Here is a 51,987-nt window from a genome sequence, read left to right on the forward strand (position 1 = left end):
CTGATAATCAGGTGGTACGAAGCGGCAGGGCGCAAGTCCCGCCGCTTTTTTTTCCTCACGGATGGCGTTGTTCGTTGGCGTCGGCCAGCGCCATTTAGTAGCCTGATTAGCGAAATCTCCGACGGAATATCGACGACTAGCGGCTCTCGGTGCGGCGTGCGCGCCGGGCCCGCTTAGAGGCTGGCTTCGAGAATGCGGCGGCTGACGTCCAACGTCACGCCCTGCCGCTCGCCAAGGGCGGTCATGCCATGCGCCTCAAGCTGCGCGATCACGGCATCGATGTGCTCCGCGCCGACGCCATAGTCGCGCAGGTGTGTCGGAACGCCCAGGCTTTCGAAGAAGCCGCGTGTTGCCGCAATGGCTGCGTCGATGCGTTCCGCCTCGCTTCCCTCGGTAATATTCCAGACGCGCTCCGCGTATTGCAGCAGCCTGGCGCGCTTCGCGTCGCGCCGCACCAGCATGGCCGCAGGCAGCACAGTGGCGAGCGTGCGGGCATGTTCGATACCGTGCAGCGCGGTCAGTTCATGGCCGATCATGTGTGTGGACCAGTCTTCCGGCACGCCGGCGGCGATGAGGCCATTCAGTGCCAGGGTGGCTGACCACATCAGGTTGGCGCGCGCCTCATAGTTTTCATCCGGTGTCAGCACTTGCGGGGCGATCTCCACCAGGGTTTGCAGCAGGCCTTCCGAGATGCGGTCCTGCACCCTGGCGTCGACCGGATAGGTCAGGTACTGCTCCATGACGTGCGTAAACGCGTCCACCAAGCCGTTGGCGAGCTGCCGCGACGGCAAGGTATAGGTCATGGTGGGATCGAGGATGGAGAAGCGCGGATAAACGTGGGGGCTCGAGAAAACCAGTTTTGCCTGCGTCGACTTTCTTGTAATCACAGCGCCGCGATTCATTTCCGAACCGGTCGCGGGCAGCGTCAGCACCGCGCCGAAGGGGACTGCCTGCGTGACGGCCGCGCCATGGGTTTCCATGATTCGCCAGGGATCCCCGTCGTAGGCCGCGGCGGCGGCCACGAACTTGGCGCCGTCGATTACCGAGCCCCCACCCACAGCCAGCAGGAAGTCGAGCTTCTTGTCGCGCACCATTTCGACGGCGCCCATCAGGGTCTCGAAGCTGGGATTGGGCTCGATGCCGCCAAATTCAAAGACAACGCGGGAGCCGAGCGCCTCGTGCACTTGTCCAAGGACGCCATTGCGGCGCGCGCTTTCGCCGCCATACAGGACCAGCGCGCGGGCGCCGGATGGGACCAGTTCATTAATCCGCCCGATAGTCTCGCGTCCAAAAACAATGCGGGTAGGGTTGTGTAATTCGAAATTCAGCATATCTTTCTCAAAGGTGATGAATGTCCCGAAGCCTCATGCTCCGGGTTCCGACAGCGTAATGACGCATCGTGGCGAGCAGAAGTTAAGAAAGGTAAATCTCCTCGCCCGCACCTTTGCTTAAATTAACCGCGCTTTAACCAATGGCTTCTTTCAGCTGGGATAGCCTGTTATCTGCGCCATCACGACGGTGGCATGAACCTGACTATATTGAGGAAACGACCATGGAAATTGAGCAGGAAAAAACTGACGCTCCGCACGACGCACGCCGCCGTGAATTGATCCGCGCCGCAGGACTTGCGGCGGTGGCAAGCGTCGCAGGAGTTTCGACATTTGCGCCGCCGGCGGCAAAGGCGGCGCCAGTGGGAAGCCGTGGCGTGCTGGGTGCAAGGCTGCAGGGCGCGCAGCATTTCGGCATCACCGTGCAAAATATGGACCGTGCCTACGAGTTCTACACCCAGGTACTGGGCGGCACCGAAATCATGCGCGATGGCGACTTCCAGGGCGATGTCATTCACAACACGCTGTTGCTGGTGGAAGAGCTGGAGGCGGCGGAGCGCCACGTCAATCCGCGCACGCTCGGCATTCCCGACCTGCGCGGCGGCGCGCAGCGGCTGGATGTGCGCTTCATCCAGTTCGACAATGTCGTCATCGAGCTGCTGCAGTATCGCGACAGCAGCCAGCCGCAGGGCAGCGGCGCAAGCTTCGCGCCGCCGCATGAGAACACCAGCCCGGCGTTCCCGAAATCGATGCACGTCTGCTTCTATATTCGCGACGATGTCGACTTCAACCAGTTCGTGCGCGATCTGGAGGCGGAGGCGGCGAAACGCGGCATGATCAATGTGAAGGCGAACCGCATCGTCTCGTCGCCCAGCGAGCAGGAACGCCAGCGCGCGCCTTTGAATACCTTGACCAACCGTATCACCAGCGGCAAGTCGGACGGATGGACGCTGATCTATGCGAAAGGCCCCGAAGGCGAGCAGCTTGAGTTCGTGCAGGTGCGCGGACAGGCTAAAAAGGTGTTTGGCGAAGCCTATGAAGCGCGCCGCCGGCAGGCAGGCTGACGCGGGCGGCTGCGACGTTCTTCACGCGGATGCGCGGTCCAGCAGGCCGCGCGCCGTGCGCAAGTCGGCAGTTTCGAAGCCTTCGCTGAAGCGCTTGAATACGGCGCGCAGCAGTTCTATCGAGTCTGCCCTGTCGCATTGCCGCGCCTTCAGGTGCGCAAGGTTGTTCGCCGCGCGAAGTTCCCACGATGGCGCTCCTTGCTGCCTTGCCAGGTCCAGCGCCTGGCGATAAAGCTGTTCGGCGAGAGGAGGGGCCTGTTCCTCCAGAAGATGTCCTTTTATTCGCAGCAGCTCGGCATGGTTCCATCTCGCTGCACCCGCCTCACAGAGCGCCAGCGCCTCCTCGATCAGGGCAAGGCCGGCATCGCGTTGCCCCTGATCGCCCAGGATGGAGGCCAGCAGGCCCAGGTGGCTGGTCAACTGCATGCGATATCCCCCCGCCTGCAACTGCTTGACGGAGGCGTGCAGGAGTGCGAGTCCGGCGGGCTCGCCGCGCAGGGCGCGCAATGTCGCATCGAGGCAGTTTCTCAAAGTCTCCCACAAGGTTTGTGCATGCCTGGCCAGGTAGCCGGATAATTCTTCCAGTAGCGCTTCGGCTGCCGCGTAATCGCCCAGCTGCTGGGCGAGCGGGAATGCGGCGCCCGAAATGGCGTTCATCAGGGATTCCGGGTGGCCGGCATCATCACGCGCCTCCTGCAGCGCCGCCTGCATTGCCTGTGTCGCCTGGTCCGGGAAGCCTTGCAGCCAGAGCACCTCGGCCAGTGTCGCCAGCGCCGCGCTGCGCTGGTTCAGCTGAAATCGCCCCATCAGCGAGCTGCCGAGCGGTACGGAATACTGCTGCAACATCGCTTCCAGATGCTTGCGCGCGGCATGCTGGTCGCCGGCGTAATGCAGTGCGGTGCCGACCAGGCGCTCCATGCCGACCAAAGCTGCATGGTCGCCGTTACTTGCCGCTATCGCGCTGAAGCGCTTTGCCAGGGCGGACACCGTGCCGGCTTCGCCGCAATAGCTGCGATAGACGGCCATGCCCCATAACGCCAGCTGCTGGTACTTGGGATCCCCATGTGTGTCCGCCAGCTCAAGGACGCGTGTCCACGCTTCATATATGGCCGGCACGGGGCCGGACGCATAGAGGGTGGCCGTCGCCATGGCCGCCCGCAGCTTCATTTCGTCGCGTTCGCTCAGCGGAGCGCCGGAGAGCGCCAGCTCCACGGAACGGCAGCACTCTTCCGGCAACAACAGCTGCATCCACAGCGGCACCGCGGCGATCGTCAGGGCGGCACCAACAGAGGCGTCGCCTTCAGGTGAAAAGGCCCACGAGAGTGCCTTGCGCACGTCATCGAGGCAGCGGCCATCGCTCTCCGCACCGGTGTGCTCAAGCGAGGCGCGAAGGAATTCCACGTGGCGCTTTTGCATGGCCGCCATCTCGCCACGCAGTTCAAGCTTGTTCCTTGCGTGAGCGCGCGTGGTGTCGAGCAGCCGGTAACAGACGCGCGGCCCGCCAATGTCCACCGACAGCAGGGATTTATGCACCAGGTTCGCCACGCCGTCGATGACGGTGTTGGCGTCGTCCATCAGGTCCGCACAGAACTTCGTTGCGGCATCGAGCGTGAAACTGTCCGAAAACAGGGAGAGGGCGCACAGCAGGATTCGCTCATTTTCCGGCAGCAGCTCATAGCTCCAGTCCAGGGCAGCGTCCAGTGAACGATGGCGTTCGACGGAAGAGCGCTGGCCGCGCTTGAGCAGCAGGAAGCGGTCGTCCAGGCGCGCCGCGAGTTCGTGCACACCGAATGCATCCATGCGTGTAGCGGCCAGCTCGATCGCAAGCGCGATGCCTTCCAGCCGGCGGCAGATCTCGGCCACGGCAGGCACGTCGGCGTCGGTCAGCAGATATTCTTCCAGCGATTGGGACGCGCGCAAGGCGAAGAGTGCGATGGCCGGATACTCCAGGGCCTGAGCAGCTGTCAGCATTTCCTCGCGCGACGGAAATTCGAGCGCAGGCAGGCGGTAGACATGCTCGCCGGGAACCCTTAGCGGCTCGCGGCTCGTGGTAAGCACCTGGATTCCTGGCGCGCTGGCGGTGATGCTGGAGACGAGTATCGCAGCAGCGTCGATCACGTGTTCGCAGCTGTCGAGCACCAGCAGGAGCTGCCGTTCGTGCAGGCTGGCCAGCAAGACCGGCATGCCGTCGCCGGAATGGATGGAGAGACCGAGGGCAGTGGCAACGGCACCCGTCAGGAACTGTGGGCCGGACAAAGGCGCGAGGTCCACAAAACAGACATCGATACCGGCTTGCGCGATGTAGCTCTCGGCCAATTGCAGCACCAGCGTGGACTTGCCGATGCCGCCCGGCCCCACGATGCTCACCAGCCGCGATTGCTCCATCATGCGCAGCAGCGCGGCGACATTTTCCTCCCGGCCAACCATGCGAGTCGAGGGTAGCGGCAGCTTGTTGCTCTGCTCCCAGCAGGCCGGCAGCGGCAATGTGGACGCTGGCTTGTTCTGCTGGATCACCGGAGCTACGAAGCGGTAGCCCCTGCCGCTGACTGTTGCGATGTACTGGCTTTCGCGCCCGCCGTCCGACAGCGCCCGGCGCAGCGCCGCGATATGGACTTTAAGATTGCTTTCCTCGACCACGGTCCTGGGCCACACACGCGCGAACAGATCCCGTTTGCTGACAATCTCGCCCGGCTGTCCGACCAGGACTTCCAGGATCGCCAGCGCCCGGCCTCCGACACGCAGCGGCGTCTCTTCGCACAGCAGGAGCTGCTGGCCGGGGATGAAGTGGAAGGGACCGAAAAAATATTCCTTTTCCACCGAGGGCGTCGGATTATCGGGTGTCATGAGCGTACGCCAGAGGGCATCTGGCGTAATCATCTCACAACCCGGAGCCAGGGTTACCGGCTTCCCAGTTCGTGCATGGGCACGCGGCAGGTTTCGCGCGCGCTCCACACGGACAGGGCGGAAATCGCGGAAGTGCAGGTGACGAAGGCCGCCACCGGCACCCAGCCCATGGCATCCGGACGCAGGATGGCGGCGCTGATGGTCGGCGCGAAGCCGCCCAGTGCGAAGCCGATCTGGGTGCCGATCGCCATGCCGGAAAGCCGTACTCGGGTGCTGAACATTTCGCCGTACAGCGCCGGCCAGACGCCATTGGCGGCGCTGTACACGATGCCGGACAGCAGCAGACCAAACACATAGATCAGCGGGATATTCACGATGCTGATCGCCCACATATAGGGCCAGATCAGGGCCGCCGAGCCGAGCGCGCCGAAGATGAACACCGGGCGGCGGCCGATGCGGTCGGACAGCGCTGCAAAGGCTGGAATCGCGCCGAGCGCCAGCACGTTCGCCAGCACCAGCACCGTCAGCATGGTGGAGCGGGGGATGTGCATGGTGTTGACGGCGTAGGACAGCGTGAACACGCTGAAGATCGTGCTCACCACCGACACCAGCGCGGCGAAGATCACGCGCAGCAGGTTGGCCTTGTGTTGCTGGAACAGCACGGCCAGCGGCAGCTTGTCCGACTTGTGCGAAGTATCCTCCTCGAAGGCCGGCGTTTCCGGCAGCGTGCGGCGGACCCAGAAGCCGACAATCACGACCACCGCGCTGAGGAAGAAGGGAATGCGCCAGCCCCAGGCCAGCAATTGCTCTTCCGGCAGCGCCGACACGGGCAGGAAGACCAGCGTGGCCAGGATCAGACCCGCCTGCGTGCCGCTCAGCGTGAAGCTGGTGAAGAAGGCGCGGCGATTGGACGGCGCGTGCTCCAGCGTCATCGAGTTGGCGCCGGCCTGCTCGCCGGCGGCGGACACGCCCTGCAGCATGCGCAGCACCACCAGCATGATGGGCGAAGCGATCCCCGCCTGGTCATAGGTGGGCAGCATGCCAACCAGGAAAGTTGAGACGCCCATCAGCAGCAGGGTGAAGGTCAGTACTTTCTTGCGGCCGTACTTGTCGCCGATATGCCCAGCATGACGGCGCCAATCGGACGCGTGATGTAGGCCACGCCAAAGGTGGCGAAGGCGGCAACGGCAGCTGCGGCCGGGTCGAAGGCCGGGAAGAAGATCTTGCCGAACACCAGGGCGGCGGCGGTCCCGTAGATAAAGAAGTCGTAGTACTCCACGGCGCTGCCTATCCAGCTGGCCAGCGCGGCCTTGCGCGGTGAGCGGTTGGTTTGGTGCGTGGCGGCTGCCTGCGGCGTGGCCTGCCCGGATGCGGTTGCGGTCGACATTGCGTCCCTCCAAGAACTGAATTATAGATAAGTGAAAGTGCGGGCTAGAACCGGTGCAGAATGCCGGCCTGGAGACCGGTCAGTTTTTGTCCATTCACGTCTGCACCGGACAGGTTGGCCGAGGGGCCGGCAGATCCGCTGAAGCGGAATCCGGCCTTGCTGTCGTTGGACAGCCGGCTGGCAAAGCCGTAAAGCGTGGTGCGCTTCGACAAGTCGTAATAAGCGCCGGCATTGAAGCCCCTTGCACTGGCGCCGCCGCCGGAAGTGTCGTGCAGGACGCCGTACAGCGCCCCCACGCGCAACTGAGGGCTGATGCGGTAGTCGGCCGATACCTGCGCCATGTTGTAGTAGCGCGCGGCATTGACGTCCGTGCCGGCGAAGTAGTTATTGGGTACGCTGATATTGCTCAGGATAGCGGCCGCGTTGTAGCCCTTGTCGCTGGCGGTGCTGTTATTGCTGCGCCCCAGCGCCAGGTAGACCTTACCCTTGCTGTACTGGTAGTTCAGGTAAAGGTTCTGATAAACGACGTGGTTGCGCACCGTGGCCGTGGCGCCGTTCGGACGCGCGCTCAGGCCCACGTAGCCGATGCGCCAGGGGCCGGCCTGCCAGTCAAGCGCGGCCTGCAGCACGGGGCCGTCATCCGCCTTGCCCGCATTTTCCGGCAGCGCGTAATGCAGCGTGAGCTGGGCTCCCTGCAGGCGCGGCGACTTGTAATAGAGGTCGTTGTCGTAGCGCGACGGGATGCCGAAGGTGTTGAACAGCGAACCGAAGGTGGTGCGGTCGGTATAGTCGATGGCGCCGCCGATCAGGAAGATTTCCGTGTTCTGGCGCCCAATGCGGAATTCGCCGAATGAGCCCGCGACGCCGATCCAGGCCTGGCGGTCGAACAGGCGGGCGCTGTCGGCCATGGCGCCGGTGTCGGCGGCGAAGCCCTGTTCCAGCGTGAACTTGAACTGAAGGCCGCCGCCCAGGTCTTCGCCACCGCGCACGCCGAGCCGGCTGCGCAGGATGGCGCCGTCGTTCAGGCCCGTGATGCTGGCGCCGCTGCTGCTGTGGATATAGCCCACATGTTCATCGAAATTCCCGTAGATAGTGGTCTGGGAAAGCGATTGCGCCGACGCGGCGCCGCCCACCAGCCCTGCCAACAGGCATAGCTGCTTCTTCATACTGTCTCCGTTGCTGTGGTTTTTGTTTTATCAGTTCGTGGCGCCGGCGGGCCTGTATGCCCTCGGTATGGCGCCAAAGGCCGTTACTCCGAGCAGGGCGCTCAGCCCTGCCATGCAGGCCACCAGCGTTTCCGCCGGCGGCCAGTTGCTGGCTGACGCCAGCTGGCCTGCCGCAAAGGCCAGGCCGGTGATGATGCAACCGGACAGCGCTGCCGCCCGTCCGGCATTGGCCGGGAAGGGCGCCACGGCCCCGGCCTGTCCGCAGGGCTGGTGGAAGCCGTGGCCCAGCATGTACAGGCACTGCGGCACCGCCAGGGTCCAGACCGAGTGCCAGGGGCTGCGCCACAGCAGCAGTTGCGATGCGCCGCCCAGCAGCGACAGGCAGGCGCCGATGCGCACCGTGTGCGGTACGCTCCAGCACCGCAGCGCTTGCCGGCACAGCACCGTCCCGCACAGGAAGGAGAGTGTGCAGGCGGCGGGCAGCACGCCGTATGCCGTGCGCGACATGCCGAAGTGCTCAATGAAGATGAACGGCGACAGCAGCAGGAATACCAGGGCGCCGCTGTAGCTCAGGCCCGCCAGCAGCGACGAGTAAAGGAACTGCGGCGCCGCCAGCAAGTCGCGCAGTGCACCGCCGGCCGTCGCCGCGCTGCGCACATGGGTATCGGCGAGGCGCCAGTACACCACGAGCCAGGCCAGCGCACCGAAGACGGCCACCGCGGCATTCGCCGCATGCCAGCCAAGCGTTTGCGCGGCCCAGCCGCCCAGCACAGGGGCGCAGGCGCCAATTGCGGCCATGCCGCCCATGCTGCGGGCCATCACGCGCAGGCCGGAAGCGCCCGGATAGCTGTCGCGGATCAGGGCGCGGGCGCCGACGACGCAGGCGGCGGCGCCCGCGCCCAGCGCCGTGCGGCTGGCCAGCAGCATGCCGAAGTCGGAAGTGAGCGCCGAAGTCAATGCGGCTGCCGTGTACAGGGCCAGGCCCCACAGCAAGGTAATGCGACGGCCGTAGCGGTCTGCGATCGGACCGGCTGCCAGCTGCGACAGGCCGAAGGCCAGCACGAAGGCAGTCAACGTCGATTGCACCTCTCCGCTGCTGCGCCCCAGCTCCTGGGCGATCTGCGGCAAGGCCGGCAGATACAGGTCGCTGCCCACTGTCTGCGTGGCGAGCAGCAGCACCAGGATCAGGCCCAGGGACGGCGCACGCATCACTTAACCTCCGCCTGTTTGTCCATCGCCAGGGCGGCAATGGCCAGCTGGTAGCCATGCACGCCGAAACCGGCGATCACGCCCTGCACGGCGGGCGACAGATAGGAGTGGTGGCGGAACGGTTCGCGTGCATGCACATTCGAGATGTGCAGCTCGATCACCTTGACCTGCGCTCCCTTGATGGCATCGTGCAGCGCCACTGAAGTGTGGGTGTAGGCGCCGGCATTGAAGACCACGCCCGCCAGTTCGCCGCGCGCCTGGGCGGCGCCTGCCTCGTGCAGCCAGTCGATCAGCACACCTTCGTGGTTGGACTGGCGGAATTCCAGCGTCATGCCGTGCTGGGCGCAGGCGCTGCGGCACAGGCCTTCAACGTCGGTCAGCGTGTGCGCGCCATAGATGCCCGGCTCGCGCTGGCCCAGCAGGTTCAGGTTTGGTCCGTTCAGGACCATCACGGATTGCGTCATGATCTTCCTCACGCCATCACGGGGTGGCCATGGGCGGGACGGCGTACTTCCAGGCTGCGGCGCAGTATCTGGTCCGTCACCCATTTGGCGGAGCGGTGGGCGCGCCCTGCAACGATCTCGGGCGAGAGCTGCAGGTAGTCGTCGTTGAAGACTTCGAAGCTGTAGTCGCCACGGTAGCCGCCACGGTCGAGACGGCGCAGCAAGTCGGCCAGTTCGGCCGAATGCGCGCCTTCGCCGGGAAAACGCGCAGGTGGCGCGCAGTTTCCAGGCGTTCCTCGGCGCTGCGGATTTCGCGCCACATGAAGTCGGACAGCTGCACCATCGCGATCTTGTGGGCGGGGATGTCCGCCAGCCCATCGAGATCGGCGCCGTTGGCCAGCATGTGGAAGGAATCCAGCACCACACCCAGGTTGGCGTGGTCGGCCAGTTCCACCGCGGCCCACGATTGTTCGTACTGGTTGATGTGGCGGCCCCAGGACAGCGCCTCGAAGCCGACGTGTACGCCCAGCGGCACCGCCGCCGTCGCCAGCTTTGCCAGTTGGCGCGCGACCAGGTTGATGTCGCCGCTGGCGTGGCTGGACGTGGTGGAACACACCATCAGCAGCGGGGCGCCGACGGCCTGGCACACCAGCAGCATTTGCTTGGCGATGTCGAACTTGTAGTCGTGCAGCGCGCCGCTCAGGCCTTCGTAGTCGCGCATGACCTGGATGCCGGTAACGCGCACGCCGCTGTCGCGCACGATGCGTACCGCTTCATCCAGTCCGCCGGGATGGCCGGCCAGGTCACGCGCCCACAGCATGATCTGCGAGAAGCCCAGCGCCTGCGAGGCGCGCAGCTTGGCTTCCAGCGGACCGGCCAGGGTGATGCTGTCCATGCCGAAGTTGGAGAGATTCACAGTGCCTCCAGCGCGCGGAATGCGTCCGAAGAGACGCCCGGCCAGCCGAAGTGCTCGAGGTAGAGCGGCGCCTGTTCGATCAGCATTTCCTTGCCTTTCTGGATGCGGCAACCCAGCTCCTGCGCCTGGCGCAGCAGGCGCGTCATCTCGATCTTCATGCCGCAATCGGCCACGATGCAGTTCGGTGACACGTCCTGCAAGTCGATGGGCACGGCGTCGTCCGCGTGCATGCCGAGCGGCGTGGCGTTGACCACCACGTCGAAGCCGGCCGCCTGCGGCGTACCGATCAGGATCTGGACGGCGGGGAAGGCTTGCTGCAAACGGGCCTGCAGGGCCACCGCCTGTTCCGGGCGGGTGTCGCAGATGGCGACTTGCGAGAAACCGCGTTCGGCCAGCGCATAAGCCACTGCGCAGCCCACGCCGCCGGTGCCGACTACCAAGGCGCGCGAGGTGGCGGGATTCGGTCCCTGGCCTGCACAGGTACGGTCGAAGGCGCGGATGAAGCCTTCGCCGTCGATCAGGTCACCGGTCAGCACACCGGCTGCGTCCTTGTAGATGGCGTTGCAGGACCCGGCCAGCATGGCGCGGCGGGTTGCCTGCTGCACCGCGCCAACGCTGGCCGGCTTGTGCGGAATCGAGACGAAAATGCCGCCCACGTTTTCGAAGGACATCAGCATGCGCACCGCGTCCACATACGCTTCGGGCTTCACCTTGAGCGGCACCACGCGCGCGTCGATGCCGTGGCGCTGGAAGTAGGCGTTGAACAGAGCGGGCGCCTTGACCTGCTCGACCGGCCAGCCGATCACAGGGAAGATGCGCGTGGTTCCGGAAATCTCGATCATTGCTGCTGCTCCTTCAGGTGGCTGGCCACCAGCTCGAAGCTGACGCCGCCTTTGTACAATTGGGTCAACGCTCCCTTTTCGCTGGCTTGCGCGGGTTCGCGGTCGATGAAGACGATGCCGCGCTGCTTGAGCGCGCGCACGGCGGCCGGCACGTCCGGCGCGCCGAAGGCAACGCGGATCAGCTGTTCGCCCCATTGCAGGCCGGCGGCGCCTTCGGGCGGCTCGACCAGCTGCAGGTAGAAGCTGTGGCAGGGGCTCTCCAGTAGCGTCCCCTTGGGCACCACGCCGAAGTAGCGGCCTTCAGGCAGCGGACGGAAGTCCATCAGCTGCTGGTAGAAGTCGATCCATTCGGGCGCGCGACCGGCGCCGATGGCCTGCACCACGCCGAAGAAGTGCATGTCCGCCATTGCGGGCGCAGTGGCCGGCGCGTGCGGGATCGGCTTGAAGTCGACGTCGTAGATGGAGAAATCGTCGAAGCGGTCAACGAAGTAGAGGATGGAGTCTCCCGGGCCATGCACGCCGGGGATGTTCAGCTCCATCACGCCGGCGCGGGTCTGGATTGCCCAGGCGCCGTGATCGACCGCGTGGCGGTAGGCGGCATCGGCGTCGCGCACGCGCAGGGCGATGGCGCTGACGACAGTGGAGCGGGGCTCGGTGCCGGACTGCTGCAGTGCGCGCGGATCGGCGTTGACAATCACATTCATGCTGCCCTGGCGGTACAGCGTCACCTCGCGCGAGCGGTGGCGGGCGGTGGCGACAAAGCCCGCCTGTTCCAGCAGCGCGCCGAAGGCCAGCGGCTCCGCGCTCGCGTATTCGATGAATTCGATCCCGTCGATGCCGAGTGGATTATTCGGCTCGGGATGGTGTTCTTGTGCCCTCATGGTCTCCTCGTTTGATGGTTTGTTGCTGACGAGTGTAGAAAAGGGCGGCCCTGAAAAACAGGCCCGAAAACCGCGAATAATGCGATAATCGCCCACGGTGCGCGATAATCGCGCAAAACGGTGAAAATTATGCGACCGCAGGCGCTGCAGGATGTGGAAGTCGCCAAGCGCGACCTGATCGAGGGGCTGGTAAAAGGGCTGGAAGTGATTCGCGCCTTCAGCGACGAATCGGTGCGCCTCAGCGCCAGTGAATTGTCGGAGAAGGTCGGGCTGACGCGCAGTGCGGCGCGGCGTTATCTGCTCACGCTGGTGCACGTTGGCATGGCGGAGACGGATGGGCGCCAGTTTTGGCTCACGCCCAAGGTACTGTCCCTGGGCCACTCCTACCTGGACTCGGCACGCCTGCCGCGCGCCATCGTGCCCTATCTGCAACGGCTCACCGCGCAGCTTCAGGAATCCACCAACTACTCCGTGCTGGAAGGCGACGACGTGGTCTACGTCAGCCGCGTCAACGCCCCGCGCGTGCTCACGCCCGGCTTCGACCCTGGCACCCGCTTGCCCGCCTACACCTCCACCGCCGGCCGCGTGCTGCTGTCAGCACTTCCGGATGACGAACTGCACGCCTACCTCGCGCGCGTCGAGCTGGTGGCCTATACCCACATGACCCGTGACCGACAAGGACGAATTGCTGCGCGAACTGCTGGCGATTCGCCAGGCCGGTTTCGGCGTCACCGAGAACCAGTACGTGGTCGGCATGCGCGGCATCTCGGTGCCGGTCAAAGCCGCCGCGGCGAGCTGCTCGGCGCTTTGTCGGTTTCGATGAGCATCGCCAGCTGCTCTCGCGCCGAAGCCACTGCGCGCTGCGTGCCCGCGCTGCAGGAGACCGCGAACACCGTGATGCTGTGGGTTTGATCAGGCGCATGGCGGTCGCGTCCAGGCAGGCATAAGCTCTTGAGTTAAGCCAGATAAGTGATTTCTGTCATAACCCAAGCGGCTTAGGTTTCTGCTACGACGCCTACAGTGTTGACAATCGGCCGGCTCCGCGTAGTCATCTTTCCGTAATGATCATCGCCCTGCGCATGTTCAAGTCCAAGGCAATGGTTGTGAGGCCGTATTCAATCTGAACTGCGCACACGGGCCGCCGGAACTGCGGGAAAACCAGGTTTCTCAAGGAAGCAAATAGGGAAGATTGTCGATGTGTTGGCCGTGGAGATTCCGCGGTTGTGCGTTAGCTCGGGGCAAATTCATGAAATTGACTGACGACGAGTTTGAAGCTGCAAATAGTCGGGCCGAAGCTTTGAAGGCTGCGTTTCCGCCGGCGATAGCGGTACGTTACGATCGTCGCGTGTCACGTGTCGTCATTACCTTGGCGTCTGGTCTACAGCTCGCATTTGCGCCACGTGATGTGCAGGGCCTTGAGAAGGCGGTTCCGGCCGATCTCGCAGAGGCGCAGATCAGCCCCTCAGGCTTGGGCGTGCATTTCCCAAAACTCGATGCCGATCTCTACATACCGGCTTTATTGGAGGGATTTCTGGGATCAAAACGCTGGATGGCTTCGCAAATGGGCAAGATGGGCGGCGATGGCACTGTCTTTGCTGGGCCGCTTTTTCGGTCGTCCACACGTAGAGTCTGTGACCAGTTGCCCCTTCGACGCGCAGTTGTTATGCGCTGGTATTCGCACCGTCGCTACGGGCAGAGTGAAGTAAACTTGCGCAGCGAAACTAGGGCCCATCACTCACGGGCCCTTTCGCAGTGCCACCACGCCACGCTCAGCCAAGGTGAGACGCCGCCGGGGTTTTTATTTTCCGAGTGTTGGGTAGTCGAGATAGCCTTGCTCACTGAGGCTATACCAAGTGACCTCGTGGTCTTGGTTCAGCTCGGCGCCGACCGCTAGCCGATGCGGCAGATCGGGATTAGCCAGGAAAGGCCGGCCATATGCGACAGCGTCAGCCAAGCCGGAATCCAGAGCTGCCTGTCCCGAAACTCCGTCATAGCCGGTGTTCAAGACGAGAGGGCCATTAAAGACTTCGCGAATTAACGGCGCGATGGGAGCGCGCAATATCGTCGGATGCATCTTGTCCTTGCTAGGTGCGCTTGGCTCGCGGATCTCGAGGAAGGCGATGCCGATGTGGGACAGAGCTTTCGCGGCGGCGGTGAACAAAACTTCCGGCTGGCTCGTCATCAACGCCTTGGATCTCGCCATTTGGAGAAAGGCGCACAGAGGTGCGATCGGCACCGATTTCGGCAGCGACGGCGTCAGTGACTTCGCGGAGAAGGCGAATGCGATTCTTAACGCTGCCACCGTAGGCATCATTGCGATGGTTGCTGCTATCCCGCATGAACTGATCCAGTAGATAGCCGTTTGCGGCGTGCAACTGGATACCGTCAAAGCCGGCCGAGAGAGCATTGCGAGCAGCTCGGCGAAAGTCGTCCACGATGCCTGGTATTTCCTCAGTGCGCAGAGCACGCGCTTCAGTGTACGGCCAGCCGCAAGGCCTTGGCGACTGATACCCGTCGCCTCAGAGATGATGAGGCCAGCGCTCGCCCGTTGCCGGTAATAAGGCACCATCATTTCGGTGGGTACGTGGTCCCGTGAGTTACGACCGCGCGTGAGTGCGGCCATCAATACACGGTTTGGTGCAGAGATCGCGCCCAATTGGATTGAATCAAACAGTGATGGCATGGCTTTCTCCGTCGGTATGGTGTGATGGTTGCTTAGGCTTCGATCACATCCATTTCAGGCAGCGAGGCGCCGCCTTGGCGTTGCTGAATCAGGCTATGGGTGGTCAGCGGGCCGCCGAACTGCTGCAGCAGGCCACCGCCAGCGATAGGACCCAGGTCGATCGGCGCATAGCCGAAGCGCTCAATCAGGTCAGCGAGAGTTTTGTTCGCGTCCTTGTCATTACCGACAGGAACAGCACGCGACGGCCTTTGGCATCGTCAGGTTTGCGAGCCAGTACGTTGGCGAACATCGTGTTGAAGGACTTGACCAAGCGTGCACCTGGCGCAGCTTCGGCCACGATGTCGGAGGATGGACGACCAGCCAGATCGGCAGGCGAGAAATCTTTGAAGTCGATGGCATTGGTGGTGTCGACGATGATGCGATTGTTCCAGGCTGGAGCATCTTTCAGCGCTGCTTTTACCGCGTCGAACGGTACGGCCAGGAAGACGATGTCAGCGTTCAGGGCCTCTTTCAGCTCAGTGGGAACAATGGCCGATCCCAGTTCGTTGACCAGCGCTTTCAGGCTTTCTGGGCCACGAGTGTTGGCCACTTGAACTTGCAGTTCTTGGCGAGCGAATTGACGTGCGATTGCGGTACCGATTGCGCCAGAGCCGATGATTGCGTATTTCATGACTTACTCCTTAGTGGGTTAGTTGATGGAGTAAGTGTGCCGCTTTAAATGCCTCATGATTAGTAGGTAATCATTGGTAATACTTTCCACTGTTCGTGTAAAATCAGTTATGGAAACCCTGTCGAACCTAGAGTCTTTCATTCGCAGTGCTGAGACTGGCAGCTTCTCAGCGGCTGCCCGGCGTCTTGGATTGACCCCCACCGCTATCAGCCGAAATGTCGCCATGCTTGAACGGAACCTTGGGGTTAGGCTGTTCCAGCGCACCACGCGCAAGCTCAGTTTGACGGAGGCGGAGAGCAACTGATGGCCAATATGGGCAGCAGCTTGGACGTACTACAGGCGGCGCTGTCGCAAGTGGGAAATGTGAACACTGGCCCTTCCGGCCTTCTCAAGATCAGCACCCCCACAGCCTTTGGTCTCAATTACCTGATGCCTATGCTCCCAGCAATGAGGGAGCGCTATCCGAATCTGCGCGTGGAATGGCACCTTGAAAATCGCCAGGTGGACATCGTCGCCGAAGGGTTTGACGTTACGGTAGGCGGGGGTATAGGACGCGGAGAAGGTTTGGTAGCAGTTCCTCTGGCGCCGGCGCACCTGATTGCAGTCGCATCGCCCAGCTACCTGGCCACACACGATGTACCAAAGAATCCGACTGAACTTGTCGCGCTCGAAGGCATCGTGATCAGAAGCAGCAACCAGGGGCGAGTTCGCCAATGGACAATGCGTAATGCTGAAAACCAGGAGGCAGTGGCTGAGCTACGTGAGTCGCTTATCGTCAACGATGCCGTTGGCGTGATTCAGGCTGCGAGGCTTGGAATGGGCGTCGGCCTGTTGGTCGTGCCGGACGCGCTTCCTGGGCTTCTTGATGGCTCCCTGGTGAGACTCTTGCCCGATTGGTGGGTAGATGCAGGGAAGGTGTCGCTGTTCTACAGCACCCGCAACCTGATGCCGGCCAAGTCACGGGCATTCATCGACTTCGTTAAAGAGGAGTTTGCGCGCCAACACTATGATGAAAAATTCTACGGGTCGGCAGCTAGTCATTGAGTCCTGCTTTGCGGCCGTGGATGATGTCGTGGTCGTCCAGGCGAACCAAGGTATAAGCGAGGTCTTAGTGAGATCATCACGGTTCTTGACCGTGACCTGTCCTGGGAGGAAAACAGCGGAGCCTAGAACTCGCGGGCCAGGTCCACTAATTTGCGTGGATGGGCTCTGCCCTGTAGAGCATGTCGACTATTTAAGATTCTCGATTGCCCCGTTCTCCACCTGACTGGCGTCGGAGGTCTGTAAATTCAGTCTATGATCTTAGGATTTTAGTTGGCGCACTGCTGACCTGGTAGAGGTAACAAATTGGAATCAACTCAACGAAAGGTGTCTTGAGCACGCCCCTTGTCAGAACGATTTCCCGCATTCGCGCCAAAGCCCATCGCCTAACTGAAGAAACGCCCGCCTATTCGTTTACTGAGGACCATAAGCACATCCACCGCTAACGCCACGTCCACGGTGCCGGATGAGATTCTATCCACGCTCGTGCGCTTGAAAACGCATGGTCTTCGGCGGCAGTTCCCGTTGTAAATGACGCAGTGCTTATTGCGACCTTTTCCGGATCTCGCTCGATGCTATGGCCGGCAGTAATCGTGCTCATGTAGCCATAATCAGCGAGTTGGCCAAAGTAGCGTACTTCGATTAGATATCCTCTATAACGTTGTGTCGACATTGCCCCTCCTTGTTGTAATGCCGTGCACGGCTAAACAAGGACGAAGCCCTGCTGCGGAGTAGACCGGTGCCTCGTCGCTATCTCACTTCGGCATTTATGAGACCACATACGCCATTGGACCGGCGCGCTGCTGTCCGCTGATGAGCCACGAGGGCCTACCGCGACCACGAAACCGCGGCACTGCGAATATCCCGCATGGGTGCTCGATGCGGAGTAGGGGCAACAGATCTGTAGGCGCTATCTTACAGCCTTACCACCTCCCGTCCTGCGAGCAATATTTCAATAGCTAGTATGATGTTGGCTCAGCTGCGCGACGTGCGTCGAGCATGCAGGTTTACGCGACCTGAAAGCGCGCAACAATATGTGGACGCGATGGCAAACAGCATATTGATCGTGGACGATAACCACGAGGTAGCAGATCTTCTGTTCAGCCTGATGCTTCAACATGACCGAATACCGCATTGTGCGTGCAACGGCAGGGATGCCATCGCCGCTGTCGGGCGCCATTTGCCAGAGGTCGTCATTTGTGATTTGGCCATGCCTGGCATGAGTGGCTTCGATGTGGCCGAATCCCTGAGCGCAATATATGGCGCGCGATGCCCCATCATGATTGCATTAACCGGCTGGTCAGACTCGGGCGTAGCGCAGCAAGCACTTAACGCTGGCTTTAGTATCGTCCTGGCTAAGCCGACCGACATTCGGCAACTTCTTGCGGCAATCGATCTTGCCCGATCAGCACGACAGAGTGGCATCGCGCCGAATTAACATGAATTTGTTCGGCGCCAAAGCGCATTGCATAGAACGGGCTTAGCGCCTATACCTCCGGCAAAACGTGCCCTATTAACGCAGGCCCTGGGCAGCTCGCCAGGCAGTCGACCCGCTTAAACGATCCTGATGTGGGTCGCTTTGTCTCCTTTGGGGCCTGCGCCTTTCTCAAACGAGACGCGTTGATTTTCTTTCAGGCTCTTGAACCCGTCGGTCTGGATGTCCTGAAAATGTGCAAACAGGTCGGCTCCCCCGCCATCTGGCGTAATAAACCCGAAGCCTTTTGCGTCGTTGAACCATTTAACTGTGCCGGTCTGTACCGCCATGATATTGCTCCTTCTGTTGTGAGGGACGTTTCGTCCAAAACGCGTCGCAGATCAGGAGGCGCTAACTGAAGGATTCAATCTGAAATAGCTCGTGAGGGAGCGACAGGAAGGGGCCAACAACGCTTTGACTTGACGACATGCCAGTTCAGTGTAGACCTAAACCGGCGCGTTCCCTAGCTTTTTTGATCCCTCACGCGGCGTGCAAAGCTTATGAGCATGGCGTGCGCTGCCAACGCGGCAAGAACAGCGCCGATTCAGTGCGAAGTCACGGCGTGTTGCCGACGCTGTTAGCGACGCTAAAGCATGTCCGATAACCGCGATGCAGATTGTTCGCTCAGGCGCGGACAATGCTGTCATGCTGGGCCAGCACCACGCCACCCTCCAAGGGGAAACTGTGATGACTCCACCCGGCCGTCCTGTCAGCCTCGTCCGAACTTTTCCGCAGCCGCGCTTGAATCGTAGCCTTTCCAGTATCATCGACCAAGCGTTATTGCATGCAGTTCGCCACCCTCACGATGCAAGAGCGCTGCTGGAGATTGCGGGCATCGATGCGGCGACTGTTGTTCGCCTGATGTCGGGATCGAAACGCCGTCGCCCCATCGTACGGACACCCAAAGCTGGGAATGCGCTCACTAGAGGAATACTTTAGCTTCACACCTCGCCGTAATGATAGTGCGGCTTCGCGAAGTAGCATGGGTGATGAGCACTTAATTGCGCAATCCTTTTGCGCATGCAGGCGGGCGCTGAAAAGTGCCTGTTTCCTACTGTAGACGAGTAACTGAATCCTTCACGCTCTAAAAGGCACGCTCAGTATCGGCGAGCAATTGTTCTCCCGCGACTGGGTGGCGGTTCACTGACCGAAGCTGCGACGCAACCACCGTCGGCAAACACTCTATCACTGCGCGGTGCGTGGCATAGTTGATCACGCGAGTGACAACGCTAGGCGGAACGCCCTGCGCGCGGAGGTACTCTCCTGCGATCCGAAAGCCCTTGTTAAAGTTCAGCTCAAAACCTGTGTCGACGATCATGGCAAGGGCAGCGTCGAGCCGCCTGTCAAGGCGGCTGCTCCCGTCCGAAGCGAGGCCGGAGCTTTGGTGAGCTACAAATTCATGGTGGGACATGTGCCACCACTTTGTCAGTCAAACGTCCAGTCCAGCGCCGCGAGTCCTGGTCGCAAACCAAGTGCAGCGTTTCAAGCTGTTGACCGCCGCACCCCAACCAGTGCGCAATCGCGACGCGTGCTGCATCATCGCATTTGTCGGACTCACTCATTTCCTTGTGCCAAAGATTGCCAGGGAACTCCAAGGAATACTTGAACTCGCGGTCAAGCACCGAGCGGCCGCCCCGAATCGATATCTGTGCAATCGTCTTACATACCGAGACATTGAGATGGGCCTCTGCACCAGGTGGGACAACAAAGTTCAGTTTCATGAGGACTCCCTATCCGAGACCACACCGTACTCAAGTTTCGCCGGCAAGCTGACGCTCAAACCCGCGTCCATTCAACACCAAGACTTCACGCTTGCCTCTTGCCGCTGCATCGTCATTGGCTTCCTCCTGCGTCTCAAATGCCTCGTCCGGAAAGATGATCGTATGCCTGATCTCTTTAGGCCAATGCAGACTGTTACGATCCAATGGTGGTGGTAGATGTCTGAGTATGACAGTGGACGCATACCTGAGCTTGCCATCGTCGCAGTGGAATTCCGCGCATCTGAGGGTAATTTTCCAGCCATGAAACCACGATGTCGATTGGCGGCGCATTGTGCTCTCCATCACTCGATTTCTGGCGCTTTCAAGGAAAGAAAGTGGCGACGAGCAAGCCTGGCTTCCTTGCGCACAATAGACAAGACGCACCATGCGCTTGCCTGACGCACCTCAAAGTGACTTGAGGCTTTGGACACTATACTCTCGCATCTGTAATGACCTAGCGATTTCGGCAGCGCATGCAGCGGGGGCGACATTCGGTTCAATGCGAGCGACTATGCTTTTGGGCATACATTTGCTCGTCTGCCTGAAGAACATAATGAGATAGCGTTTGGTCGGCACTGGAATCGACCAGGACGACGCCGGTACTGATCGAAACGCTGTACGGCCGTTCCTGCATTAAATTGAGTGCATGCAGGTTGGCCTGAATACGCGCCAGGATGACTTCAGGCTGCTCGTCGTCAAGGGTATACGCCACAAATTCGTCGCCACCCAGTCGCGCTACAACGTCGGCGTGGCGAAACGACTGCCGGAACACGAGTGCGGCATCCCGAATCATGGCGTCGCCGACATCGTGCCCCAGTGCATCGTTCACACTCTTCAGCCCGTCGATGTCGGCGAAGATGACGGCGCTTTTCGTGCGCTTGCGCTGCGCAAGCTTGTGGATTTGTTCTGCCTGCAAGAAAAAGCCGCGCCGGTTGTACAAGCCGGTCAAGACGTCGGTCAGCGACAACATCCGCATTTCGCTTACCGCCTCGTCCCGTTGCTTCAGTTCTTCAGCATGGGTAACGGACGTGTTGGCAATCTTCAGGCTCTGTTCGTGCAGAAGGCACTTCAGTATGCGGTGCGCCTCGATCCGACCGAGCGCTGCCGCAGCCAACTCCAGAATAAACAATACAGTCCTCTTGTACGCCTCCTGCGTGGTTGCGTCCAGGTCACGGTTCCAGTTGACGGCGAGGACAGCAACCGCAGCCTGCGCAGGCACCGCCAGCACAAGCGTGCGGGGCTCGCCGTATTCCAGATGCTGCTCGCCCTTAGACTGCTCATCCGCAGCGAATGCCGCTTCACCTATCAAGTGCACAGCGGCATGGTACAGCGGATGTCCAGTTCCGGCGGAACGCGCGACACCGTGCCTGTCGAACTCGAAGACTTCCACCCGGTCGCTGCGTAGCAACAGCAACGCCGATTCGAGCCGTACCAACTCCGCCAGGGCGCTGCCGATCAGTGTGAGCGAACCTTGCGTCTCGTCGGTCTGGAGTAGCTCACGTGCTAGAGTCAATAGTATGCGTAACTGGGCAGGGGCAAGTTGCCGGGCTTCCACCTGACACTTTCTCATGGTGTTTTGGCCTCCTCAGTCAATCATCTCCTCGGCAACTGTAACCGAGCCGGTTGTCGGTGTAGCTGGCACGTTCAGAATTCCTCGGTGTCCTCTGGCTGCTGCGGAGATGATGGCGTAATCGCCTCCGATTCCAATTGATCGGTACTCGGTGCGCGACGCAACAGCGGCTTGTCGAGGACTCTCGTGATCACGGCCGAGGGAACGCGCCGGTATTCCATGTACTTCTGCGCCAGCGACCGATTGCGCACGGCCAGAATGTTCAGGCCGCGCGCCACCGCCTTTGCAGTGCAGATATCATTGCGTCTTTGGCGTTCGATCATCGCTGTCTTTCCTGTGATCTGCTAAGTTCGTTGATGTTTCATTGCTTCGAACTCGCCGGCCGCAATGCGCTCTTCGCGTGTCGTAATTGGATCGCCGCTGTCGTGGACCAGCCCAGCCGCGCGCTCCGCGTCAGCCAGAGCCTCTGGCGCTACTGAGCCTTCCGACCCTCCGTCTGCCAATGGCGGCTCCAGCATGTCCAGTACCATGCTTCGCAACTCCGCAGCATCAGGCAGTAAGCCGCGCCTGAGCCGTTGATGAATATAGTGCTGAAGTTCTGACTCCTGCTCTGCGCTCAGTGGCAGCCCATGGAAAGAAACCTCTTGTCCAGCGTCATCCATGGTGCTTCTCCTGATTTACGACTTGCATCGAGTGTACGCTTATTCCCATACAAGTGTCGGTCAAGCGGGGGCATTCGCGGGAACGCTAAGAGCAAAAACCGCCAGAGGCCGGCCAAGCTTAATCGTCTTCCCTTCGCGACAAGCTGCGGTGACACTCTGCAGCGCCAGCGAAACACATTGCGGTAAAGATGACCTACATGTCCCTTTGGCGAATTCAATTCCTGGACACCCACGGTACTGTGCAAGTATGTCTTGGCGCACACGAAAGCTGTCCAAGCAATCATGAGGCCATAGAGATTGTGGTCCAATACTTGATATTGAATGCGCGCAGCACCACTGACACTGCATTGGCTTTAACACTACTGTCAGCTGACGAGCTTTCTAGAATCGAGATTCGTTCTATTTCTCAGAGTAACGCGACTACTCCAAGCCGCACGATTACCTAGATGCTGGCGCAGGACTCGTACATGAGACTCCATCGCGCGCAGGGGCGCAATGCGCGTTACGGTTTATGCGGCGCTCACTTTCAGCGATTGACCCTGAGTGTTGAAATCAATTGGTAGAATTCTTAACTCGACCGAAGAGGTAGTTGACGCAGGATTCTGCTTTTAGGCTAATCGATCTCATGACAATCGGCTGCGCATTGCATTAGCCAAGCGCTCGTCCTCAGTTTGGTTACTTCGACATGAGATATGATGGCAAGCTTGGCTGGCATGCGCTCCCCCCCAAATAAGGTACGACAATTCATCCTGAGTAGCGTTCAGAACCTGCTATCGGCTAGTCTTATTGCATGCACCATTGTCCGCCGGACGGCGACAAATCGGATGTGATCGGAATCAGCGTCCGTAGTGACGGTACGCGTCGCGACTGCTTCCGGTGGCGACAATCCCGCCGCGCTCACAGACGCTGCACTATGTGGATATTGACTGCACGCGCGCCATACGCGCACTCCTCGACCTCATAAGAGACCAGCTTCTCTTCGAGGCTCTCAGTTTTTTGTTCTACGACGAAGTCCTCTATTTCGGCACTGACATCATATCCTCCGGCATCGGGCCGGATCCGCCCGATCCCCTTTAACCTGCTAAACCAATGGATAGTTCCTGTATGCGTACTCATGTAAGTGCTCCTTGTTTTAGACGAACGGGTCCAATTCCCAGGTAGAGCCAGTGATCGAGGATCGGACAGGAATGGCGCAGGGGCCCAACAGGAAGGAAACAGGATGGTGACAAAGAACCGAAATAGAAGTGGCAGTGTAGGAAAATCCAGAATTCGCCTAATCGTGTCCGACTCTAGGTAAGTTGCTGAGGCATGCCGACTGTTTCTAGCATCGCGCTGGCCTGATAGGCCTCGGCTTCAAAGCTTTTATTACGGGGTGCAGCAAGCGGACGGATTGGGACAGCTAGGTTCAACGATGCACAAGCTTGACGCTCAGACCGTCCCGTGCTTCACTCGTGACGCCTCATCCCCGATCTGGGCGGTGCCATGCATGATGTGTCCCGCAACTACGCGGCCGCCTTGAGTCTTCAGGATTGCGATGCGCGCAGGCGCAACGCGGGGCCGTCGTGCCTGTACACCGCCTCGGGCAAAGTGACATGCCGCGCGCCTTTCATGTCAGCTTCCACGATACTCCCTTGGTGCCGTGCATCATCTCGCGTTTTTAAATGACACAGATGTTGCTGGCCTTTTCGCCTTTCGGCCCGTTCGAGCGTTCAAACGAAACGCGTTGATTTTCGGACAGGCTTTTGAAGCCGTTCGATTGGATATCCTGGAAGTGAGCAAATAGATCGGCGCCGCCTGCATCAGGGGTGATAAAGCCGAAGCCTTTCGCGTCATTGAACCATTTCACAGTGCCGGTTTGAGTAGCCATTTTTAAAGATCCTTGTAAATGCATGGGCAAGACGCCCGGTGCACATTCGACCAAGAGGGATAACGGAAGGCATCAAACAGGACCGCGCGAGGGCGACACGGGAGAGAAAGACCAACAATAACGACGACTTGATGTAGTGCCAGCCACAACATACAGGACTTCCGCCGATTCACCTAATGATTTCGTATTTTTGTCGTGGATCAGCTGGACGTGGGGCGATGTTCCTGTAGCGGTAGCGCTCTGTCAGGGCTGGAGTGCGGCGAACTCCGCGCAAAGCATCGTCACCAGGAAGGTGCGCGCAATCATGCCTTGTACTTCGCGTGCCCCGCGGGCACGGCGCCTGACCGCTCGAGCTTATACCAGTCGGCGCTGCGTTCGCCGGGCCGGTAGGTAGAGCTAGCGCGTTTGGCCACAATACCTTCAGGCTGGGGTTGCATGGTCTGGGCATGCAGCCAGGAAATCGGAATAGGTACGTCATTCTGGCTGAGGTGTTGGAAATACAGCGCGTGCGTCGGTCGGTGTGCTTCAAACAGTTGGGCAAGATGGGCCTTGCGCGTGACAAGCGGTGTGGTGGTAATGTCTTCTCCGTTTTCCATTAGCAGATCGAAAACGCAGTAGGTCACTGCAGCAGCGCCTTCTGTGTAACGCCGCATACTGGCGCGCGCCTGTAAGGCATCGAAGTTGCTTTGACCGAAGACGTCAAGCACGCACATCTCGCCATCGACGATGGTTTTTCCGCACGCGAGCTCGGCGAGGGCATCGCTGACCTCCTTGAACCAGTTGGTGCAGTCCGTGCCGTTCCGCGTGCGCAGCTGGCACTCACCTTCGCCGAACTCTGCCATGACACGATAGCCATTGAACTTCGGCTCGACCAAATAATCATCCTGATCTTGCGGTGCGCTGCGTGGCTCGCCCAATAGCATCGGACGGACCGAGTCGATGGTCAACACGGCGGCCTCGCTAATGCTGATGGCCCAGTTTTCCGCGCACGGCCTGAGCGCTGCCTAGCAATTCCTTGACCAGCTTAAAGAACGGATCCGCTGCCACGCCCAGTTCTTTGGTCCAGTCATCGACAGCGCGGTGTGGGTGTACGTCAATGCGGCCGCGGCCCGGGGCGCAGCGGGTGTTCAGATGGTCCATGATGATAGCCTCCTTGCACGCAAGTGTACGAGCGTTATGGACCATCATCAGTTATCGCACGCACGTATTCAGGAGCGCTCGCCGGGGAGAGCTGCGCGCTGTTCGAATTGAAGCAGCAGGTGTTCGGCAGAACCGTGCAAGGGCAGGCTGGTGAGTTGCGTCGATAGTTCGGATCTGGCAGCGGTGCCATCACGGCAGCAATAATGCCTGGCAGCGTTACTAAGAGACCTGCTTGACCCGGCGATACGTTTAGATCTTGCGCAATTTGAGGAAGCAGACCGACGGGTAAGAACTCGGAAGTAACGAGCGCAAATGCGCCAATTCCGACCGCAGCTACCGCCGCCCAAGGCGCCAATTGCTGCGACTCTTGGACCTCTCCTGACGCCAAGCCGTCCATTGATTTCATCTTGGCTCGACCGTGCTCGATGAGGTAGGGCCCATGGTGCTCACTCGAACTTCACAAGATTGAGGGTCGGGAGGGGGCCACCTGGGAATTGATGCAGGCGCCCAGCTTCAACGCCCCCAAGAGTGAGAGCATGGAAACCAAGACGGTCAATTAATTTTGCCACCTCGGCATTAGCCGCGGCATCTACGCCAGACACGAACATTACTCGTCGACCGCCCTCTGCATTAGGGACGCCTGCTAACAACGATGGTCGCAGGTGATTGAATGCTTTCACAACGCGTGCACCTGGAACGAGGTCAGCGACAACTGCGCTGGAAGCGCGGCCACCTAGGTCGAAGGGGCGGAAAGTCGGTGCTTCAATGGGATTGTTCGTGTCGACGACAATCCGGCCATCCCAGGGGCCCAGGTCTTTCACGGCTCCCGGTATCTTCGACCATGGAACTGCGATGAACACAATGTCCGATCGAGAGGCATCTTGCACGCTGGCCGGCGTAATGCCAGGTAGTTCTGCGGCCAAAACATCCAGCCCCGCGGCACCGCGGCTGTTGGCGATTCGAGCCTTAATGCCATTACGAGCGAGTGCGCGGGCAATGGCGGTCCCGATAGCGCCGGCGCCGATGATTCCGATATTCATGGTCGTCCCCTTAAGCAGTAAAGCCGCCGTCGACCATCAATTCGGCGCCCGTGACGAAGGAGGCGTCTTGGCTCGCCAGGTATGCGGCGGCGGCTGCGACATCGGCGCCTTGTCCATACCGACCCATTGCAATACCTGGTTTGACGAAATCCGCAACCGGGCCATCTGCCGGGTTCATATCGCTGTCTGTCGGGCCTGGGTGAATCGTGTTGACGGTGATGCCGCGAGGGCCGAGGTCGCGTACCAGACCACGGGTGAAGCCGGTCACGGCGCCTTTGGTCAATGTATAGGCAGACGCTGTCGGAAATGCCGCGTACTGCACGATCGAGCTGCCAATATGGATGATGCGGCCGCCGTCTCCCATGTGGCGCAGAGCTTCTTGCGTAGCGACGAACACGCCGGTTACGTTCACAGCCAGGATGCGTTGGAAGTCTTCGAAGGCAATATCCTGAGGGGCGCCAAGTACGCTGATGCCTGCGTTGTTGACGAGGATATCGATTTTCCCGAACTGTTCTGCCACTGCCGCAACTGCGTAGCGCACAGCTTCAGGATTCCCAGCATCAGCTTGAATGGCGGTGGCGTTGCCACCTGCGGCTTTGATTTCGGCCACGACTTCCTGTGCCTTCTCAGGAGATGCGTTATAAGTAATTGCTACGGTGGCGCCATCCGCTGCCAGACGCTTGGCGATTGCCGCACCAATCGAGCGGCTGCCACCAGTAACGACTGCGACTTTGCTTTGAAGTTTGTTCATGATCCGTTTCCTTTCAGGGAAGTTGTTTGCGATGGACCTAGTATGGGTTTCGCCAGCTTCAAGCGGTAGTCGGTAGTTGCTATAATCACTTTCAAGCAAGCATTGAAAGTAATTGCAGTGGAGACCCTATCCAATCTCGAGTCATTTGTTCGCAGCGCAGAGTCAGCGAGTTTTTCAGAGGCTGGACGCCGCTTAGCGCTGACGCCAGCGGCCGTGAGCCGAAATGTCGCGCAGCTGGAACGAAATCTTGGTGTGCGCTTATTTCAGCGCAGCACGCGTGGACTCAAGCTAACGGAGGAGGGGGAGCGATTTCTCAACGCCATTGCGGGAGGTTTGGACAGTATCCAGTCGGCTATCGCGGATGTAAGTGTTCATGCGGGACAGCCTGCTGGCACGTTGAAGCTTAGTGCTGCCCCTGGCTTTGCACGCGACTATTTACTTCCACTGATGCCGACGTTCCTTGAGCAATTTCCGGCAGTGCGTCCGGACTGGCATCTCGATAACAAACAGGTAGACCTGATTGCGGGTGGATATGATGCCGCTGTCGGCGGCGGCTTCGAGCTTACACCTGGTGTTGTCGCGCGTGAGCTGGCGCGCATCAAGATCATCGCGGTTGCATCGCCCAGTTTCATGTCGGGTCGCCGACCCCCAGTACAGCCATCGGACCTACAGGACTGGGAAGGGATAGTAATGCGTTCTGCCATCACTGGCCGTCTGCGTCACCGTGCTCTACGTAACAAGTCCGGTCAGGAACAACTAGCCGAGTTGGTCCCATGCATGTCAATGACCGAACCGGATGGCATGGTGCAGGCCGCACTCATGGGGATGGGCGTTGCTTTACTAGCTGTACCAAACGTGCTGCGCTTTCTTGAGACCGGTGAGTTGGTGAGACTCTTACCCGAATGGCATGAAGATGCCGGACCGATTTCACTCTATTTCGCAAGTCAGAAACTATTACCCGCTAAGACGCGCGCTTTTGTAAATTTCGTTACGGAGCATTTTCAAAGAGAGAGATTGGCGCAGCGATTTCAACAATTTTGAAATGGAATTTGATGTGATTTGAGTGGTCGCACACGGCGGACTTCGAATTTCTTCATTGGTGAGGTTCCATTTTCAGCGGCTTCAACTCCGCCCGCATGATGAAATAGGTAAGCGTATTCTCCGTACCGTATTGAGCCAGGCAGCGGAAAGCGCGATGATTTGGATTACACCGCTGGGAGGCGGAGTTCAGACGCCGGAGAGTTGGTCGGCGCAGTTCCAGGGCAGGAAGTCGTCGACCCGGTTCACGGGATGATCGGCGATGTGCGCCAGCACATGGCGCAACCAGGCTTCGGGGTCGACACCATTCAGCCTGGCCGTTCCGATTAGCCCATACATGGCGGCAGCGCGTTCGCCGCCGCTGTCGGCACCAGCAAAGAGGAAGTTGCGTCGGCCAAGCGCCACGCCGCGTAGCGCGCGTTCGGCAGCTGAGTTATCGATCTCGATGCGCCCGTCATCGACATAGCGCGTCAGCGCCGGCCACAGCTTGAGCGAGTAGAGGATCGCCGCCGCCGTATCGGACTTGCGTGATAGTGTGCCGAGCATAGTGTTCAGCCAGCGTTCCAGGTCATCGAGTAGCGGCCGTGATTGTTGTCGCCGCACTGTGCAGCGCTCAGCCGGTGGTTTGCCGCGGATGTTTTCTTCGATGGCATACAGTTCGCCGATGCGGCGCAGTGCCTCGGTAGTGAGTGGCGACGGCCGCGCTGCATGTAGGTCATAAAACTTGCGACGGGCATGCGCCCAACAGGCAGCTTCAGCTACACGACCTCTTTCGTAAAACTGCGTTGAAGCCGGCATATGCGTCGGCCTGCAGCACACCAGAGAAGTTAGCCAGATGGCCCTGTGGGTGTTCGCCTTTGCGGTCGGGCGAATACGCAAACCAGACTGCCGGTGGCGCACCATCGCCACTGGCGCGGTCATCGCGCACATAGGTCCAAAGCCGCGCGGTGCGCGTCTTGCCGTTGCCGGGCGCCAGTACCGGCAGTGGTGTGTCGTCGGCATGCAATTTGGTGGCAGCAAATACATGGCGCTGCAGCGCATCGACCAATGGCCGCAATAGCGTGCTGCTGGCGCCAACCCAGCTGGCCAGCAGACTGCGCTCCAGTTCCACGCCCTCGCGAGCGTAGATAGTGCTCTGCCGATACAGCGGCAGATGATCCGCAAATTTCGTAAGCGTCAACTGAGTACCGTCTAGACGTCGACTCACCGCCTGGCTGATCATCGGTCGTCGGCACAACAAATTTGTGTCCACAAATTATTTATGGACACAAATATTGGATCGAAAGGCGAGCGGCCCATGCGTGGGCCTTACCGCCATCACAGCGAGGAATTCAAGCGCTCCGTTGTGAGGCAGTCGTACCAACCTGGCGTTTCGGTTGCACGGCTGGCGCGCGAAAACGGCATCAACTCGAATCAGATATTCAATTGGCGCAAGCGATACTTCGTCGACCAGCATACAGCGGGGCAGCCTGATACTCCGGCATTATTGTCAGTGACCATTGCCGAAGAGCCGCCATCGTCATGTGCCGATGGCGATGATCGCCGCGACGGCGCGCTCGAATTGACCGTCGGTCATGCCAAGCTACGCATTGAAGGAAATGTCGATCCTGGTCTGTTGGCGCAAGTCCTGGATAGGTGGCTGCGATGATCGGCCTACCTGCGGGAACCAAAGTCTGGTTAGCCGCCGGCGTTACCGATATGCGCAGTGGCTTCGACGGTCTCGCGGCCAAGGTGCAAAGTGCGCTGGCAGAAGATCCGTTCAGCGGCCATGTGTTCGTATTCCGAGGCAAGCGTGGTGATCTAATCAAAGTGTTGTGGTGGACCGGCGACGGCCTATGTTTGCTGGCCAAACGCCTGGAGCGTGGACGCTTCGTCTGGCCGCAGGCCAATAGCGGCAGCGTGGCGCTGACGCAAGCGCAATTATCGATGCTGTTGGAAGGAATCGACTGGCGCCGCCCAGAGCGAACCTGGCGACCTTCATCAGCCTTGTAAACTTGATATGACCTGCGTAAACTGGGCTGCATGCTCAACGCCGCCGACCTACCCAATGACATCGAAGCCTTGAAGGCCATGCTGCTAGCCAGTGAGGCCAGGGTAGCACACCTGAACGCTGAGCTGTCCACGCGCACTGCGGAAATCGAGCACCTCAAACTGGTGCTGGCGAAACTGAAGCGCATGCAGTTTGGCCGCTCTTCGGAGAAGCTCGACCAGCAGATCGAACAACTGGAACTGCAGCTCGAAGATCTGGAAGCGGAAGAGGCAGTGGCGGAGGCACGAGCGACAATGGAGGTGGCGCCACGCAAGAAGGCTGAACGCAAGCCGCTGCCACCGCACCTGCCACGAGATGAGCGTGTGCTGCGTCCGGCGAACGAGTCCTGCCCGGACTGTGGCGGTAAGCTCAAACACCTTGGCGAAGACGTTTCGGAGCAACTGGAATACGTACCGGCGAGCTTCCGCGTCATCCGCCATGTGCGACCGAAGTTGGCTTGTACCTGCTGCGATGCCATCGTGCAGGCGCCGGCAGCAAGCCGGCCCATTGCACGCGGCCTGCCTGGCCCCGGTTTGCTGGCGCATGTGCTGGTGGCGAAATTTGCGGATCATCTGCCGCTGTATCGGCAGAGCACTATCTACGCTCGCGAGGGCGTGGAACTGGAGCGCAGTCTGCTGGCCAGCTGGGTTGGCGCCAGCAGCACGCTATTGCGGCCATTGGTCGATGCGCTGCAGCGCCATGTATTTGCTGCCACCAAATTGCATGCCGACGACACACCACTGCCGGTACTGGCGCCCGGCAACGGCAAGACGCGCACCGCGCGGCTTTGGACCTATGTGCGCGATGACCGCGCCAGTGGCGATGGTGCGCCACCGGCAGTCTGGTTTGCGTATTCGCCCGACCGCAAAGGCGAACACCCACAGGGCCATCTGGCTAACTTCTCTGGTGTGCTGCAGGCCGACGCATATGCCGGCTTCAACGCAGTTTACGAAAGAGGTCGTGTAGCTGAAGCTGCCTGTTGGGCGCATGCCCGTCGCAAGTTTTATGACCTACATGCAGCGCGGCCGTCGCCACTCACTACCGAGGCACTGCGCCGCATCGGCGAACTGTATGCCATCGAAGAAAACATCCGCGGCAAACCACCGGCTGAGCGCTGCACAGTGCGGCGACAACAATCACGGCCGCTACTCGATGACCTGGAACGCTGGCTGAACACTATGCTCGGCACACTATCACGCAAGTCCGATACGGCGGCGGCGATCCTCTACTCGCTCAAGCTGTGGCCGGCGCTGACGCGCTATGTCGATGACGGGCGCATCGAGATCGATAACTCAGCTGCCGAACGCGCGCTACGCGGCGTGGCGCTTGGCCGACGCAACTTCCTCTTTGCTGGTGCCGACAGCGGCGGCGAACGCGCTGCCGCCATGTATGGGCTAATCGGAACGGCCAGGCTGAATGGTGTCGACCCCGAAGCCTGGTTGCGCCATGTGCTGGCGCACATCGCCGATCATCCCGTGAACCGGGTCGACGACTTCCTGCCCTGGAACTGCGCCGACCAACTCTCCGGCGTCTGAACTCCGCCTCCCAGCGGTGTAATCCAAATCATCGCGCTTTCCGCTGCCTGGCTCAATACGGTACGGAGAATACGCTTACCAAATTTCGCCACCAGCACATGCGCCAGCAAACCGGGGCCAGGCAGGCCGCGTGCAATGGGCCGGCTTGCTGCCGGCGCCTGCACGATGGCATCGCAGCAGGTACAAGCCAACTTCGGTCGCACATGGCGGATGACGCGGAAGCTCGCCGGTACGTATTCCAGTTGCTCCGAAACGTCTTCGCCAAGGTGTTTGAGCTTACCGCCACAGTCCGGGCAGGACTCGTTCGCCGGACGCAGCACACGCTCATCTCGTGGCAGGTGCGGTGGCAGCGGCTTGCGTTCAGCCTTCTTGCGTGGCGCCACCTCCATTGTCGCTCGTGCCTCCGCCACTGCCTCTTCCGCTTCCAGATCTTCGAGCTGCAGTTCCAGTTGTTCGATCTGCTGGTCGAGCTTCTCCGAAGAGCGGCCAAACTGCATGCGCTTCAGTTTCGCCAGCACCAGTTTGAGGTGCTCGATTTCCGCAGTGCGCGTGGACAGCTCAGCGTTCAGGTGTGCTACCCTGGCCTCACTGGCTAGCAGCATGGCCTTCAAGGCTTCGATGTCATTGGGTAGGTCGGCGGCGTTGAGCATGCAGCCCAGTTTACGCAGGTCATATCAAGTTTACAAGGCTGATGAAGGTCGCCAGGTTCGCTCTGGGCGGCGCCAGTCGATTCCTTCCAACAGCATCGATAATTGCGCTTGCGTCAGCGCCACGCTGCCGCTATTGGCCTGCGGCCAGACGAAGCGTCCACGCTCCAGGCGTTTGGCCAGCAAACATAGGCCGTCGCCGGTCCACCACAACACTTTGATTAGATCACCACGCTTGCCTCGGAATACGAACGCATGGCCGCTGAACGGATCTTCTGCCAGCGCACTTTGCACCTTGGCCGCGAGACCGTCGAAGCCACTGCGCATATCGGTAACGCCGGCGGCTAACCAGACTTTGGTTCCCGCAGGTAGGCCGATCATCGCAGCCACCTATCCAGGACTTGCGCCAACAGACCAGGATCGACATTTCCTTCAATGCGTAGCTTGGCATGACCGACGGTCAATTCGAGCGCGCCGTCGCGGCGATCATCGCCATCGGCACATGACGATGGCGGCTCTTCGGCAATGGTCACTGACAATAATGCCGGAGTATCAGGCTGCCCCGCTGTATGCTGGTCGACGAAGTATCGCTTGCGCCAATTGAATATCTGATTCGAGTTGATGCCGTTTTCGCGCGCCAGCCGTGCAACCGAAACGCCAGGTTGGTACGACTGCCTCACAACGGAGCGCTTGAATTCCTCGCTGTGATGGCGGTAAGGCCCACGCATGGGCCGCTCGCCTTTCGATCCAATATTTGTGTCCATAAATAATTTGTGGACACAAATTTGTTGTGCCGACGACCGATGATCAGCCAGGCGGTGAGTCGACGTCTAGACGGTACTCAGTTGACGCTTACTGAAATAGTGAAATGCGCTGAGACAGTATAGGAAGACGGCGCGAAGATCAGTGGTGAGCCGTGCTCGTTTTCCAGATGACTTTTGATGAGTTCGGCTTCGACCATGCTCTTCGCAATCAGCGTCTGACCTACTCGTGAGACGCTGCGGTCACGGACTGCGTATTGGTCGTCCATGCGGAGCAGTTTAGGTTTCAGCTTCTGAGCTTCCAGCGAGCGGACATAGTCCTCAGCTTGTTTGGACCGATTGTGCGGAAAGGTTTTAGTCAGGTCATCGCGGTGCTTGACCGTGACCTTGAAATGCGAGCGATTCTCGATGGACGGCATGTCCGTACTCCGTAAGTTATGGAATACGGTATAGCCAAAAACAGGACCGAAAATCGTCTTGGAAGAAGTGGCTGCAATTAGCTGCAGTTTTTCGTGCGGTCTCAGTTGCCACTGAATTGCCACTGCCCGACCAGAAACGAAAACAGCGGGAGCAATAACCCGCTGTTCTACAAAGAGATTTTGGTCGGGGTGAGAGGATTCGAACCTCCGGCCTCTACGTCCCGAACGTAGCGCTCTACCAGGCTAAGCTACACCCCGATTGGTAGGAGGCATTATTAGACCAGATCTTTGCGCGATTAGCAACTGCCGGTGCCGGTGGTATAGTGCGGGCTTTGGCCTTACCTGAGTAATCTGTATGGGAATTACTATTTATCACAATAACGCTTGCAGCAACTCGCGCGGCGCGCTGGCGCTGATTCGCGAGTCGGGCGTGGAGCCGGAAATCATCGAGTACCTGAAGGCGCCGCCGTCGCGCGAAACGCTGATCGAGCTGATTGCCAAGGCCGGCCTCACCGCGCGTGGCGCCATGCGCGACAAGGGTGAGCTGTATAACCAGCTTGGCCTGGCCGACAAGTCGCTGGCGGACGAGAAATTGATCGACGCCATGATGGCGCATCCGGAGCTGATCAACCGTCCCTTCGTGGTGACGGACAAGGGCGTGCGCCTGTGCCGTCCGCCTGAGACGGTCAAAGAGATCCTGTAATGCGGCTGGCCGGCCTGCTGGTCTGCCTGCTTTCGCTTGGCCCGGCGTGTGCGCAGGACGTCGCGGAGTGCAAGCCTTACGAGCGGCTGCAATATCCCGCTGCCGACCAGCCCAGCGGCCCGCAGGCGGCCTCGCTGGCGAAATGCTCGGCCGACTCCCATTACTACGGCATTGGCAGCCCGGTTGATTACGCGAAGGCGCGGCTTTGCGCTTTTGTAGCGGAAGATGCGCCTTACCAACCATCCAAAGGCGTGTTGATGATGGTCTATGCCAATGGGCTGGGCGTGCCGCGCAATTACGGGCTGGCGAAAAAGGCGGCCTGCGAGACTTTCGCAGCGCAGGCTGAGACCGAGGCGCGGCTCCAGCATTTGGAGCGCATGCAGCTTGGCAAAGCCGGACCGGCGCCGAAAATCGATCTTTGCGATGACATTACCAGCGGCGAGATGGGCGGCTATTGCGCGTCTGTCCACAGCAGCCTCGCGACGCAGGAGCGGGAACGTGTGTCTGCGGCGCTGACGGCGAAGTGGAACGCGGAGAGCCGCGAGGCATTCGGCCGGCTCAGGGCGAAGGCCGATGGGTTTATCGAGGCGCGGGGCGGGGAAGTGGATCGCTCCGGCTCTGCGCGCGTGGCCTTTGTGGTGGAGGAGCAGGATCGGCAGCGGGCGGATTTGCTGAAGTCCCTGCGCGAGTTTGAGGCGGGGAAGCTGCCGGGGATGTCGCGGGAGGAGTTTGCCACGGCGGACCGGGAGATGAATGTGGTTTATCAGCAGCTGAAGCGCTCGAGGGATCCGGGTTTTCCCGGAGCGGTGAAGATGGTGGATATTCTCCAGGCGCAGCGGGCGTGGCTGGCTTATCGGGATGAGTGGGTGCGGTTCGGGAAGGTGAGGTATCCGGCGGTGGCGGATTTTGCGTGGGAGGGGTATTTCACGCGGAAGCGGACGGGGATGTTGCGAGAGTTGCTGATTGGGCGGCGGTAGGGGACTGCTGGGGTCAGACACTAACACCCAACACGCTGCGCGTGTCAGGTGTCAGCGTCAGACCCCAGCGTGAGGCGCCGGGGCGCAGCTAGGTAATTAATGGCTGCGGTCGACGGCGAAGCGGGCGAGTTCGAGGAGGGCTTGCTTGTGGGCGTTGTCGGGCAGGCCGGCAATCGCGTCGATGGCGCGCTGGGAGGCGACCTGGGCGGCGTGGCGGGTGTAGTCGAGCGCGCCGCTGTTGGTGATGGCGGACAGGATGGTCTCGAAGTTCGATTCGTCGCCGTTCTCGATGCAGGAGCGCACCAGCGAGCGCTGTTCGTCGGTGCCGTGCATCATCAGCCAGATCAGGGGCAGGGTAGGCTTGCCTTCGCGCAGGTCGTCGCCGACGTTCTTGCCGATTTCGTCGGCGTCGCCGGCGTAATCGAGCACGTCGTCGATCAGCTGGAAGGCGGTGCCCAGCGAGCGGCCGTATTCGCCGGCGGCGGCGATCTCGGCGTCGGACGCGCCGGCCACCAGGGCGCCCAGTTCCGCGGCGGCCTCGAACAGCTTGGCGGTCTTGGAGCGGATCACCTGCAGGTAGCTTTCCTCGGAAACGTCCGGGGTCGTGCATGTTCAGCAACTGCAGCACCTCGCCCTCGGCGATCACATTGGTCGCGTCGGACAGGATCTGCATCACGCGCATGGAATCGAGCGAGACCATCATCTGGAAGGCGCGCGAATACAGGAAGTCGCCCACCAGCACGGAAGCGGCGTTGCCGAACAGCGCATTGGCCGTCTGGCGGCCGCGGCGCATCGACGATTCATCGACCACGTCGTCATGCAGCAGGGTCGCGGTGTGGATGAATTCCACCACAGCGGCCAGCTCGTGGTGTGCCGTGCCGCGGTAGGAATAGGCATTCGCCACCAGCAGCACCAGGACCGGACGGATACGCTTGCCGCCCGCACTAATGATATATTCGGCAATCTGGTTGACCAGCGCCACTTCCGAGTGCAGGCGCTCCCGGATCACCGTGTTCACGGCGTCCATATCGGCGGCAATGGTGGCGATGATGCGATTCTGTGCGGAGTTAGACAAGGCGGACCTGCGTTAGACGGATATAAGGTGCCGCGATTATACGTCACTAGTTGCCGACATACCACGAGGCGGCCTGCTCGACAATACTTTTTGACCCGATTAGGAAAACTGTGTACAATCGCATGTTCTCCAGCTTCCGTCTGTTGTTTTCTTGGCGACAAGCAGGAGAAATTTCTTAACAAATAACGAGGTTTCAAATCATGTACGCGGTCATAAAAACCGGTGGCAAACAGTACAAAGTTGCTGCTGGCGAAAAAATTAAAGTAGAACAGTTGCCGGCTGACATTGGTTCCGAAATCACTATCGACCAGGTTCTCGCCGTAGGCGCGGGCGACAGCATCAAGTTTGGTGCTCCTCTGGTTGCAGGTGCATCGGTTCTGGTGAAAGTGGTTGCCCAAGGTCGTCACGACAAGGTCCGTATCTTCAAGATGCGCCGTCGTAAGCACTACCAGAAGCACCAAGGCCATCGCCAGAACTTCACCGAAATCCAAATCGTTTCGATCAACGGCTAATCGCTGCTTGTCCGAATTTACTGAGCTATCAAGGAGTAACTAAATGGCACACAAAAAAGGCGGCGGTACTACCCGCAACGGTCGCGACTCTGAATCAAAACGCCTGGGCGTTAAAGTGTACGGCGGCCAAACCATCAACGCTGGCGGCATCATCATCCGTCAACGTGGCACCCCGGTTTCCGCCGGCGAAGGCGTAGGCACCGGCAAGGACCACACCCTGTTCGCACTGGTGGACGGCGTTGTGAAGTTCGTGACCAAAGGTCCTTCGAACAAGAAGTACGTCACCGTCGTAGCCGCTGCTTAATACAGCGCTTAACGGTCAAGTAAGGCGCAAGCCTTTCTCTCCAAAAGGCTCTGCCAACGGTAGGGCCTTTTTAGTTTTATAGGTGGTTCACATGAAGTTTATTGACGAAGCACGCATCGAAGTCATCGCCGGCACCGGCGGAAATGGCTGCGCCTCTTTTTGCCGTGAAAAATTCCGTCCATTCGGCGGTCCGGATGGCGGCGACGGCGGCAAGGGCGGCAGCATCTGGGCTGTGGCCGACCGCAACGTCAATACGCTGGTGGACTACCGCTATTCGAAAATGCACCGCGCGCAGAACGGCGAAGCCGGCCGCGGTTCCGATTGCTACGGCAAGGGCGCGGACGATATCTTCCTGCGCATGCCGGTCGGCACCCTGATCATCGACGAAGTGTCGGGCGAAATCATCGCCGACATGACGGAACACGGCCAGATGGAAATGCTGGCCAAGGGCGGCGAGGGCGGCTGGGGCAATATCCACTTCAAGACCTCGACCAACCGCGCGCCGCGCCAGAAGACGGACGGCAAGGAAGGCGAACGCCGCGAGCTGCGCCTGGAACTGAAGGTGCTGGCGGACGTGGGCCTGTTGGGCATGCCGAATGCCGGCAAGTCCACCTTCATTACCGCCGTGTCGAATGCTCGTCCGAAGATTGCGGACTATCCGTTCACGACCCTGCACCCGAACCTGGGTGTGGTGCGCGTGTCGCATGAGAAGTCATTCGTGATCGCGGACATTCCAGGCCTGATCGAAGGCGCCGCCGAAGGCGCCGGCCTGGGCCATCAGTTCCTGCGCCACCTGTCGCGCACCGGCCTGCTGCTGCACATCGTGGACCTGGCGCCGTTCGAGGCGACCGTGGACCCGGTGAAGGAAGCCAAGGCCCTGGTCAAGGAACTGGAAAAGTATGACCCGGCACTGGGCAAGAAAGAGCGCTGGCTGGTGCTGAACAAGCTGGATGTGGTGCCGGAAGAAGAGCGCGCCAAGAGGGTGAAGGACTTCGTGAAGAAGGTCGGCTTCAAGGGGCCGGTCTTCGAGATTTCCGCGCTGTCGCATGAAGGCACCCAGGAACTGGTCACCGCCATCTACCAGCACCTGGAAAAGCAGCGCTATGCGGAGCAGCGTTCCGAAGAAACCCAGATGACCGAGGAAGCCCGCGGCATCTCGTCCATCGACCCGGACGACCCACGTTTCAAGGTTCTCGATTAAAATCGGGACAACCCATACCTGTGCAGGCCCCGTTACCCGCGGGGCCGCGCACTGTCTGCGGCAAGCAGGGCATACCGGCCCGGCGAATCAACAGCATGTTTTCGAATCTTTTGAGAAGAGCTTTGCCGCCCTATGAATTCCGTCATCCAGAAAGCCACCCGTTTAATCGTTAAAGTCGGTTCCTCGCTCGTCACCAACGACGGCCGCGGACTCGATCATGCCGCCATCGCGCGCTGGTCCGCGCAGATTACCGCTTTGCGGGGCATGGGCAAGGAGGTGGTGCTGGTTTCTTCGGGCGCAGTGGCGGAAGGCATGCTGCGCCTGGGTTTCGACAAGCGCCCGTCCGACATCCACGAGCTGCAGGCTTGCGCCGCGGTGGGCCAGATGGGCCTCGCACAGATTTACGAGACGAGCTTCCGCGCACACGATGTCGGCACTGCGCAGGTGCTGCTGACGCACGCCGACCTGGCGGACCGCGAGCGCTACCTGAATGCCCGCTCCACGCTGACCACCTTGCTGCGCCTGGGCGTGGTCCCCATCATCAACGAGAACGACACGGTCGTCACCGACGAGATCAAGTTCGGCGATAACGATACGCTGGGCGCCCTGGTGGCGAACCTGATCGAAGCCGATGCGCTGATCATCCTGACCGACCAGCGCGGCCTGTTCAATGCCGATCCGCGCAAGGACCCTGCGGCCTACCTGATCACGCATGGCCGCGCGGGCGATCCGGCGCTGGAAGCCATGGCCGGCGGCGCGGGTTCCTCATTGGGACGCGGCGGCATGCTGACCAAGATCCTGGCCGCCAAGCGTGCGGCAAAGTCTGGTGCGCATACGGTGATTGCCTTTGGACGCGAACTGGATGTGCTGACCCGCCTGGCTGGCGGCGAGAGCATCGGCACGGAATTGTCTGCGCAGACCGGACAGCTGACGGCGCGCAAGCAGTGGATGGCCGATCACCTGCATACGGTGGGCCAGGTGGTGCTGGATGCGGGTGCGGTGCAGAAGCTGGTGGGCGAGGGCAAGTCTCTGCTGCCGATCGGCGTGACCGACGTGCATGGCGAGTTTGGTCGCGGCGCCGTTATCACGTGCATCAGCCCGGACGGCCACGCCATCGCGCGCGGCATCTGCAATTACACCAGCGGCGAAGCGCGCCGTATCCTGCGCAAGCCTTCGTCCGAGATCGCGGCCATCCTCGGTTACGCCGAAGGCCCCGAGCTCATTCACCGCGACAATCTCGTCCTGATCTAAGGCGCGGGTCTGCCTGCACGGCGGATCAATGATCCGCCCTACAGCCCCTTCGGGGCCATTCGTAATCCGATCATCCAGTGCGGCGTAGGGCGGATCATTGATCCGCCGCGTGTGCGTCGCCTGAGGCCCTAACCCTGATCCTCATCCGGTGCGCGAAACAGGTCCTCGAGTTCGGCGCGCTTGCTCTGGACTTGCGCCCGGCCGCGGCTCCCTGCGAATTCTTCTTCGATATTGTCACGGTAAAAGCTCCACGCCGAGCCGGACGTGGAAAAGCGGCGCCACACGTCCTCGCCCACGCTGGAGTAGTCGATCGCGCTGCCGTCATCAAACTCCACGCGCAGGACGCGCTCGCGCCGGTCATAGCCAATCGCCCGCAGCTTGCCGGCATTAATCTTCTTCATTTCCATGGCGGTCACCTCCTGTCCTTCAGCATACCATCAGCCCCGGCGGGACAGGGCAAGTAACGCCGGATGAGTAGCCGCCTTGCGCGCTGCGCTGAAGCATGCGATCACGGCGACCAGCATCGGTGCCGGGGCATACGCTTTGGCAAAGAACAGCAGCAGGAAAAACGCCAGCATCTGCACGACAACGATCACGTTTGCGCGCTTGCCGGCCGGCGTTGCGGCCAGCAAAGCGCGGATTTCGCCAGCCGACCTGGCGGATCTGATGCGCTCCGCCTGCTCACGGTGCGCGTGACTCAAAAAATGCCCGGCGAGCGCGCCGCCGGCGGCGAAGGCCACAAGCAATGGCAGCGGCGGCAGGCCAACGGCGACAATGCACAATAGGGCAAGCGCCAGCATCAGCGCGATAACGCCCACGTTCAGGCGAGGAGAAAGCGAGTAGTGCATCGCTCAAACCCTTTCAGGCAGCGGTGTCTTGCCCTTGAACTCGCACAGGTCGGCGATCAGGCAGTTCCAGCATTTGGGATTGCGCGCGGTGCAGATGTAGCGGCCGTGCAGGATCAGCCAGTGGTGCGCATCGAGCAAAAACTCCTTGGGCACGAACTTCATCAGCTTTTGCTCGACGATGTCCACATTCTTGCCCGGTGCGATGCCAGTGCGGTTGGACACGCGGAAGATGTGCGTATCGACTGCCATCGCGATCTCGCCGAAGGCCGTATTCAGCACAACGTTGGCCGTCTTGCGCCCCACGCCCGGCAGTTCTTCCAGCTCCTCGCGCATGCGCGGTACCTCGCCATTGTGCTTCTCGACGAGGATCTGGCAAGTTGCGATAACATTCTTCGCCTTGGTCTTATACAGACCGATGGTCTTGATGTAATCCATCAGTTCATCGAGGCCCAGGTCCAGGATAGCTTGCGGGGTGTTCGCCACCGGATAGAGCTTGCGCGTGGCCTTGTTTACGCCCACGTCCGTCGCCTGAGCGGACAGCAGCACGGCGATCAGCAGCTCGAAAGGCGTCGTGTATTCCAGTTCGGTCTGGGGCTTGGGATTGGCCGCGCGCAGGCGGCTGAAAATTTCGTGGCGTTTGGCTGGGTTCATTTCTTCTTGTCGGCTTCGGCGCGCTGGCGTGCGCGCTCCATGGCGGCGGCGATGATCTGCCGCTTGCGTTCCTTCTCCGCTTCCTCGGCTGCATTCTCCGGCGACAGGCGGTGCACCGCTTCCATCTTGGCCTTGGCCTTCGCAGCCAGGCGCGCATCGTTCTCTTCGCGTTCGCGTTTCAGGTGTTCTGCGCGGAAGTCGTGGCGTGAACGGGCCGCGTCGGCATCGGCCTGCGTCCAGGCATCCCAGCCCGTGGTTTCGGTGACCGGGTACATGACGATGCAATCCACCGGACAGGGTGGCACGCACAGGTCGCAGCCCGTGCACAGCTCGGGAATGATGGTGTGCATCTGCTTGGCCGCGCCCGCGATGGCATCGACCGGGCAGGCCTGGATACACAGCGTGCAGCCGATGCACAGGGATTCGTCGATGAAGGCCACGGCGCGCGGCCGCTCGAGGCCATTGATCGGATTCAGCGGAATCACGGGATAGCCCGTTACGGACGACAGCCTGCGGATGCCTTCCGCTCCGCCCGGGGGGCACTGGTTGATCTGCGCTTCACCGGCCGCGATCGCTTCGGCATATGGACGGCAACCCTGGTAGCCGCACTTGGTGCATTGGGTCTGCGGCAGCACGTCCTCAATGCGGTCGGCCAGGGTCTTTGATTCGCTCACGGTGCTTGATTTGCTTGATAAAGCGCCATTATCCGCTATCTGGCGGCGTCCGGCACGAAATCCCCGCCTGAGCGCCGGGTTACCGATAGTTGCTCAAAAATAACTTTGAGATCGCTAACATTTATGGGACTATAAACGAATATTTCCATTAGGTAATTATCTGATGCGTATTCTACGCTTGCTGCTTTTAGCGGCCGGATTGCTGGCCGCAGCCGACACCGTGGCGCGTGCCGGCGTCCTGCGCATGGCGGCCGAGGACTGGCCACCTTACGTGACGCCTGCGCTGCCGGCCAACGGCGTGACCGGGGCGCTGGCAGGCGCCGTATTTGCCCGCCTCGGCAACGGCCTCTCGGTGGATTACTTCCCGTGGAAGCGCACCATGGAATTCGGGCTGCACAACCCGGCCTATGCGGGCTTTATGGCCGTATGGCGCACGCCCGAGCGCGAGAAGCTTTGCTATTTCTCGGCGCCGCTGGGCAGCTCGCAGTCAGTGCTTGCTTACCTGAAGAGCGCGCCGGTGCACGCCTCTTCGCTTGCCGACCTGAGCGGCGTGCGCGTCGGTACGGTGGGCGGACATGCCAACGGCGAGCAGTTCGACAAGCTCGTGCGCCAGGGGGCGCTTGATGTGGAAGAGGGCGTCAACGACGAGACGAACCTGCGCAAACTGCTGGGCAAGCGCTTCCCGGTCATGGTGATCGAGAAGCACGTGCTGCGCTATCTGCTGGCCAGTCCCCAGTTCCGCGCCGAACGCGGGCGCATCGCGATCGACACCCGCCTGTTCAGCGAGCGCACCGTCCATCTGTGCTTCCAGCGCACACCCGAAGGACTGGCCCGCCAGCGCGCCTTCAACGAAGCCGCCCGCGGGCTCGACCTCCCCAACTCGAACGCGATTACTGGCGCCGCCTCGGCGAGGATCTCACTTCCGGCAATTGACCTGCCTCAGTTCGCGCCACCCATTCGCCCGCTAGACTGAAGCCTCCGCGTTTCGCGCAGGAGGCACTATGACCGACTGGCACATCGTCAACATCCTGCTGCCGCTGGCGTTGCCCATCTTGCTCATTGCGATATTGGGCTGCGCGGCCTTCACACGCGCTAACTGGCGAACGATTCTGTTGATGCCTGTCCGCGACGGCCAGCTCTCTTGGGCTGGCCTCGGCTACTGTTTGAACGGCCTGTACGAAATGCGACATTCCCGCGCCGAGGTGCTTACTGGGCCTTCTGGGGATTGGTTATTCTGGACGCTAAACCTGGTCCTGATATTGTTGGCAGTCACCGCCGCGGTGGCACCACTGAGTGCTCGGCATCATGGACAACGAAACTCACGAGGGACGAGTATAGTAATCCGATATGCGTTGATGCTGTTGTCACTGTTCTTCTGTTGTGTGGCCGCGGCCATGTTGACAGTTGTACACCATTTCGCTTGAGCCTGGAGGTGGGAATGAGATTCCGAGGGAAGGACTACGAGTACCTGGAAGACCTGATTGGTGATGCAGAGCGATTCAATCCATTATTCTTTTGGGTCATGATGGCTGGCGGTGTGCTCGCTTCCATAATGGGCTTGATCGGCTATCTGCTGATTCCGGTCCAATAAAAAACGCCCCGGCGGGCGGGGCGTTTTGAAGTTGGTAGCGTTAGCTTAGCCGTGCTGCTTGATGAAGTCGGTGATCTTCGGGCAGACGATTTCGCGCCAGCGGCGGCCGGAGAAGATGCCGTAGTGGCCGGCTTGCGGCACCACGAAGTCTTCCTGCATATTGTCCGGGATGCCGGAGCACAGCTCGTGCGCGGCCTGGGTCTGGCCTGCGCCGGAGATGTCGTCCAGCTCGCCTTCCACGGTCAGCAGCGCGACGCTGGTGATGTCCTGCGGACGCACGAACTGGCCATCCACTTGCCACGTACCCTGCGGCAGTGCGAAGTCCTGGAACACGGTCTTGATCGTGTCGAGGTAGTACTCGGCCGGCATGTCGAGCACAGCGTTGTACTCGTCGTAGAACTTGCGGTGGCTTTCCGCCGGCTCATCGTCGCCGCGCACCAGGTGCATATAGAACTCGCGGTGCGATTGCGCGTGACGGCCAGGGTTCATCGCGATGAAGCCGGCATGCTGCAGGAAGCCCGGGTAGACCTTGCGGCCGAAGCCCGGATAGTTCGGCGGCACTGCATAGATCACGGTGTTCTCGAACCAGGAATACTTCTTTTCGGTTGCCAGGTTGTTGACCGCGGTCGGCGACTTGCGCGGATCGATCGGGCCGCCCATCATCGTCATGGTCTTCGGCAGCATCGGATCCTTGTTGGTGGCCATCAGCGAGATGGCCGCCAGCACCGGCACGGTCGGCTGGCAGACGGAAATCACGTGCACGTCCGGGCCAAGGTGGCGGATGAACTCCTGCACGTATTTGACATAGTCGTTCAGGTGGAAGGGGCCTTCCGACAACGGCACCTGGCGTGCATCCACCCAGTCCGTGATGTAGACGTCGTGTTCATGCAGCATCGCGTGCACGGTGTCGCGCAGCAGCGTTGCATGGTGGCCGGACAAGGGCGCCACGATCAGCACGGTTGGGTGCTTCAGGGCCTTGATTTCTTTTTCGCTCAGGTCTTTGCCGAAGTGGAGCAGCTTGCAGAACGGCTTGTTGTCGACCACGCGTTCGATGATCGGCACCTGCTTGCCATTGACTTCGACTTCCTTGATACCGAAAGCCGGTTTTTCGTAATCTTTACCAAGGCGATACATCAGCTCGTAGCCGGCCGCGATACGCTGGGAGAACGGCGTATGCGCCAGGGGGGACACGGGGTTGGTAAAGAGCTTGGACGATGCCTCGGCCCATTGCATCAATGGGCTCAGCAGGGATCGTTGCATTTCGTGCAGTTGGTAAAGCATAGGAATTCCTGGTCGTGTTGCATTGCGGCAAATGTGGCAATGCGGAATCGTAATCCAATTATAGGCCATTTGTTCATGGCCTACAGCATTTTGCAATACCTCCCAGAAAGGGCACAAACCACGGCGTTTCGGGCTTCATACCAAGATAATACTGGCCGGAAAAGAAAAAAAGCAGCGATTCCGCTGCTTTTTTGTAGGATCGCTCCGAAGATTCGGTCGGATCAGTCGAACACGGGCGTTTCGACGCCCAGCACTTTGTGCAGTTTTGGCGACGTTGTCGTGTACTGCATGTGGATTTTCTTGTCCGGGAAGATATATGGTGCAGCGCCGAACGCAGCCAGGGCAGCTTCGTGGAAGCCCGACAGGATCAGTTTTTTCTTGCCCGGATAAGTGTTGATGTCGCCCACGGCAAAGATGCCCGGCACATTGGTTTCGAACTTTTCGGTGGAAACAACTTTCAGTTGCTTGCGCTCGATGTCCAGGCCCCACTCGGCGATCGGACCCAGCTTCGGCGACAGACCGTAAAACACCAGCAGCATGTCCAGCGGCACGCGGCGGGTCACGCCGTCGGCGCCGGTCACGCGCAGTTCGGACAGTTTGTCGTCCTTGGTTTCGATGCCGCTCACCTGGCCGACGATCAGCTGCATTTCATATTCGTCGCACAGCTGCTTCATCTTGGCCACGGAAGCCGGCGCAGCGCGGAAGTCTTCACGGCGGTGCAGCAGCACGACGGATTCGGCCTTGCCCACGAAGTTCAGCGCCCAGTCCAGCGCGGAGTCGCCGCCGCCGCAGATCACCAGGTTCTTGCCTTCGAACTTCGCCGGATCCTTCACGCGGTAGAACAGCTGCGAACCTTCGAAGGCTTCGATGCCTTCCACCTTCATGGTGCGCGGCTGGAACGAGCCCACGCCGGCAGCGATGAAGATGGTCTTGGTGATGAGCTTGGTGCCCAGGCTGGTTTCGACGTCGAAACGGCCGTCTTCACGCTTCTGCACCACGGTGACTTCCTGGCCCAGGTGGTAGGTCGCACCAAACGGCTCGATCTGCTTCAGCAGGCCGTCGGTCAGTTCCTGGCCGGTGCAGGATGGAATGGCGGGAATGTCGTAGATCGGCTTGTCCGGATACAGTTCCACGCACTGGCCGCCGACGGCGGTCAGGGAGTCGATCACATGGGCTTTGATCTCCAGCAGGCCAAGTTCGAATACCTGGAACAGGCCGACCGGGCCGGCGCCGATAATCACGGCATCGGTTTCGTGGAGACCACCGGGTGGGGTGCTGACGACGTTCATAATGATTCTCATTCCATCCAAATAAGCGAACACCGCGTCAGGCGCGGTGTTGCACGATAAATAACAGGCCCGGGCAGGCGCGATTAGCGCTGCAGCAGGTGTGCTTTTTCCTTGACGTCCTTGAACTGTTCGGCCTCGGCCAAGGCTGGCTTGGTCTTGGTGATCGAAGGCCAGTTGCGCGCCAGGTCGACGTTGATCTTGATGAATTGCTGCTGGTCGGCAGGCACATCTTCCTCAGCGAAAATGGCATTCACCGGGCATTCAGCGACGCAAACGGCGCAGTCGATGCATTCATCCGGGTCGATCGCCAGGAAATTCGGGCCTTCCCGGAAACAATCTACCGGGCAAACATCAACGCAGTCCGTATAACGGCAGGCGATGCAGGATTCGGTGACTACGTGGGTCATAACAGTCCTATCTATATTGATGCGCTGGAAAAAGCTCAGCAAAGCACTGTATTTTAAGGCAATTCGCTATTTCTCACAATTCAGCGTTATACACAATACATATAAGCAAATTCGCGCCACAGTCCGGTCTTCAGGCCGCAGAGCGTAGCAGATTCAGCACATCGAGCCAGGGAGAAGGGGTGTTTTCCGTGAATTCGAGGGAGCGCTGGCGGCCGTCGCCCACGGCCGTGAGCGTCCAGCGCGGCAGGTCGGCACCGAGCTGTTCGGGCGGTTCGGGCGCATCGAAGAAGCCGGCGGCGGCGAGTGCCGCCTCCAGCGCCGGCCCGGCGGGACTGGTTTGGGTATCGACTTCGTAGCGCTCGCCGATGCCGGCGATCCCGCCGCCGCCGCTGGCCGTGATTTTCATTTGGCCGCAGCCATGTCGGCGGACGCGCTGTGGCGCGCCTGCCAGCCCTGGCACCACGCCGCCAGCGCCTGGCGCTCAGCCTCCAGCACATCTTCCAGCGCGAAATATTCGGCGTGGTTCATCGTGCCGCAGCAGGCGCGGCGGTCCTGCCGGGCGTCCGGAGCATCTTCCACCATCGGCGCCATCGCCACATCCGCCTGGTGGTCGTCGCTCAGCGGCAGCGGCGACACCACCACCTCGCGCAGCGCAAAACGGTTGCGGATGAAGTTACGGTAGTCGACCGGCTTGCCATCCTCCAGCGCCAGGCGCAGCATCTGGTTGACCACGTCCGCATATTTGGCGGCCACATCGGGTGCCGACACCAGCGCGCGCATCACCAGGCTGCACAGATAGGCGCCGGCCGCATGCAGCACGGCCGCGTCGTCATGCAGGCCGGGCTGGCGCTCGTAGGCGAAGATGTCGGCCAGGATGTCGTAGATGGCGCCGGTGAACACTTGCGAAATGGCGTGCACCTCGTTGCCCGCTTCGGACAGCTTCAGGTCATTGTCCGCATTGCGCAGGCCGTTCGGGCGGCCCAGCGCCAGGCCGAACTGCTCCGCCATATCGGCCAGGAAAGTCTTGTCGTGCAAGTCCGCCTTGGTTTGGGCGATCACCGCTTCCACCTGGTCGAGCTGGGACAGGGCAAGGAAAATCGCCGTCAGATCGCCGAAAGATTCGTGCAGGCCGCCCGTCTGCGGCGGCGCGCTGTTCAGGATCCATCTCGGCTTCAGGCCATCCAGCACGGCGTGGCCCGTTTCATGCGCGACGATGTCGAAGGAGCGGCAGGTGAACACGCGCTCGTTGCCGCCGCTGGGCACGAAGTCGCCGAATTTCAGCGCGCGGTCATTGCGGCTGTAATAGGCGTTCATCACATTCGGCAGGCCGTGCGGGAACACTTGCAGCGGCTCCGTGTTGCGCGCGCTGTTCCACGCCCAGGGCAGGGGCGCGCCGCCGTCGCCGGCGGCCAGCACGCGCTGGTACATGGTCAGCGTTTGCCGCACGACGGCGAAGGTGTGCACGGCGTCGAACTGGTCGGTGTTGGGCGACATGATGAAGTCGCCGAAGGCGTTCGGGCTGACGGGCGCGATGCCGGGCTTACCAAAGGTAATGCGCGCATCGCGCGGACCTTCCAGGATGACGCCGGGCAGGAAGGTCTTGCGCGTGCCCAGTTCGCTGACCGACGGGTCCTGCTTCCACATCAGCACGCGCGCGCCGGCCGGTGGCGCCCCGGACAGCTTCATCGGCAGCATGCCGTTCCTCAGGCGAGGCAGGCCCGGCTGCGCCAGCAGCTCCGCGGTCTTGCGGTGCAGGCGATAGGGCTCGGATGGCGTGGGCACATAGCCGACCGGCAGCGCCATGGTTTTTGTCAGAACGGCCTCTACCGGGACGATCACTTTCTGGTCCATGATGGTTCTCCCCAAAGGTGCGCATGAACGAACATGGTCGCGCCATGCGGCCTGCCTGCCTTTGATCCATCGCAAAAGTGCGGCTGCTGTAAAATTGCGCCTTTTGCTGAATTAGTAGAGAAGGCGCATGTCCGACATTAACATCACCCAGGCCCACAGCCTGGCGCCCGAGGCCGCACGCGCGGCTGCCGAAAAAGTCGCTGAACGCATTGCCAGGGAATTCGACCTCGCCTGCACCTGGCACGGCGATACCCTGCGCTTCGGGCGCAGCGGCGTCGAAGGCACGCTGACGCTGGCCGAAAGCCAGGCCCATATGAACATCAAGCTGGGCTTCCTGATGGGCGCCTTCAAGGGCGCCATCGAAAACAAGGTGGCCGAGAAAATGCGCAGCGTGTTCGCTGCCGCTTAAAGTTCCTTGAACAGCACGCAGGCGTCGACCAGCCCGAGCTGGCGATGCCTGAACGCGTTTGGCAGCGTGCCCACCTGTTCGAATCCGAATTTCCGGTACAGCGCCATCGCCGGCGCGTTGGTGGTCACCACAAAATTGAACTGCATCGCAAGGAAGCCTTCGCGGCGCGCGCGTTCCAGGCTGTCCGCCACCAGCGCCTTTCCTGCACCGTTGCCCTGCGCCTGCGGCGCTACCGCGTACGTCGCGCTTGCCACGTGCGAGCCGCGGTCCGGATAGTTCGCTCCCATCTTGTACATGCCCACGATGCTTTGGCCCTGCGCCGCCACATAAGCCGCGTGCCCGCCAAACCAGTGCGCCTGGAACGTCTGCTCGTCAAAGCCTTCGCCAAACGGGAAGGCATCCCCGCCGGCGATCACCTGTTTGAAAATATCCACATCTCATCCAGGTCTTCGATGCGGGCCTCGCGGATCAGCAGGCCGCTAGTCACGCGGCACCGCCGGGTTGCCGAGGGTGGCGTTGAGGGCGACGGCGGACTTGACCAGTTCCTGCGCGGTCGAGCGTTCGAGCGGCGTGTCTTCGTGCAGTTCCATCGTCGCCATTTCGTATTTGCCGCCTGGTTTCAGGCGCGCTTCGATGCCGCGCAGGCGCTGTCCGCGCCAGAAGCCGAACAGCACGCGCTGTTCTTCGGCGCGGATCAGCAGCGCAGGACCGTTGGAGAAATAGACCAGGTGTCCCCACTTCACGCGCTCTTCCAGCGGCGCTGATTCCAGTACGGCCGCACGCAGCGCTTCAACATAGCGGCGCTGCCAGCCACTCAACGATTCCAGGTACGCCTGCGGATTCGGCGCCAACGGCATCTTTTTCATCATGGCTCGGAACGCGAAAGGTGGATGATGCGCACAGTGTGCCACGCTTTGCGTCAGACAGGAACCGACGGCATCGTCGGACTGGAAAGGGACCAGCGGCCAGCGTAATGCGGTGGGCGCGGTCCCTGAGGGGAGAGGCCTACTTCAGGCTTTCGATCAGGTCGATGTACTGCTGCTTTGCGTCGTCCTGCGAAGTGCCGGCCAGGGCGGCCCAGGCGTCGAACTTGGCGCGGTTGACGAAATCGGTCATGCCGGGACGTTCGCCGGTCGCGTCGCCCGCGGAACCCTGTTTGTACAGCGCGTAGATTTTCAGCAGGGTCATATTGTCCGGACGTTCCGGCAGGTTCTTGGAGTCGGCGACGGCTGCGTCGAATTGGTCCTGAAGGCTCATGGTGTTATTCCTCTGTGGTGGGTTTGCGATGCGCCATCATACAAAGAAAACCCGCGGCGCCATTAGAGGATAGGCTCCAAAGCGGAGGTGCGCCGCACAATAAAAACGGCGGTTCAAGACCGGCCGCGGTGGCCTGCCTTGAACCGCCATTCTGGCGGTAGCCGGTATTACTTCTTCTTGGTCGGATTCACAGCGGCCTTCAGGGTCGCGCCAGCCGAGAACTTAGGGGTCTTGGAAGCTGCGATCTTGATCGCTTCGCCGGTTGCAGGATTGCGGCCTTTACGAGCAGCGCGCTTGGCTACGGAGAAGGTGCCGAAGCCGGTGATGCCGACCGTGTCGCCCTTTTTCAGACGTTCGGTAACGATTGCGATCAGGGTGTTAACTGCGTCGTTAGCGGCAGCGCCGGACATTTCGGTACGCTTCGCAAATTCTGCAATCAGTTCGCCTTTTTTCATTACTACCTCCTTGGTTATTGGAGCGCGCAGATTAGCACATTAATTGCGAAATGTGTTCCCTTCTTGATGAAGAAAGCCATATAGTGACTGGCCTGCGACGATATGGTGCGTAAAAAGCCTTTAAAAACAGGCGCTAGCGCCCGATCATGGTGCACGGCCTCGCGCACCTTGACTCAATTTTGCGCTGCAGCGTTGGCGTTGTTGGCGCCTGCGCTGGTGCTTGCGTTTGCGCTGGCGCTGGCGTTCAGCGATGCGTTCAGGCCGCGCGGCGCGGAGCCTTGTGCGCCGCCATTCGCTCCGCTATTTGCGCCGGACTGCGCGCCGCCTTGCGCGGCTTGTGCGTTGCGATGCACGCCCGCGTTGGCGCCACCGCTGCCGTTCGCAGCGGCGTTTCCGCGGCCGCCGGCTTGTGCGCTGCGTGTTGCGTTGCCGGTGCTGTTGCCATTGCCGTTGCCATTGCCGCGAGCAGCCCCGTGATTGTCGCCTTTTGCGCGTCCGCTAGTGTGGCCGGCGCCGGCCAACGCGCCGTGCGCGCTGCCGGCTGGAGTGCTGCTTGGGGACGAACCCGGATTGCGCGATGCTTTTGCTGCGCCGTTCGTATCCGCCGCTGTTGCAGCGCGTGCGCCGTTGAGGGCGCCGGCAATGCCGCCGTTTCCAGAGCCGTTCGCTTCCGCCGAACTTCCGCGTGCACCGTTCAAGGCGCTGGCCGCAGCACCACGGGCGTCACCCAGGATGCTGCCGCTTGCGTTGCGAGCGCCGCCGGCCGCTGCGCCGCTGTTGCCCGCGACGTCCCGCGCGTCGCCAGTCGAGCGCGAGGCCGCGCCCGATACCGCGCCGGCTACTGCGCCTCCTGCTGCACCCGATGGTTGGCTTGACGTCGCACCGGCCGCGTGTCCCGATACTGCTCCCGCCGCCATGCCTTGCGCGCTTGACGCCACGTCCGATGCCAGGTTCCCCGTTGCGCCAGTGGCGCCACGCGATGCCGCTCCAGACGCCTGACCCGACGCAGCGCCCGCCAGCGTGCCCGGCGTGCCGGACGCTGCACCTGCCGCCGCGCCGGCCGCGTGGCTGGATGCACCGCCCGCGAGCAGGCCTGACGCGCCTGAATCAGCGCGCGATGCTGCGCCGGACGCTTGGCCAGACGCTGCGCCCGCCAGCGTGCCCGGCGTGCCCCGATGCAGCGCCTGCGGCAGCGCCGGAAGCCTGGCCGGAGGCGTTCGACGCGGCGCCGGAAGCGGCGCCGGACAGGCTGCCTTGCGCGCCGGAGGCGGCACCAGAGGCGGTGCCGGAAGCGCTGCCGGCCGCCTCGCCGGCCACTGCAGCGGCGCCGCGGGCGGTAGATGCGGCGTCAGCGGCGCGGCCCTGCGCAGCGGTGGCGGCATCGCGCGCCGAAGAAGCAGCGTCGCGCCCGGCGCGAACGGAATCGCGAACCGGCAGCGACCCCGCTGCGCTCAGCGACCCGCCGATCTGCCCGCCGATGGACCCGAATCCGCCGCCGAAACCGCCGCCGCCAAAGCCGCCGCCGCCCAGCACACCGCCCAGTTGTCCCGCCGCGTGAGCGGCAGAAGCAGCGCCAAAGGCGAGGAAAATAGCGGTGCGGACGGTGTTCTTGAAGGTATTCATATGCGTTCTCCTGATTGAGCGCAGCGACGAATTCGCTGCTGTTACTAGGAGAACGATGGGGAATCCCGATTTCTTCCATCCCCGCGAAAATAATTTTCAGCGGAAGGCGGAAGGCTCCGCGCGGAAGGATTCGCCGACCACGCCGTAGCCGGTCGCATTGGAGCTGTCCGCGCATGTCCGGGTTGCCTGCCATGCCCGCCAGCCGACCGATCGCCGCGCGTGCGCCCGCCGGATCGGGACGCGGCAGCGAGCCTGCCAGCAAAGCCGCCACAATTGGAGAGGCAAAGGAAGTCCCGCGCACGGACCGGTATGGCGGCGCGCCGACAGCCGCCGTGACCATCTGGCTGCCCGGCGCCGCGAACATCACCTGCGGCCCGCGTGCCGCCTCGGGCAGCGGACGGCGGCGCGCATCGACGCCCGTCACGCCCACCACACCCGGATAGCTGGCCGGATAAAGCGGC

Annotated in this window: 60 protein-coding genes, 1 tRNA gene and 6 pseudogenes (2 of these 67 running past the window's edge); 20 read left to right on the forward strand and 47 right to left on the reverse strand. The window is 61.0% G+C overall.

Features of this window, described 5'->3' with window-relative positions; genetic code table 11:
- Window positions 1-4, forward strand: the end of a protein-coding gene (locus ACHMW6_RS05115) for an alkene reductase (RefSeq protein ID WP_395406081.1). The gene continues 1,103 nt to the left of window position 1, outside the view; the window shows 4 of its 1,107 coding nt (coding positions 1,104-1,107); the start codon falls outside the window, past its left edge; its stop codon occupies window positions 2-4.
- Between the two features lie 169 nt (window positions 5-173).
- Here ACHMW6_RS05115 and ACHMW6_RS05120 read toward each other — a convergent pair whose 3' ends face one another.
- Window positions 174-1,331: an iron-containing alcohol dehydrogenase gene (locus tag ACHMW6_RS05120; protein WP_395406082.1), complete on the reverse strand. Its 1,158-nt coding sequence runs from the start codon at window positions 1,329-1,331 to the stop codon at window positions 174-176.
- 221 nt (window positions 1,332-1,552) lie between these two features.
- Between ACHMW6_RS05120 and ACHMW6_RS05125 the strand changes: the two genes are divergently transcribed.
- Window positions 1,553-2,392, forward strand: a complete 840-nt coding sequence (locus tag ACHMW6_RS05125; protein ID WP_395406083.1) for a VOC family protein — start codon at window positions 1,553-1,555, stop codon at window positions 2,390-2,392.
- Between the two features lie 21 nt (window positions 2,393-2,413).
- On the opposite strand, the gene ACHMW6_RS05130 is transcribed toward ACHMW6_RS05125, so the two are convergent.
- From ACHMW6_RS05130 to ACHMW6_RS05170, 9 genes and pseudogenes are all read right to left on the reverse strand, one after another.
- Window positions 2,414-5,236 (reverse strand): ATP-binding protein, encoded by a 2,823-nt coding sequence (locus tag ACHMW6_RS05130; RefSeq protein WP_395406084.1) that lies wholly within the window; start codon window positions 5,234-5,236, stop codon window positions 2,414-2,416.
- A 53-nt stretch (window positions 5,237-5,289) separates the two neighbouring features.
- Window positions 5,290-6,303: an MFS transporter gene (locus ACHMW6_RS05135; RefSeq protein ID WP_395406085.1), complete on the reverse strand. Its 1,014-nt coding sequence runs from the start codon at window positions 6,301-6,303 to the stop codon at window positions 5,290-5,292.
- A 17-nt stretch (window positions 6,304-6,320) separates the two neighbouring features.
- The gene (locus ACHMW6_RS05140) at window positions 6,321-6,623 is read right to left on the reverse strand and encodes a hypothetical protein (RefSeq protein ID WP_395406086.1); all 303 of its coding nucleotides are present in this window, start codon (window positions 6,621-6,623) and stop codon (window positions 6,321-6,323) included.
- Window positions 6,624-6,667: 44 nt separating this feature from the next.
- A complete protein-coding gene (locus tag ACHMW6_RS05145; RefSeq protein WP_395406087.1) occupies window positions 6,668-7,789 on the reverse strand; it encodes a porin in 1,122 nt (373 codons plus the stop codon).
- 30 nt (window positions 7,790-7,819) lie between these two features.
- The gene (locus tag ACHMW6_RS05150) at window positions 7,820-8,998 is read right to left on the reverse strand and encodes a Bcr/CflA family efflux MFS transporter (protein WP_395406088.1); all 1,179 of its coding nucleotides are present in this window, start codon (window positions 8,996-8,998) and stop codon (window positions 7,820-7,822) included.
- Window positions 8,998-9,462: a type II 3-dehydroquinate dehydratase gene (gene aroQ, locus ACHMW6_RS05155; protein ID WP_395406089.1), complete on the reverse strand. Its 465-nt coding sequence runs from the start codon at window positions 9,460-9,462 to the stop codon at window positions 8,998-9,000. The genes ACHMW6_RS05150 and aroQ overlap by 1 nt, the downstream gene beginning before the upstream one ends.
- 8 nt (window positions 9,463-9,470) lie before the next feature.
- Window positions 9,471-10,357: pseudogene (locus ACHMW6_RS05160) on the reverse strand (sugar phosphate isomerase/epimerase family protein).
- Window positions 10,354-11,199 (reverse strand): shikimate dehydrogenase family protein, encoded by an 846-nt coding sequence (locus ACHMW6_RS05165; RefSeq protein ID WP_395406090.1) that lies wholly within the window; start codon window positions 11,197-11,199, stop codon window positions 10,354-10,356. Before ACHMW6_RS05165 ends, ACHMW6_RS05160 begins: the two are co-directional and overlap by 4 nt.
- Entirely contained in the window at window positions 11,196-12,080 is an 885-nt protein-coding gene (locus ACHMW6_RS05170; protein ID WP_395406091.1) for a 4-hydroxyphenylpyruvate dioxygenase, read from the reverse strand. The genes ACHMW6_RS05165 and ACHMW6_RS05170 overlap by 4 nt, the downstream gene beginning before the upstream one ends.
- Window positions 12,081-12,209: 129 nt before the next feature.
- On the opposite strand from ACHMW6_RS05170, the gene ACHMW6_RS05175 reads away from it, so the two are divergent.
- The gene (locus ACHMW6_RS05175) at window positions 12,210-12,992 is read left to right on the forward strand and encodes a helix-turn-helix domain-containing protein (RefSeq protein ID WP_395406092.1); all 783 of its coding nucleotides are present in this window, start codon (window positions 12,210-12,212) and stop codon (window positions 12,990-12,992) included.
- A 334-nt stretch (window positions 12,993-13,326) separates the two neighbouring features.
- Window positions 13,327-13,974, forward strand: a complete 648-nt coding sequence (locus ACHMW6_RS05180) for a DUF2442 domain-containing protein (protein ID WP_395406093.1) — start codon at window positions 13,327-13,329, stop codon at window positions 13,972-13,974.
- Here ACHMW6_RS05180 and ACHMW6_RS05185 read toward each other — a convergent pair.
- Window positions 13,879-14,763 (reverse strand): annotated as a pseudogene (locus ACHMW6_RS05185) (alkene reductase). The gene ACHMW6_RS05180 and the pseudogene ACHMW6_RS05185 sit on opposite strands and share 96 nt — an antisense overlap.
- A 184-nt stretch (window positions 14,764-14,947) precedes the next feature.
- A complete protein-coding gene (locus ACHMW6_RS05190) occupies window positions 14,948-15,433 on the reverse strand; it encodes an NADPH-dependent F420 reductase (RefSeq protein ID WP_395406094.1) in 486 nt (161 codons plus the stop codon).
- A gap of 109 nt (window positions 15,434-15,542) precedes the next feature.
- Between ACHMW6_RS05190 and ACHMW6_RS05195 the strand changes: the two genes are divergently transcribed.
- The 3 genes from ACHMW6_RS05195 to ACHMW6_RS05205 all read left to right on the forward strand — a co-directional run bounded on the left by ACHMW6_RS05195 (window position 15,543) and on the right by ACHMW6_RS05205 (window position 17,912).
- Window positions 15,543-15,737 (forward strand): LysR family transcriptional regulator, encoded by a 195-nt coding sequence (locus ACHMW6_RS05195; protein ID WP_395406095.1) that lies wholly within the window; start codon window positions 15,543-15,545, stop codon window positions 15,735-15,737.
- Entirely contained in the window at window positions 15,737-16,477 is a 741-nt protein-coding gene (locus ACHMW6_RS05200) for a substrate binding domain-containing protein (protein ID WP_395406096.1), read from the forward strand. The genes ACHMW6_RS05195 and ACHMW6_RS05200 overlap by 1 nt, the downstream gene beginning before the upstream one ends.
- Window positions 16,478-17,519: 1,042 nt before the next feature.
- Complete coding sequence (locus ACHMW6_RS05205) at window positions 17,520-17,912, forward strand: PleD family two-component system response regulator (protein WP_395408537.1); 393 nt, start codon at window positions 17,520-17,522, stop codon at window positions 17,910-17,912.
- Between the two features lie 116 nt (window positions 17,913-18,028).
- On the opposite strand, the gene ACHMW6_RS05210 is transcribed toward ACHMW6_RS05205, so the two are convergent.
- From ACHMW6_RS05210 to ACHMW6_RS05270, 13 genes and pseudogenes are all read right to left on the reverse strand, one after another.
- Window positions 18,029-18,238, reverse strand: coding sequence for a cold-shock protein (locus ACHMW6_RS05210; protein WP_395406097.1), 210 nt, complete (start codon window positions 18,236-18,238; stop codon window positions 18,029-18,031).
- A gap of 1,107 nt (window positions 18,239-19,345) precedes the next feature.
- Window positions 19,346-19,669, reverse strand: a complete 324-nt coding sequence (locus tag ACHMW6_RS05215; RefSeq protein WP_395406098.1) for a hypothetical protein — start codon at window positions 19,667-19,669, stop codon at window positions 19,346-19,348.
- Window positions 19,670-19,699: 30 nt separating this feature from the next.
- Entirely contained in the window at window positions 19,700-19,999 is a 300-nt protein-coding gene (locus ACHMW6_RS05220) for a hypothetical protein (protein WP_395406099.1), read from the reverse strand.
- Window positions 20,000-20,204: 205 nt separating this feature from the next.
- Window positions 20,205-21,278, reverse strand: a complete 1,074-nt coding sequence (locus tag ACHMW6_RS05225; RefSeq protein WP_395406100.1) for a diguanylate cyclase — start codon at window positions 21,276-21,278, stop codon at window positions 20,205-20,207.
- A gap of 74 nt (window positions 21,279-21,352) precedes the next feature.
- The gene (locus ACHMW6_RS05230; RefSeq protein ID WP_395406101.1) at window positions 21,353-21,601 is read right to left on the reverse strand and encodes a hypothetical protein; all 249 of its coding nucleotides are present in this window, start codon (window positions 21,599-21,601) and stop codon (window positions 21,353-21,355) included.
- A 21-nt stretch (window positions 21,602-21,622) separates the two neighbouring features.
- A complete protein-coding gene (locus ACHMW6_RS05235) occupies window positions 21,623-21,940 on the reverse strand; it encodes a hypothetical protein (RefSeq protein ID WP_395406102.1) in 318 nt (105 codons plus the stop codon).
- An 897-nt stretch (window positions 21,941-22,837) separates the two neighbouring features.
- Window positions 22,838-23,056: a cold-shock protein gene (locus tag ACHMW6_RS05240; RefSeq protein ID WP_395406103.1), complete on the reverse strand. Its 219-nt coding sequence runs from the start codon at window positions 23,054-23,056 to the stop codon at window positions 22,838-22,840.
- 541 nt (window positions 23,057-23,597) lie between these two features.
- The gene (locus tag ACHMW6_RS05245; RefSeq protein WP_395406104.1) at window positions 23,598-23,807 is read right to left on the reverse strand and encodes a cold-shock protein; all 210 of its coding nucleotides are present in this window, start codon (window positions 23,805-23,807) and stop codon (window positions 23,598-23,600) included.
- A gap of 302 nt (window positions 23,808-24,109) precedes the next feature.
- Window positions 24,110-24,757, reverse strand: coding sequence for a hypothetical protein (locus tag ACHMW6_RS05250; RefSeq protein WP_395406105.1), 648 nt, complete (start codon window positions 24,755-24,757; stop codon window positions 24,110-24,112).
- 10 nt (window positions 24,758-24,767) lie between these two features.
- Window positions 24,768-24,947, reverse strand: coding sequence for a hypothetical protein (locus ACHMW6_RS05255; RefSeq protein ID WP_395406106.1), 180 nt, complete (start codon window positions 24,945-24,947; stop codon window positions 24,768-24,770).
- A gap of 181 nt (window positions 24,948-25,128) precedes the next feature.
- Window positions 25,129-25,344 (reverse strand): annotated as a pseudogene (locus ACHMW6_RS05260) (MFS transporter); the annotation flags it as partial.
- Window positions 25,345-25,393: 49 nt separating this feature from the next.
- Window positions 25,394-25,987: an NADPH-dependent F420 reductase gene (locus tag ACHMW6_RS05265; RefSeq protein ID WP_395406107.1), complete on the reverse strand. Its 594-nt coding sequence runs from the start codon at window positions 25,985-25,987 to the stop codon at window positions 25,394-25,396.
- A gap of 10 nt (window positions 25,988-25,997) precedes the next feature.
- The gene (locus tag ACHMW6_RS05270) at window positions 25,998-26,738 is read right to left on the reverse strand and encodes an SDR family oxidoreductase (RefSeq protein WP_395406108.1); all 741 of its coding nucleotides are present in this window, start codon (window positions 26,736-26,738) and stop codon (window positions 25,998-26,000) included.
- Window positions 26,739-26,855: 117 nt separating this feature from the next.
- On the opposite strand from ACHMW6_RS05270, the gene ACHMW6_RS05275 reads away from it, so the two are divergent.
- Window positions 26,856-27,779, forward strand: coding sequence for a LysR substrate-binding domain-containing protein (locus ACHMW6_RS05275; RefSeq protein WP_395408538.1), 924 nt, complete (start codon window positions 26,856-26,858; stop codon window positions 27,777-27,779).
- Window positions 27,780-27,965: 186 nt separating this feature from the next.
- On the opposite strand, the pseudogene tnpC (ACHMW6_RS05280) reads toward ACHMW6_RS05275, so the two are convergent.
- Window positions 27,966-29,010 (reverse strand): annotated as a pseudogene (gene tnpC / locus ACHMW6_RS05280) (IS66 family transposase); the annotation flags it as partial.
- Between the two features lie 27 nt (window positions 29,011-29,037).
- Between tnpC (ACHMW6_RS05280) and tnpA (ACHMW6_RS05285) the strand changes: the two are divergent.
- From tnpA (ACHMW6_RS05285) to tnpC (ACHMW6_RS05295), 3 genes are read left to right on the forward strand one after another with little or no spacing between them, the layout of a single operon-like run.
- Entirely contained in the window at window positions 29,038-29,424 is a 387-nt protein-coding gene (gene tnpA, locus ACHMW6_RS05285; RefSeq protein ID WP_395400528.1) for an IS66-like element accessory protein TnpA, read from the forward strand.
- Entirely contained in the window at window positions 29,421-29,768 is a 348-nt protein-coding gene (tnpB, locus tag ACHMW6_RS05290; RefSeq protein ID WP_395400534.1) for an IS66 family insertion sequence element accessory protein TnpB, read from the forward strand. Before tnpA (ACHMW6_RS05285) ends, tnpB (ACHMW6_RS05290) begins: the two co-directional genes overlap by 4 nt.
- Before the next feature lie 30 nt (window positions 29,769-29,798).
- Window positions 29,799-31,340 carry an IS66 family transposase gene (gene tnpC / locus ACHMW6_RS05295; protein WP_395400532.1) on the forward strand — a complete coding sequence of 514 codons (1,542 nt, stop codon included), beginning with the start codon at window positions 29,799-29,801 and terminating at the stop codon, window positions 31,338-31,340.
- Window positions 31,341-31,420: 80 nt separating this feature from the next.
- Here the strand turns inward: tnpC (ACHMW6_RS05295) and ACHMW6_RS05300 are convergent.
- The 5 genes and pseudogenes from ACHMW6_RS05300 to ACHMW6_RS05320 all read right to left on the reverse strand — a co-directional run.
- A pseudogene (locus tag ACHMW6_RS05300) lies at window positions 31,421-31,990 on the reverse strand (IS66 family transposase zinc-finger binding domain-containing protein); the annotation flags it as partial.
- A gap of 30 nt (window positions 31,991-32,020) precedes the next feature.
- On the reverse strand, window positions 32,021-32,368 hold the full coding sequence (tnpB, locus tag ACHMW6_RS05305; RefSeq protein ID WP_395400530.1) for an IS66 family insertion sequence element accessory protein TnpB: 348 nt from the start codon (window positions 32,366-32,368) through the stop codon (window positions 32,021-32,023).
- Window positions 32,365-32,751: an IS66-like element accessory protein TnpA gene (gene tnpA, locus ACHMW6_RS05310; protein ID WP_395400528.1), complete on the reverse strand. Its 387-nt coding sequence runs from the start codon at window positions 32,749-32,751 to the stop codon at window positions 32,365-32,367. Before tnpA (ACHMW6_RS05310) ends, tnpB (ACHMW6_RS05305) begins: the two co-directional genes overlap by 4 nt.
- Before the next feature lie 77 nt (window positions 32,752-32,828).
- A complete protein-coding gene (locus tag ACHMW6_RS05315; protein ID WP_395406109.1) occupies window positions 32,829-33,167 on the reverse strand; it encodes a hypothetical protein in 339 nt (112 codons plus the stop codon).
- Window positions 33,168-33,348: 181 nt separating this feature from the next.
- A tRNA-Pro gene (locus ACHMW6_RS05320) sits at window positions 33,349-33,425 on the reverse strand.
- Between the two features lie 97 nt (window positions 33,426-33,522).
- On the opposite strand from ACHMW6_RS05320, the gene arsC reads away from it, so the two are divergent.
- Together arsC and ACHMW6_RS05330 are read left to right on the forward strand one after the other, a co-directional pair.
- The gene (gene arsC, locus ACHMW6_RS05325) at window positions 33,523-33,870 is read left to right on the forward strand and encodes an arsenate reductase (glutaredoxin) (protein WP_395406110.1); all 348 of its coding nucleotides are present in this window, start codon (window positions 33,523-33,525) and stop codon (window positions 33,868-33,870) included.
- Window positions 33,870-34,847: a lysozyme inhibitor LprI family protein gene (locus ACHMW6_RS05330; RefSeq protein WP_395406111.1), complete on the forward strand. Its 978-nt coding sequence runs from the start codon at window positions 33,870-33,872 to the stop codon at window positions 34,845-34,847. Before arsC ends, ACHMW6_RS05330 begins: the two co-directional genes overlap by 1 nt.
- 96 nt (window positions 34,848-34,943) lie before the next feature.
- Here ACHMW6_RS05330 and ispB read toward each other — a convergent pair.
- Window positions 34,944-35,874 (reverse strand): annotated as a pseudogene (gene ispB, locus ACHMW6_RS05335) (octaprenyl diphosphate synthase).
- A 248-nt stretch (window positions 35,875-36,122) separates the two neighbouring features.
- Between ispB and rplU the strand changes: the two are divergent.
- The 4 genes from rplU to proB all read left to right on the forward strand — a co-directional run bounded on the left by rplU (window position 36,123) and on the right by proB (window position 39,190).
- Window positions 36,123-36,434, forward strand: coding sequence for a 50S ribosomal protein L21 (rplU, locus tag ACHMW6_RS05340; RefSeq protein ID WP_395406112.1), 312 nt, complete (start codon window positions 36,123-36,125; stop codon window positions 36,432-36,434).
- A 43-nt stretch (window positions 36,435-36,477) separates the two neighbouring features.
- Window positions 36,478-36,738: a 50S ribosomal protein L27 gene (rpmA, locus tag ACHMW6_RS05345; RefSeq protein WP_395406113.1), complete on the forward strand. Its 261-nt coding sequence runs from the start codon at window positions 36,478-36,480 to the stop codon at window positions 36,736-36,738.
- A gap of 91 nt (window positions 36,739-36,829) precedes the next feature.
- Entirely contained in the window at window positions 36,830-37,939 is a 1,110-nt protein-coding gene (gene obgE / locus ACHMW6_RS05350) for a GTPase ObgE (RefSeq protein ID WP_395406114.1), read from the forward strand.
- Window positions 37,940-38,071: 132 nt separating this feature from the next.
- Window positions 38,072-39,190 (forward strand): glutamate 5-kinase, encoded by a 1,119-nt coding sequence (proB, locus tag ACHMW6_RS05355; protein WP_395406115.1) that lies wholly within the window; start codon window positions 38,072-38,074, stop codon window positions 39,188-39,190.
- Window positions 39,191-39,318: 128 nt separating this feature from the next.
- Here the strand turns inward: proB and ACHMW6_RS05360 are convergent, their stop codons facing one another.
- Genes ACHMW6_RS05360 through rsxB form a run of 4 tightly spaced genes read right to left on the reverse strand, consistent with a single transcriptional unit; the run spans window position 39,319 to window position 41,363 of the window.
- Window positions 39,319-39,597, reverse strand: a complete 279-nt coding sequence (locus tag ACHMW6_RS05360; protein WP_395406116.1) for a KTSC domain-containing protein — start codon at window positions 39,595-39,597, stop codon at window positions 39,319-39,321.
- Between the two features lie 30 nt (window positions 39,598-39,627).
- Complete coding sequence (locus tag ACHMW6_RS05365) at window positions 39,628-40,038, reverse strand: hypothetical protein (RefSeq protein ID WP_395406117.1); 411 nt, start codon at window positions 40,036-40,038, stop codon at window positions 39,628-39,630.
- Between the two features lie 3 nt (window positions 40,039-40,041).
- A complete protein-coding gene (gene nth / locus ACHMW6_RS05370; protein ID WP_395406118.1) occupies window positions 40,042-40,689 on the reverse strand; it encodes an endonuclease III in 648 nt (215 codons plus the stop codon).
- On the reverse strand, window positions 40,686-41,363 hold the full coding sequence (rsxB, locus tag ACHMW6_RS05375; RefSeq protein WP_395406119.1) for an electron transport complex subunit RsxB: 678 nt from the start codon (window positions 41,361-41,363) through the stop codon (window positions 40,686-40,688). Before rsxB ends, nth begins: the two co-directional genes overlap by 4 nt.
- A gap of 163 nt (window positions 41,364-41,526) precedes the next feature.
- On the opposite strand from rsxB, the gene ACHMW6_RS05380 reads away from it, so the two are divergent.
- Both ACHMW6_RS05380 and ACHMW6_RS05385 read left to right on the forward strand, forming a co-directional pair.
- The gene (locus ACHMW6_RS05380) at window positions 41,527-42,336 is read left to right on the forward strand and encodes a substrate-binding periplasmic protein (RefSeq protein ID WP_395406120.1); all 810 of its coding nucleotides are present in this window, start codon (window positions 41,527-41,529) and stop codon (window positions 42,334-42,336) included.
- A gap of 28 nt (window positions 42,337-42,364) precedes the next feature.
- Window positions 42,365-42,787, forward strand: a complete 423-nt coding sequence (locus ACHMW6_RS05385) for a hypothetical protein (RefSeq protein WP_395406121.1) — start codon at window positions 42,365-42,367, stop codon at window positions 42,785-42,787.
- A gap of 212 nt (window positions 42,788-42,999) precedes the next feature.
- Here ACHMW6_RS05385 and ACHMW6_RS05390 read toward each other — a convergent pair whose 3' ends face one another.
- The 5 genes from ACHMW6_RS05390 to ACHMW6_RS05410 form a co-directional block, all read right to left on the reverse strand.
- Window positions 43,000-44,235, reverse strand: coding sequence for a polyhydroxyalkanoate depolymerase (locus ACHMW6_RS05390; protein ID WP_395406122.1), 1,236 nt, complete (start codon window positions 44,233-44,235; stop codon window positions 43,000-43,002).
- A 221-nt stretch (window positions 44,236-44,456) separates the two neighbouring features.
- Window positions 44,457-45,524, reverse strand: a complete 1,068-nt coding sequence (locus tag ACHMW6_RS05395) for an NAD(P)/FAD-dependent oxidoreductase (protein ID WP_395406123.1) — start codon at window positions 45,522-45,524, stop codon at window positions 44,457-44,459.
- 83 nt (window positions 45,525-45,607) lie between these two features.
- Window positions 45,608-45,931 carry a ferredoxin FdxA gene (gene fdxA, locus ACHMW6_RS05400; RefSeq protein WP_395406124.1) on the reverse strand — a complete coding sequence of 108 codons (324 nt, stop codon included), beginning with the start codon at window positions 45,929-45,931 and terminating at the stop codon, window positions 45,608-45,610.
- A gap of 130 nt (window positions 45,932-46,061) precedes the next feature.
- Window positions 46,062-46,337, reverse strand: a complete 276-nt coding sequence (locus ACHMW6_RS05405) for a protealysin inhibitor emfourin (protein ID WP_395406125.1) — start codon at window positions 46,335-46,337, stop codon at window positions 46,062-46,064.
- A complete protein-coding gene (locus tag ACHMW6_RS05410) occupies window positions 46,334-47,782 on the reverse strand; it encodes a hypothetical protein (protein WP_395406126.1) in 1,449 nt (482 codons plus the stop codon). Before ACHMW6_RS05410 ends, ACHMW6_RS05405 begins: the two co-directional genes overlap by 4 nt.
- 127 nt (window positions 47,783-47,909) lie before the next feature.
- On the opposite strand from ACHMW6_RS05410, the gene ACHMW6_RS05415 reads away from it, so the two are divergent.
- Complete coding sequence (locus ACHMW6_RS05415) at window positions 47,910-48,191, forward strand: polyhydroxyalkanoic acid system family protein (RefSeq protein ID WP_395406127.1); 282 nt, start codon at window positions 47,910-47,912, stop codon at window positions 48,189-48,191.
- Here the strand turns inward: ACHMW6_RS05415 and ACHMW6_RS05420 are convergent.
- From ACHMW6_RS05420 to ACHMW6_RS05445, 6 genes are all read right to left on the reverse strand, one after another.
- The gene (locus ACHMW6_RS05420) at window positions 48,188-48,625 is read right to left on the reverse strand and encodes a GNAT family N-acetyltransferase (RefSeq protein WP_395406128.1); all 438 of its coding nucleotides are present in this window, start codon (window positions 48,623-48,625) and stop codon (window positions 48,188-48,190) included. The two genes, ACHMW6_RS05415 and ACHMW6_RS05420, sit on opposite strands and share 4 nt — an antisense overlap.
- Window positions 48,626-48,670: 45 nt before the next feature.
- Complete coding sequence (locus ACHMW6_RS05425) at window positions 48,671-49,060, reverse strand: DUF1801 domain-containing protein (protein WP_395406129.1); 390 nt, start codon at window positions 49,058-49,060, stop codon at window positions 48,671-48,673.
- A 136-nt stretch (window positions 49,061-49,196) separates the two neighbouring features.
- Complete coding sequence (locus ACHMW6_RS05430; protein WP_395406130.1) at window positions 49,197-49,448, reverse strand: acyl-CoA-binding protein; 252 nt, start codon at window positions 49,446-49,448, stop codon at window positions 49,197-49,199.
- Window positions 49,449-49,615: 167 nt separating this feature from the next.
- Window positions 49,616-49,903, reverse strand: coding sequence for an HU family DNA-binding protein (locus ACHMW6_RS05435; RefSeq protein WP_050409188.1), 288 nt, complete (start codon window positions 49,901-49,903; stop codon window positions 49,616-49,618).
- Window positions 49,904-50,076: 173 nt separating this feature from the next.
- Window positions 50,077-51,285 (reverse strand): hypothetical protein, encoded by a 1,209-nt coding sequence (locus ACHMW6_RS05440; RefSeq protein ID WP_395406131.1) that lies wholly within the window; start codon window positions 51,283-51,285, stop codon window positions 50,077-50,079.
- Window positions 51,252-51,987 carry the final stretch of a S8 family serine peptidase gene (locus tag ACHMW6_RS05445; protein ID WP_395406132.1) on the reverse strand. It continues 929 nt past the right edge of the window, so 736 of the gene's 1,665 nt are visible here — the last part of the coding sequence; the start codon falls outside the window, past its right edge; it ends in the stop codon at window positions 51,252-51,254. Before ACHMW6_RS05445 ends, ACHMW6_RS05440 begins: the two co-directional genes overlap by 34 nt.

It is taken from the genome of Pseudoduganella sp. UC29_106 (assembly GCF_044055365.1).
Taxonomy (GTDB): domain Bacteria; phylum Pseudomonadota; class Gammaproteobacteria; order Burkholderiales; family Burkholderiaceae_D; genus Rugamonas.

What these genes read in the sequence shown, in the direction of transcription:
- ACHMW6_RS05120 (WP_395406082.1), bottom strand. Translation starts at nt 1,331, where the DNA reads ATGCTGAATTTCGAATTACACAACCCTACCCGCATTGTTTTTGGACGC.
- ACHMW6_RS05125 (WP_395406083.1), top strand. Translation starts at nt 1,553, where the DNA reads ATGGAAATTGAGCAGGAAAAAACTGACGCTCCGCACGACGCACGCCGC.
- ACHMW6_RS05130 (WP_395406084.1), bottom strand. Translation starts at nt 5,236, where the DNA reads ATGACACCCGATAATCCGACGCCCTCGGTGGAAAAGGAATATTTTTTC.
- ACHMW6_RS05135 (WP_395406085.1), bottom strand. Translation starts at nt 6,303, where the DNA reads ATGGGCGTCTCAACTTTCCTGGTTGGCATGCTGCCCACCTATGACCAG.
- ACHMW6_RS05140 (WP_395406086.1), bottom strand. Translation starts at nt 6,623, where the DNA reads ATGTCGACCGCAACCGCATCCGGGCAGGCCACGCCGCAGGCAGCCGCC.
- ACHMW6_RS05145 (WP_395406087.1), bottom strand. Translation starts at nt 7,789, where the DNA reads ATGAAGAAGCAGCTATGCCTGTTGGCAGGGCTGGTGGGCGGCGCCGCG.
- ACHMW6_RS05150 (WP_395406088.1), bottom strand. Translation starts at nt 8,998, where the DNA reads ATGCGTGCGCCGTCCCTGGGCCTGATCCTGGTGCTGCTGCTCGCCACG.
- aroQ (WP_395406089.1), bottom strand. Translation starts at nt 9,462, where the DNA reads ATGACGCAATCCGTGATGGTCCTGAACGGACCAAACCTGAACCTGCTG.
- ACHMW6_RS05165 (WP_395406090.1), bottom strand. Translation starts at nt 11,199, where the DNA reads ATGATCGAGATTTCCGGAACCACGCGCATCTTCCCTGTGATCGGCTGG.
- ACHMW6_RS05170 (WP_395406091.1), bottom strand. Translation starts at nt 12,080, where the DNA reads ATGAGGGCACAAGAACACCATCCCGAGCCGAATAATCCACTCGGCATC.
- ACHMW6_RS05175 (WP_395406092.1), top strand. Translation starts at nt 12,210, where the DNA reads ATGCGACCGCAGGCGCTGCAGGATGTGGAAGTCGCCAAGCGCGACCTG.
- ACHMW6_RS05180 (WP_395406093.1), top strand. Translation starts at nt 13,327, where the DNA reads ATGAAATTGACTGACGACGAGTTTGAAGCTGCAAATAGTCGGGCCGAA.
- ACHMW6_RS05190 (WP_395406094.1), bottom strand. Translation starts at nt 15,433, where the DNA reads ATGAAATACGCAATCATCGGCTCTGGCGCAATCGGTACCGCAATCGCA.
- ACHMW6_RS05195 (WP_395406095.1), top strand. Translation starts at nt 15,543, where the DNA reads ATGGAAACCCTGTCGAACCTAGAGTCTTTCATTCGCAGTGCTGAGACT.
- ACHMW6_RS05200 (WP_395406096.1), top strand. Translation starts at nt 15,737, where the DNA reads ATGGCCAATATGGGCAGCAGCTTGGACGTACTACAGGCGGCGCTGTCG.
- ACHMW6_RS05205 (WP_395408537.1), top strand. Translation starts at nt 17,520, where the DNA reads ATGGCAAACAGCATATTGATCGTGGACGATAACCACGAGGTAGCAGAT.
- ACHMW6_RS05210 (WP_395406097.1), bottom strand. Translation starts at nt 18,238, where the DNA reads ATGGCGGTACAGACCGGCACAGTTAAATGGTTCAACGACGCAAAAGGC.
- ACHMW6_RS05215 (WP_395406098.1), bottom strand. Translation starts at nt 19,669, where the DNA reads ATGAAACTGAACTTTGTTGTCCCACCTGGTGCAGAGGCCCATCTCAAT.
- ACHMW6_RS05220 (WP_395406099.1), bottom strand. Translation starts at nt 19,999, where the DNA reads ATGCGCCGCCAATCGACATCGTGGTTTCATGGCTGGAAAATTACCCTC.
- ACHMW6_RS05225 (WP_395406100.1), bottom strand. Translation starts at nt 21,278, where the DNA reads ATGAGAAAGTGTCAGGTGGAAGCCCGGCAACTTGCCCCTGCCCAGTTA.
- ACHMW6_RS05230 (WP_395406101.1), bottom strand. Translation starts at nt 21,601, where the DNA reads ATGATCGAACGCCAAAGACGCAATGATATCTGCACTGCAAAGGCGGTG.
- ACHMW6_RS05235 (WP_395406102.1), bottom strand. Translation starts at nt 21,940, where the DNA reads ATGGATGACGCTGGACAAGAGGTTTCTTTCCATGGGCTGCCACTGAGC.
- ACHMW6_RS05240 (WP_395406103.1), bottom strand. Translation starts at nt 23,056, where the DNA reads ATGAGTACGCATACAGGAACTATCCATTGGTTTAGCAGGTTAAAGGGG.
- ACHMW6_RS05245 (WP_395406104.1), bottom strand. Translation starts at nt 23,807, where the DNA reads ATGGCTACTCAAACCGGCACTGTGAAATGGTTCAATGACGCGAAAGGC.
- ACHMW6_RS05255 (WP_395406106.1), bottom strand. Translation starts at nt 24,947, where the DNA reads ATGGACCATCTGAACACCCGCTGCGCCCCGGGCCGCGGCCGCATTGAC.
- ACHMW6_RS05265 (WP_395406107.1), bottom strand. Translation starts at nt 25,987, where the DNA reads ATGAATATCGGAATCATCGGCGCCGGCGCTATCGGGACCGCCATTGCC.
- ACHMW6_RS05270 (WP_395406108.1), bottom strand. Translation starts at nt 26,738, where the DNA reads ATGAACAAACTTCAAAGCAAAGTCGCAGTCGTTACTGGTGGCAGCCGC.
- tnpA (WP_395400528.1), top strand. Translation starts at nt 29,038, where the DNA reads ATGGACACAAATATTGGATCGAAAGGCGAGCGGCCCATGCGTGGGCCT.
- tnpB (WP_395400534.1), top strand. Translation starts at nt 29,421, where the DNA reads ATGATCGGCCTACCTGCGGGAACCAAAGTCTGGTTAGCCGCCGGCGTT.
- tnpC (WP_395400532.1), top strand. Translation starts at nt 29,799, where the DNA reads ATGCTCAACGCCGCCGACCTACCCAATGACATCGAAGCCTTGAAGGCC.
- tnpB (WP_395400530.1), bottom strand. Translation starts at nt 32,368, where the DNA reads ATGATCGGCCTACCTGCGGGAACCAAAGTCTGGTTAGCCGCCGGCGTT.
- tnpA (WP_395400528.1), bottom strand. Translation starts at nt 32,751, where the DNA reads ATGGACACAAATATTGGATCGAAAGGCGAGCGGCCCATGCGTGGGCCT.
- ACHMW6_RS05315 (WP_395406109.1), bottom strand. Translation starts at nt 33,167, where the DNA reads ATGCCGTCCATCGAGAATCGCTCGCATTTCAAGGTCACGGTCAAGCAC.
- arsC (WP_395406110.1), top strand. Translation starts at nt 33,523, where the DNA reads ATGGGAATTACTATTTATCACAATAACGCTTGCAGCAACTCGCGCGGC.
- ACHMW6_RS05330 (WP_395406111.1), top strand. Translation starts at nt 33,870, where the DNA reads ATGCGGCTGGCCGGCCTGCTGGTCTGCCTGCTTTCGCTTGGCCCGGCG.
- rplU (WP_395406112.1), top strand. Translation starts at nt 36,123, where the DNA reads ATGTACGCGGTCATAAAAACCGGTGGCAAACAGTACAAAGTTGCTGCT.
- rpmA (WP_395406113.1), top strand. Translation starts at nt 36,478, where the DNA reads ATGGCACACAAAAAAGGCGGCGGTACTACCCGCAACGGTCGCGACTCT.
- obgE (WP_395406114.1), top strand. Translation starts at nt 36,830, where the DNA reads ATGAAGTTTATTGACGAAGCACGCATCGAAGTCATCGCCGGCACCGGC.
- proB (WP_395406115.1), top strand. Translation starts at nt 38,072, where the DNA reads ATGAATTCCGTCATCCAGAAAGCCACCCGTTTAATCGTTAAAGTCGGT.
- ACHMW6_RS05360 (WP_395406116.1), bottom strand. Translation starts at nt 39,597, where the DNA reads ATGGAAATGAAGAAGATTAATGCCGGCAAGCTGCGGGCGATTGGCTAT.
- ACHMW6_RS05365 (WP_395406117.1), bottom strand. Translation starts at nt 40,038, where the DNA reads ATGCACTACTCGCTTTCTCCTCGCCTGAACGTGGGCGTTATCGCGCTG.
- nth (WP_395406118.1), bottom strand. Translation starts at nt 40,689, where the DNA reads ATGAACCCAGCCAAACGCCACGAAATTTTCAGCCGCCTGCGCGCGGCC.
- ACHMW6_RS05380 (WP_395406120.1), top strand. Translation starts at nt 41,527, where the DNA reads ATGCGTATTCTACGCTTGCTGCTTTTAGCGGCCGGATTGCTGGCCGCA.
- ACHMW6_RS05385 (WP_395406121.1), top strand. Translation starts at nt 42,365, where the DNA reads ATGACCGACTGGCACATCGTCAACATCCTGCTGCCGCTGGCGTTGCCC.
- ACHMW6_RS05390 (WP_395406122.1), bottom strand. Translation starts at nt 44,235, where the DNA reads ATGCTTTACCAACTGCACGAAATGCAACGATCCCTGCTGAGCCCATTG.
- ACHMW6_RS05395 (WP_395406123.1), bottom strand. Translation starts at nt 45,524, where the DNA reads ATGAACGTCGTCAGCACCCCACCCGGTGGTCTCCACGAAACCGATGCC.
- fdxA (WP_395406124.1), bottom strand. Translation starts at nt 45,931, where the DNA reads ATGACCCACGTAGTCACCGAATCCTGCATCGCCTGCCGTTATACGGAC.
- ACHMW6_RS05405 (WP_395406125.1), bottom strand. Translation starts at nt 46,337, where the DNA reads ATGAAAATCACGGCCAGCGGCGGCGGCGGGATCGCCGGCATCGGCGAG.
- ACHMW6_RS05410 (WP_395406126.1), bottom strand. Translation starts at nt 47,782, where the DNA reads ATGGACCAGAAAGTGATCGTCCCGGTAGAGGCCGTTCTGACAAAAACC.
- ACHMW6_RS05415 (WP_395406127.1), top strand. Translation starts at nt 47,910, where the DNA reads ATGTCCGACATTAACATCACCCAGGCCCACAGCCTGGCGCCCGAGGCC.
- ACHMW6_RS05425 (WP_395406129.1), bottom strand. Translation starts at nt 49,060, where the DNA reads ATGATGAAAAAGATGCCGTTGGCGCCGAATCCGCAGGCGTACCTGGAA.
- ACHMW6_RS05430 (WP_395406130.1), bottom strand. Translation starts at nt 49,448, where the DNA reads ATGAGCCTTCAGGACCAATTCGACGCAGCCGTCGCCGACTCCAAGAAC.
- ACHMW6_RS05435 (WP_050409188.1), bottom strand. Translation starts at nt 49,903, where the DNA reads ATGAAAAAAGGCGAACTGATTGCAGAATTTGCGAAGCGTACCGAAATG.
- ACHMW6_RS05440 (WP_395406131.1), bottom strand. Translation starts at nt 51,285, where the DNA reads ATGCCGCCACCGCTGCGCAGGGCCGCGCCGCTGACGCCGCATCTACCG.